This window comes from Serratia sp. 201, from assembly GCF_037027545.1.
Lineage (GTDB): Bacteria > Pseudomonadota > Gammaproteobacteria > Enterobacterales > Enterobacteriaceae > Serratia > Serratia bockelmannii.
Genome location: NZ_JAXCHC010000002.1, coordinates 54180 through 111614 on the forward strand (window position 1 = coordinate 54180; position 57435 = coordinate 111614).

The 57435-nt window shown below is 61.3% G+C and carries 51 protein-coding genes (2 of these 51 running past the window's edge); 39 read left to right on the forward strand and 12 right to left on the reverse strand.

All coding sequences use genetic code 11. The features are described 5' to 3' along the window. Window positions 1-460, reverse strand: the 5' portion of a protein-coding gene (gene nadK, locus WA302_RS08530) for an NAD(+) kinase (RefSeq protein ID WP_019452304.1). The gene continues 419 nt to the left of window position 1, outside the view; 460 of the gene's 879 nt are visible here — the first part of the coding sequence; the start codon lies at window positions 458-460; its stop codon lies beyond the left edge, outside the window. Between the two features lie 125 nt (window positions 461-585). On the opposite strand from nadK, the gene grpE reads away from it, so the two are divergent. Further along, window positions 586-1170 (forward strand): nucleotide exchange factor GrpE, encoded by a 585-nt coding sequence (grpE, locus tag WA302_RS08535; protein ID WP_025303955.1) that lies wholly within the window; start codon window positions 586-588, stop codon window positions 1168-1170. Window positions 1171-1226: 56 nt separating this feature from the next. Here grpE and ung read toward each other — a convergent pair whose 3' ends face one another. Next, window positions 1227-1910 carry a uracil-DNA glycosylase gene (ung, locus tag WA302_RS08540; RefSeq protein WP_033635636.1) on the reverse strand — a complete coding sequence of 228 codons (684 nt, stop codon included), beginning with the start codon at window positions 1908-1910 and terminating at the stop codon, window positions 1227-1229. 346 nt (window positions 1911-2256) lie between these two features. Here ung and grcA point away from each other — a divergent pair, with 346 nt between their 5' ends. From grcA to WA302_RS08555, 3 genes are all read left to right on the forward strand, one after another. Next, window positions 2257-2640, forward strand: a complete 384-nt coding sequence (gene grcA / locus WA302_RS08545; RefSeq protein WP_004929114.1) for an autonomous glycyl radical cofactor GrcA — start codon at window positions 2257-2259, stop codon at window positions 2638-2640. 183 nt (window positions 2641-2823) lie between these two features. Then, complete coding sequence (locus WA302_RS08550; RefSeq protein WP_147824182.1) at window positions 2824-3786, forward strand: DUF2974 domain-containing protein; 963 nt, start codon at window positions 2824-2826, stop codon at window positions 3784-3786. Then, window positions 3779-4534, forward strand: coding sequence for an ankyrin repeat domain-containing protein (locus tag WA302_RS08555; RefSeq protein ID WP_169541073.1), 756 nt, complete (start codon window positions 3779-3781; stop codon window positions 4532-4534). The genes WA302_RS08550 and WA302_RS08555 overlap by 8 nt, the downstream gene beginning before the upstream one ends. A 52-nt stretch (window positions 4535-4586) precedes the next feature. Here WA302_RS08555 and srmB read toward each other — a convergent pair whose 3' ends face one another. Next, on the reverse strand, window positions 4587-5909 hold the full coding sequence (gene srmB / locus WA302_RS08560) for an ATP-dependent RNA helicase SrmB (RefSeq protein ID WP_025303951.1): 1323 nt from the start codon (window positions 5907-5909) through the stop codon (window positions 4587-4589). 99 nt (window positions 5910-6008) lie between these two features. Here srmB and trmN point away from each other — a divergent pair, with 99 nt between their 5' ends. Then, window positions 6009-6788 (forward strand): tRNA(1)(Val) (adenine(37)-N(6))-methyltransferase TrmN, encoded by a 780-nt coding sequence (gene trmN, locus WA302_RS08565; protein WP_025303950.1) that lies wholly within the window; start codon window positions 6009-6011, stop codon window positions 6786-6788. 38 nt (window positions 6789-6826) lie between these two features. On the opposite strand, the gene nadB is transcribed toward trmN, so the two are convergent. Further along, complete coding sequence (nadB, locus tag WA302_RS08570; protein ID WP_025303949.1) at window positions 6827-8428, reverse strand: L-aspartate oxidase; 1602 nt, start codon at window positions 8426-8428, stop codon at window positions 6827-6829. A 214-nt stretch (window positions 8429-8642) separates the two neighbouring features. On the opposite strand from nadB, the gene rpoE reads away from it, so the two are divergent. The 4 genes from rpoE to rseC are packed head-to-tail and all read left to right on the forward strand — an operon-like array spanning window position 8643 to window position 11334. Beyond that, window positions 8643-9218, forward strand: a complete 576-nt coding sequence (gene rpoE, locus WA302_RS08575; RefSeq protein ID WP_004929136.1) for an RNA polymerase sigma factor RpoE — start codon at window positions 8643-8645, stop codon at window positions 9216-9218. Between the two features lie 30 nt (window positions 9219-9248). Continuing rightward, complete coding sequence (gene rseA, locus WA302_RS08580; RefSeq protein WP_336063556.1) at window positions 9249-9902, forward strand: anti-sigma-E factor RseA; 654 nt, start codon at window positions 9249-9251, stop codon at window positions 9900-9902. Next, window positions 9902-10858, forward strand: a complete 957-nt coding sequence (rseB, locus tag WA302_RS08585; protein ID WP_025303948.1) for a sigma-E factor regulatory protein RseB — start codon at window positions 9902-9904, stop codon at window positions 10856-10858. The genes rseA and rseB overlap by 1 nt, the downstream gene beginning before the upstream one ends. Next, window positions 10858-11334 carry a SoxR-reducing system protein RseC gene (gene rseC / locus WA302_RS08590; protein WP_025303947.1) on the forward strand — a complete coding sequence of 159 codons (477 nt, stop codon included), beginning with the start codon at window positions 10858-10860 and terminating at the stop codon, window positions 11332-11334. The genes rseB and rseC overlap by 1 nt, the downstream gene beginning before the upstream one ends. Here rseC and WA302_RS08595 read toward each other — a convergent pair. After that, the gene (locus WA302_RS08595; protein WP_025303946.1) at window positions 11331-12167 is read right to left on the reverse strand and encodes a hypothetical protein; all 837 of its coding nucleotides are present in this window, start codon (window positions 12165-12167) and stop codon (window positions 11331-11333) included. The two genes, rseC and WA302_RS08595, sit on opposite strands and share 4 nt — an antisense overlap. A 519-nt stretch (window positions 12168-12686) precedes the next feature. On the opposite strand from WA302_RS08595, the gene lepA reads away from it, so the two are divergent. The 7 genes from lepA (at window position 12687) to acpS (ending at window position 19238) form a co-directional block, all read left to right on the forward strand. Continuing rightward, the gene (gene lepA, locus WA302_RS08600; RefSeq protein ID WP_336063557.1) at window positions 12687-14486 is read left to right on the forward strand and encodes a translation elongation factor 4; all 1800 of its coding nucleotides are present in this window, start codon (window positions 12687-12689) and stop codon (window positions 14484-14486) included. A gap of 32 nt (window positions 14487-14518) precedes the next feature. Beyond that, window positions 14519-15496, forward strand: a complete 978-nt coding sequence (gene lepB / locus WA302_RS08605; RefSeq protein WP_015378805.1) for a signal peptidase I — start codon at window positions 14519-14521, stop codon at window positions 15494-15496. 235 nt (window positions 15497-15731) lie between these two features. Continuing rightward, a complete protein-coding gene (gene rnc, locus WA302_RS08610) occupies window positions 15732-16412 on the forward strand; it encodes a ribonuclease III (protein WP_004929158.1) in 681 nt (226 codons plus the stop codon). Beyond that, window positions 16409-17317 carry a GTPase Era gene (era, locus tag WA302_RS08615; protein ID WP_025303944.1) on the forward strand — a complete coding sequence of 303 codons (909 nt, stop codon included), beginning with the start codon at window positions 16409-16411 and terminating at the stop codon, window positions 17315-17317. Before rnc ends, era begins: the two co-directional genes overlap by 4 nt. A 6-nt stretch (window positions 17318-17323) precedes the next feature. Beyond that, the gene (recO, locus tag WA302_RS08620; RefSeq protein WP_004929165.1) at window positions 17324-18055 is read left to right on the forward strand and encodes a DNA repair protein RecO; all 732 of its coding nucleotides are present in this window, start codon (window positions 17324-17326) and stop codon (window positions 18053-18055) included. A gap of 71 nt (window positions 18056-18126) precedes the next feature. Beyond that, entirely contained in the window at window positions 18127-18858 is a 732-nt protein-coding gene (gene pdxJ, locus WA302_RS08625) for a pyridoxine 5'-phosphate synthase (protein ID WP_025303943.1), read from the forward strand. After that, window positions 18858-19238 (forward strand): holo-ACP synthase, encoded by a 381-nt coding sequence (gene acpS, locus WA302_RS08630; RefSeq protein WP_004929169.1) that lies wholly within the window; start codon window positions 18858-18860, stop codon window positions 19236-19238. Before pdxJ ends, acpS begins: the two co-directional genes overlap by 1 nt. Before the next feature lie 44 nt (window positions 19239-19282). On the opposite strand, the gene WA302_RS08635 is transcribed toward acpS, so the two are convergent. The 3 genes from WA302_RS08635 to WA302_RS08645 form a co-directional block, all read right to left on the reverse strand. Then, window positions 19283-19543, reverse strand: coding sequence for a YfhL family 4Fe-4S dicluster ferredoxin (locus WA302_RS08635; protein WP_025303942.1), 261 nt, complete (start codon window positions 19541-19543; stop codon window positions 19283-19285). 91 nt (window positions 19544-19634) lie between these two features. Next, entirely contained in the window at window positions 19635-21179 is a 1545-nt protein-coding gene (locus tag WA302_RS08640; RefSeq protein ID WP_195904405.1) for a phosphoethanolamine transferase, read from the reverse strand. A 143-nt stretch (window positions 21180-21322) separates the two neighbouring features. Then, window positions 21323-22171 (reverse strand): MurR/RpiR family transcriptional regulator, encoded by an 849-nt coding sequence (locus WA302_RS08645; RefSeq protein WP_016929788.1) that lies wholly within the window; start codon window positions 22169-22171, stop codon window positions 21323-21325. Between the two features lie 167 nt (window positions 22172-22338). Between WA302_RS08645 and murQ the strand changes: the two genes are divergently transcribed. The 3 genes from murQ to yfhb are packed head-to-tail and all read left to right on the forward strand — an operon-like array spanning window position 22339 to window position 25278. Further along, window positions 22339-23232 (forward strand): N-acetylmuramic acid 6-phosphate etherase, encoded by an 894-nt coding sequence (gene murQ, locus WA302_RS08650; RefSeq protein WP_049209567.1) that lies wholly within the window; start codon window positions 22339-22341, stop codon window positions 23230-23232. 18 nt (window positions 23233-23250) lie between these two features. Then, the gene (locus WA302_RS08655) at window positions 23251-24618 is read left to right on the forward strand and encodes a PTS transporter subunit EIIC (RefSeq protein WP_025303939.1); all 1368 of its coding nucleotides are present in this window, start codon (window positions 23251-23253) and stop codon (window positions 24616-24618) included. Window positions 24619-24621: 3 nt separating this feature from the next. Then, window positions 24622-25278, forward strand: a complete 657-nt coding sequence (gene yfhb / locus WA302_RS08660) for a phosphatidylglycerophosphatase C (protein WP_043138142.1) — start codon at window positions 24622-24624, stop codon at window positions 25276-25278. 45 nt (window positions 25279-25323) lie between these two features. Here yfhb and WA302_RS08665 read toward each other — a convergent pair whose 3' ends face one another. Then, window positions 25324-26376, reverse strand: a complete 1053-nt coding sequence (locus tag WA302_RS08665) for a DUF2157 domain-containing protein (protein ID WP_261456795.1) — start codon at window positions 26374-26376, stop codon at window positions 25324-25326. 117 nt (window positions 26377-26493) lie between these two features. Between WA302_RS08665 and tadA the strand changes: the two genes are divergently transcribed. Next, entirely contained in the window at window positions 26494-27000 is a 507-nt protein-coding gene (tadA, locus tag WA302_RS08670; protein ID WP_049204917.1) for a tRNA adenosine(34) deaminase TadA, read from the forward strand. On the opposite strand, the gene mltF is transcribed toward tadA, so the two are convergent. After that, window positions 27001-28461 (reverse strand): membrane-bound lytic murein transglycosylase MltF, encoded by a 1461-nt coding sequence (mltF, locus tag WA302_RS08675; protein ID WP_025303935.1) that lies wholly within the window; start codon window positions 28459-28461, stop codon window positions 27001-27003. A gap of 275 nt (window positions 28462-28736) precedes the next feature. Between mltF and purL the strand changes: the two genes are divergently transcribed. The 15 genes from purL to WA302_RS08750 all read left to right on the forward strand — a co-directional run bounded on the left by purL (window position 28737) and on the right by WA302_RS08750 (window position 50660). Beyond that, window positions 28737-32630: a phosphoribosylformylglycinamidine synthase gene (gene purL, locus WA302_RS08680; RefSeq protein WP_336064448.1), complete on the forward strand. Its 3894-nt coding sequence runs from the start codon at window positions 28737-28739 to the stop codon at window positions 32628-32630. A gap of 881 nt (window positions 32631-33511) precedes the next feature. Further along, window positions 33512-34948, forward strand: a complete 1437-nt coding sequence (locus WA302_RS08685; protein ID WP_025303933.1) for a sensor histidine kinase — start codon at window positions 33512-33514, stop codon at window positions 34946-34948. Window positions 34949-34951: 3 nt separating this feature from the next. Next, window positions 34952-35824 (forward strand): two-component system QseEF-associated lipoprotein QseG, encoded by an 873-nt coding sequence (gene qseG / locus WA302_RS08690; protein WP_050505132.1) that lies wholly within the window; start codon window positions 34952-34954, stop codon window positions 35822-35824. Beyond that, the gene (glrR, locus tag WA302_RS08695) at window positions 35821-37161 is read left to right on the forward strand and encodes a two-component system response regulator GlrR (protein WP_025303931.1); all 1341 of its coding nucleotides are present in this window, start codon (window positions 35821-35823) and stop codon (window positions 37159-37161) included. The genes qseG and glrR overlap by 4 nt, the downstream gene beginning before the upstream one ends. A 130-nt stretch (window positions 37162-37291) precedes the next feature. Beyond that, window positions 37292-38914, forward strand: coding sequence for an NAD+ synthase (locus tag WA302_RS08700; protein WP_261456794.1), 1623 nt, complete (start codon window positions 37292-37294; stop codon window positions 38912-38914). An 11-nt stretch (window positions 38915-38925) separates the two neighbouring features. Beyond that, window positions 38926-39264 carry a nitrogen regulatory protein P-II gene (gene glnB / locus WA302_RS08705; protein WP_004847623.1) on the forward strand — a complete coding sequence of 113 codons (339 nt, stop codon included), beginning with the start codon at window positions 38926-38928 and terminating at the stop codon, window positions 39262-39264. Window positions 39265-39468: 204 nt separating this feature from the next. Continuing rightward, window positions 39469-40392, forward strand: a complete 924-nt coding sequence (locus tag WA302_RS08710) for a LysR substrate-binding domain-containing protein (protein WP_004941365.1) — start codon at window positions 39469-39471, stop codon at window positions 40390-40392. Window positions 40393-40507: 115 nt separating this feature from the next. Continuing rightward, window positions 40508-41971, forward strand: a complete 1464-nt coding sequence (locus tag WA302_RS08715; RefSeq protein WP_089196177.1) for a gamma-aminobutyraldehyde dehydrogenase — start codon at window positions 40508-40510, stop codon at window positions 41969-41971. 73 nt (window positions 41972-42044) lie between these two features. Next, window positions 42045-43199, forward strand: a complete 1155-nt coding sequence (ydcS, locus tag WA302_RS08720) for a putative ABC transporter substrate-binding protein YdcS (RefSeq protein WP_336063586.1) — start codon at window positions 42045-42047, stop codon at window positions 43197-43199. A 53-nt stretch (window positions 43200-43252) separates the two neighbouring features. Then, window positions 43253-44281, forward strand: a complete 1029-nt coding sequence (locus WA302_RS08725; protein ID WP_049209559.1) for an ABC transporter ATP-binding protein — start codon at window positions 43253-43255, stop codon at window positions 44279-44281. A 1-nt stretch (window position 44282) separates the two neighbouring features. Continuing rightward, window positions 44283-45227, forward strand: a complete 945-nt coding sequence (locus WA302_RS08730; protein ID WP_033644105.1) for an ABC transporter permease — start codon at window positions 44283-44285, stop codon at window positions 45225-45227. Beyond that, window positions 45217-46023, forward strand: a complete 807-nt coding sequence (locus tag WA302_RS08735; RefSeq protein WP_004941378.1) for an ABC transporter permease — start codon at window positions 45217-45219, stop codon at window positions 46021-46023. Before WA302_RS08730 ends, WA302_RS08735 begins: the two co-directional genes overlap by 11 nt. 35 nt (window positions 46024-46058) lie before the next feature. Then, window positions 46059-47483 carry an aminobutyraldehyde dehydrogenase gene (gene patD / locus WA302_RS08740; RefSeq protein WP_015378788.1) on the forward strand — a complete coding sequence of 475 codons (1425 nt, stop codon included), beginning with the start codon at window positions 46059-46061 and terminating at the stop codon, window positions 47481-47483. 85 nt (window positions 47484-47568) lie between these two features. Then, on the forward strand, window positions 47569-49479 hold the full coding sequence (locus WA302_RS08745; protein WP_336063592.1) for an NAD(P)-binding protein: 1911 nt from the start codon (window positions 47569-47571) through the stop codon (window positions 49477-49479). Continuing rightward, a complete protein-coding gene (locus tag WA302_RS08750; protein ID WP_049209555.1) occupies window positions 49476-50660 on the forward strand; it encodes a c-type cytochrome in 1185 nt (394 codons plus the stop codon). The genes WA302_RS08745 and WA302_RS08750 overlap by 4 nt, the downstream gene beginning before the upstream one ends. 37 nt (window positions 50661-50697) lie before the next feature. Here the strand turns inward: WA302_RS08750 and hmpA are convergent, their stop codons facing one another. Next, window positions 50698-51888, reverse strand: a complete 1191-nt coding sequence (gene hmpA, locus WA302_RS08755) for an NO-inducible flavohemoprotein (protein WP_149570376.1) — start codon at window positions 51886-51888, stop codon at window positions 50698-50700. A gap of 357 nt (window positions 51889-52245) precedes the next feature. Here hmpA and glyA point away from each other — a divergent pair, with 357 nt between their 5' ends. Next, window positions 52246-53499 (forward strand): serine hydroxymethyltransferase, encoded by a 1254-nt coding sequence (gene glyA / locus WA302_RS08760; protein ID WP_025303922.1) that lies wholly within the window; start codon window positions 52246-52248, stop codon window positions 53497-53499. A 156-nt stretch (window positions 53500-53655) separates the two neighbouring features. After that, on the forward strand, window positions 53656-54801 hold the full coding sequence (locus WA302_RS08765; RefSeq protein ID WP_025303921.1) for a 3-phenylpropionate MFS transporter: 1146 nt from the start codon (window positions 53656-53658) through the stop codon (window positions 54799-54801). On the opposite strand, the gene csiE is transcribed toward WA302_RS08765, so the two are convergent. Then, window positions 54802-56067 (reverse strand): stationary phase inducible protein CsiE, encoded by a 1266-nt coding sequence (gene csiE / locus WA302_RS08770; RefSeq protein WP_336063596.1) that lies wholly within the window; start codon window positions 56065-56067, stop codon window positions 54802-54804. Between the two features lie 182 nt (window positions 56068-56249). On the opposite strand from csiE, the gene WA302_RS08775 reads away from it, so the two are divergent. Further along, window positions 56250-56885 carry a DUF1007 family protein gene (locus tag WA302_RS08775; RefSeq protein ID WP_025303919.1) on the forward strand — a complete coding sequence of 212 codons (636 nt, stop codon included), beginning with the start codon at window positions 56250-56252 and terminating at the stop codon, window positions 56883-56885. Beyond that, window positions 56876-57435: the 5' portion of a nickel/cobalt transporter gene (locus tag WA302_RS08780; protein WP_164063824.1), read on the forward strand. Its footprint extends 463 nt past the window's final position; the window shows 560 of its 1023 coding nt (coding positions 1-560); its start codon is at window positions 56876-56878; its stop codon lies beyond the right edge, outside the window. The genes WA302_RS08775 and WA302_RS08780 overlap by 10 nt, the downstream gene beginning before the upstream one ends.

The following is a 57435-nucleotide window of genomic DNA, read 5'->3' on the forward strand; positions in this document are numbered from 1 at the left end:
CGGGGTGCAGCACCACTTCGTTGATGGCGGTGCTGATGCGGCACTGCTGGTGCTCTTTATGCACGATGGTTTCCAGCAGGAAACGCTGTTCGTCGATGTACTCGCCTTCCAGCACGTCCGCCAGCTGCTGCAGGGCGTTGTCGGGATCGAGATCGGTGAGGAAACCGAGGTTGCCGCGGTTGACTCCGATTACCTTGATGTCGTAGCGCGCCAGCACGCGCGCTGCGCCGAGCATGTTGCCGTCGCCGCCGACCACCACCGCCAGATCGGCGCGCTGGCCGATATCCGCCAGGCTGCCGGTGACGGCGTCTTTCAGCCCCAAATCATGGGCGATTTGGCGTTCGACCATCACCGAATAGCCACGGGCGACCAGCCAGTGGAACAGCATCTCGTGGGTTGCCAGCGCTGAAGGGTGACGCGGGTGGCCAACAATGCCAATACAGGCGAATTTTTTATTCATTTGTTGTGATTTTCCTCACCGGGACCCGTTTATGCCCCACATTGTGACCGGTTGACTTGAAACCCCGGTTTTGATCCCCATAATAAGCCAAGTTGCGAGATTAATGCTAAAACGCGGAGATATTCATGAGTAGTAAAGAACAGAAGACGCCAAACGAGCAAGTCTCGGAAGAAATGGAACAACACGCTCATCACGATGATACGCTGCCGGAAGCGGCGGAAGGCGTCGATCTGCGCGATGCGCGTATCGCCGAACTGGAAGCCCAACTGGCGGAAGCGCAGCAGCACGAGCGCGACAGCCTGCTGCGCGCCAAAGCGGAAGCGGAAAACATCCGCCGCCGCGCCGAACTGGACGTCGAAAAAGCGCACAAATTCGCCCTGGAGAAATTCTCCGGCGATCTGCTGCCGGTGATCGACAACCTGGAGCGCGCGCTGGATCTGGCGGATAAAAACAACCCGGAACTGGCCGCGATGATCGAAGGCATCGAGCTGACGCTGAAATCGCTGCTGGACGTGGTGCGCAAGTATGGCATCGAAATCGTCGGCGACGTCAACGTGCCGTTCAACCCGGAAGTGCATCAGGCGATGAGCATGATGGAATCCGCCGATCACCAGCCGAACCACGTGATGATGGTGATGCAGAAAGGTTATACGCTGAACGGCCGCCTGCTGCGTCCGGCGATGGTCGCGGTCTCCAAAGCCAAGGCGTAATCGCCCCGGCAACGGCATAAAGAAAGGCACCCGAGGGTGCCTTTTTTGTCTCTGGACTATGCCTGCGGCAGGCGCGGCATCCAGTCGATCGGCGTGAGCCCTTGCTGCTCCAGCAGCTGATTGGCCTGCGAGAAGTGGCGGCAGCCGAGGAAACCGCGGTGCGCGGAGAGCGGTGACGGGTGCGGCGCCTTCAGCACATGGTGGCGGTTGCGGTCGATAAAGTTGCCTTTCTTCTGCGCGTGCGAGCCCCACAGCAGGAACACCACGCCTTCGCGGTTCTCATTCAGGGCGGCGATCACCTTATCGGTAAAGGTTTCCCAGCCCAGGTTGGCGTGCGAGTGCGCGCGGCCGCCTTCCACCGTCAGCACGGTGTTGAGCAGCAGCACCCCCTGTTCGGCCCAGCTTTGCAGGTAGCCGTGATCCGGGCGTTCGAAGCCGGGAATGTCGGTCGCCAGCTCTTTATACATGTTCACCAGCGACGGCGGCGCCGGCACGCCGGGGCGCACCGAGAAAGAGAGGCCGTGCGCCTGATTGGGGCCGTGATACGGATCCTGGCCGAGAATGACGACCTTGACGTCCGCCAGCTCGGTATAGCGGAAAGCGTTGAACACGTCCTTCTGCGGTGGATAAATGGTCTTACCGGCCTGGCGCTCAGCGGCAACAAAGGCGAGCGTTTCAACAAAATAGGGCTGCTCTTTCTCTTTGCCGATCACGTCATGCCAGGTGAGGGAGGTGGCCATAAACGCTCTCCTTTGTTTTCTTTAGCAATTCATGGGCTATAGCTTACCGTTTCGGCACGCGCAGCGAAACCCGCTTTTCATTTCTCACTGTCACGCGTAATGCAATTATTTTTGAAAATTTACAAAAATAATTGGTTTTTGCCGCAGTGGGAAAATTGATATAAAACATAAATTTGCCCCTTCATGCCCTGTGCCTACCCGGTAAAAATTGACTTTAATCAAGGAACTGGCCCGGTCAGGCTGGTATACAGAACAACAAGACAACAATGGTTTTACCAAATGGCCGAAACCAGAATTGGGTTTTCTCACGACGTGAATTTTTACGCCCTTGTACGGAGGCAACATAATGATTACCGGTATTCAAATTACCAAAGCGAACGACCAGGCGCTGGTGAATTCTTTCTGGCTGCTGGATGATGAAAAAGCGGAAGCTCGCTGCGTGTGCGCCAAGGCCAACTACGCGGAAGATCAGGTTGTCGCAGTGAGCGACCTGGGCCAGATCGAATACCGTGAAGTGCCGCTGGAAATGCAGCCGACCGTGCGCGTGGAAGGCGGTCAGCACCTGAACGTCAACGTGCTGCGTCGCGAAACCCTGGAAGACGCGGTCAAGCACCCGGAAAAATACCCGCAGCTGACCATCCGCGTGTCCGGTTATGCGGTGCGCTTCAACTCTCTGACGCCGGAACAGCAGCGCGACGTTATCGCCCGCACCTTTACCGAAAGCCTGTAATTTGCGGCGCAGTCAATCAGGGAGCTTCGGCTCCCTTTTCTGCGTTTGGTGGCCGAAAACCGAACGCGGATCACATTCTGTACAAAGATAAGCATTTCTAATACAGAACTCATCCGACCTGCCGATAGCTAAATCAGCACCTATTCAGGTGCTCAATAAAAAGTCTATCGACAAGGAGTCGGCATGAGTATGCCTTTAAGTTTTACCTCTGCAGTATCCCCGGTGGCCGCGATCCCTACACCTCGCGCCGCTGCCGAGACGGCGACGGCGGCGCAGCCTGCGGCAGCGCCGGCAAATCCAGCGCCGGTGGCCACCCCTTCGCAGAACACGCTCAATGCGCAGAACCTGTTGAATACGCTGGTCGGCGATATCTCCGCGGCGGCCCCGACGGCGGCGGCAGCGCCGGGCGTGACACGGGGGCAACAATCGCAGGAAGGTGATTATACGTTGGCGCTGTTGGCCAAGGACGTTTATTCACTGAACGGCCAGGGCGCTGCCGGGTTCAATCGCCTGAGCGACAGCGCGCTGCTCGGTTTTGGCATCGATCCCGCCAGCCTGCACGACGCGGGCAGCGGTTTCCAGGCCGGGGTTTACAGCAACGACAAGCAGTATGTGTTGGCGTTCGCCGGCACCAACGACTGGCGCGACTGGCTGAGCAACGTGAGGCAGGCGACGGGCTATGACGATGTGCAGTACAATCAGGCGGTTGCCGCTGCCAAAAGCGCCAAGGCGGCCTTTGGCGATGCGCTGGTGATCGCCGGTCATTCGCTTGGCGGTGGCCTGGCGGCCACGGCTGCGCTGGCGACCGGTACCGTCGCGGTCACCTTCAACGCGGCTGGGGTTTCGGATTACACCCTGAATCGCCTGGGTATCGATCCGGCGGCGGCGAAGAAAGATGCCGAAGCCGGCGGCATTCGCCGCTACAGCGAACAATATGACATGCTGACCAGCACCCAGGAGTCGACTTCGCTGATCCCTGACGCCATCGGCCATAACATCACCTTGGCCAACAACGATACCCTGACCGGCATCGATGACTGGCGGCCGAGCAAGCATCTGGATCGCAGCCTGACGGCGCACGGCATCGACAAGGTGATAAGCTCGATGGCGGAACAAAAGCCGTGGGAGGCGAAGGCCAATGCCTGAAGGGCGTCGCTTGCGGCGGGCGCTGGCGATAGCCTTACTGGCGCTGGTCGCGGTGACCGGTTTACTGATGATGGCTAAGGAGCAACAGATGGGGCAGGAGATTTCACCGTTTGACGGCCGCAGCAACCAGGCGCTGGCTCAGGCGGTGGCGCGCGGCGATGCGCAGGGCATCGCCGCGCAGGCCACACAGGAGCGCTTGCGCGAACGGGGCGATCGGCAGGTCACGCTGTTGCAGTGGGCGGTGCTTTCGCAACAGCCGGGTAGCGTGCAGGCGTTGCTGGCGCTCGGTGCCGACCCGGCGGCAGCGGGGCTGGACGGCAACAGCGCGTTGCACACCGCGGCGATGTTGCAAGATGCGCAGTACCTGCGGCTGTTGCTGGCCGAAGGGGCACAGGTGAACGTGCGTAATGCCGTTACCGGCGCCACGCCGCTTGCGGCGGCGGTGCTGGCCGGGCGCGAAGAGCAACTGCGGCTGTTGCTGGCGGCCGGAGCGGACACCACCTTGAGCGATCGGCTGGGGGATACTCCGCTGCATCTGGCGGCGAAGATTAACGCGCCGCACCTGGCGCTGCTGCTGTTGCAGGCCGGGGCCGATGCCCGGGCACGCAACCAGCAGGGCGTCGTGTTCCAGTTTTACTTCTCGCAAACGCCGGCGCATTTGCAGAATGACGAGCTGAAGGCGCAGTTCCGCGAACTGGATAAATGGCTGCAGGGGCACCGTCTGGCCACGCACTACGCGCAGCAGTAAACGCCCATAAAAAAACCGCCTGTACAGGCGGTTTTTTCTTAGGCAGCGGTGGTTATTCCGCGTCGCCGGCCGGTTTGGCCTTCGCCTGACGGCGTTTGCCGACGTTTTTGGCGTCGCGATGGCGCACTTTCACCTTGGCCTTTTCTTTGTTCTTCGCCTTGTCTTCCGCGCGCTTGGCCAGCACTTTCTTCGACGGTTTACCGTTGCTCTTCTCGTTCGGCACCTTGGTTTTCGGCCGCAGTTCGTCGATCACGCGCGCTTTCAGCGGCTCGTTCAGGTAACGGCCCACTTTGCCCAGCAGCAGATGGTCGTGCGCTTCCACCAGCGAAATGGCGGTGCCTTTGCGCCCGGCGCGGCCGGTACGCCCGATGCGGTGCAGGTAGGTATCCGCCGTGCGCGGCATGTCGAAGTTGAACACGTGGGTGATATCGAGGATATCCAGGCCACGTGCGGCAACGTCGGTGGCGACCAGCACGTTAACCCGGCCATCCATCATGCGTTTGACCGCCTCGTTGCGTTTGGCCTGCACCATTTCGCCTTCGAGATAGCAGGTGTTGATGCCCGCTTCGCGCAGCCAGGTGGCCAGCTCGTGCACGCGCTCGCGTTTGCGCACGAAGATCACCGATTTCTGCACGTCCGGCTGCTGCAGCAGGTGGATCAGCAGCGCGGTTTTGTGCTGCACGTCATCGGCGCGGTAGTACCACTGCAGGATCTTTTTGCGTTCGCGGCGCGACGGATCGGCCTCCACTTCCACCGGCTCTTTCAGGATGCGCTCGGCGAATTCGCGGATCGCTTCGCCTTCCAGCGTGGCGGAGAACAGCAGCGTCTGGTTGCGCCAGCGGGTTTCGGCGGAGATGGTTTCGATGTCCTGCGCGAAGCCCATGTCGAGCATGCGGTCGGCTTCGTCGAGGATCAGGGTTTCCACCGCGCGGCAGTCGAAGTTCTCTTCTTTAATGTATTGCAGCAAGCGGCCGGTGGTGGCGACCACCACGTCCTGGTTTTCGCTGAACACTTCCGCGTGGTTCATGTAAGCGACGCCGCCGGTGATGGTGGCGATATCCAGCGAGGTATGAGCAGCCAATTCACGCGCCTGGTCGGCGACCTGCATCGCCAGTTCACGCGTTGGCGTCAGGATCAGCACGCGCGGCGGGCCGGATTTTTTGCGTGGAAAGTCCAGCAGGTGCTGCAAAACGGGCAGCAGGAAGGCGGCGGTTTTGCCGGTGCCGGTCGGAGCCGAACCTAAGACGTCGCGCCCGTCCATCGCCGGCGGGATCGCTGCGGCCTGAATGGCGGTGGGGCGATCGTAGCCTTTGTCGCGCAGCGCGTCGATCAGGCGGTCATCGAGTTCGAGTTCGGAAAAAGTGGTTGCTGTCATGGTCTACCTCTACTTGGGGCGCCGATTATAGACGGGTTGGCCGCGATCTTCACCTATTTAAGCGGAAAGCCGCTCTTTTCCCGCCGATCAGATTGCCTTATGCTACGCCAGTTTTATAGCCAGGTGGTGAGTGTGAGCAAGCGATCGAAAGCCGATTTTACCCCGCGCCGCGGGGGTTTTACCTTTAAACAATTCTTTGTCGCCCACGATCGTTGCGCCATGAAAGTGGGCACCGACGGGGTGCTGCTCGGCGCCTGGGCACCGCTGGGGCAGGCGCGCCGGGTGCTGGACATCGGCTGCGGCAGCGGGCTGATCGCGTTGATGCTGGCGCAGCGCAGCGGCGACGAAGTGACCATCGACGCGGTGGAACTGGATGAAGCCGCCGCCGGCCAGGCGCGCGAAAACGCGGCGGAATCGCCGTGGCCACAGCGCATCCGCGTGCATGCGCAGGATATTCATCATTATGCGCAGCGGCATGCCGCTGAGTATGATCTGATCGTCAGTAATCCGCCGTATTTCGAGCCGGCGGTGGCCTGCCGCGACCAGGCGCGGCACAACGCGCGCTACACCGAAACCCTGACGCACGGCGCGCTGTTGGCCTGCGCGGCGCAGCTGCTGGCGGAACAGGGGACGTTCTGCGTGGTGCTGCCGCACGACGTTGGCGCCGAATTCGAACGCCTGGCGCTGCAAAGCGGCTGGCATACGGCGGTGAAAGTGAACGTCAGCGACCGGGCCGATACGCCGCTGCACCGGGTGCTGCTGGCGCTGACGCGGCGGGAAACGCCGCTGCAGGCGCAGGCGCTGGCGATCAAACAGGCCGATGGCAGCTACACCGACGATTTCCGCCGATTGATCACCGACTTCTACCTGTTCTACTGAAAAGAAAAGGGCGCCGATAAGGCGCCCTGTCGCAGAGTTTAAGGCTGCAAAATGGTCGGCAGCGCTTCCGGCAGCAAATCCGGGTAGTCCAGCGTGTAGTGCAGGCCGCGGCTCTCTTTGCGCGCCATGGCGCTGCGCACGATAAGCTCGGCCACCTGCACCAGATTGCGCAGCTCCAGCAGGTTGTTGGAGATGCGGAAGTGCGCGTAGTACTCGTCGATTTCCGCCTGCAGCGTGTTGATACGGCGCAGGGCGCGCTCCAGCCGCTTGGTGGTGCGCACGATGCCGACGTAATCCCACATGAACAGCCGCAGCTCGTGCCAGTTGTGCTGAATCACCACCCGTTCGTCCGCATCGTCCACCCGGCTTTCATCCCAGTGCGGCACCTGTTTGGCCTGCTGGATGAACGGCAGGCGCTGCAGAATGTCTTCCGCCGCCGACCAACCGTAAACTAGGCATTCCAACAGCGAGTTCGACGCCATGCGGTTGGCACCGTGCAGGCCGGTGTAGCTGACTTCGCCGATGGCGTACAGCCCGTCGAGATCGGTGCGGCCGTGCTGATCGACCATCACGCCGCCGCAGGTGTAGTGCGCCGCCGGGACGATGGGGATCGGTTGCCGAGTCAGATCGAAGCCCAGCGTCAGCAGCTTTTCGTGGATCATTGGGAAGTGCTGGGTGATGAACTCCGCCGGCTTGTGGCTGATGTCCAGGTACATGCAGTCGGCGCCCAGGCGCTTCATTTCATGGTCGATGGCGCGGGCGACGATATCGCGCGGGGCCAGTTCGCCGCGTGGGTCGACATCCGGCATAAAGCGGCTGCCGTCCGGGCGCTTCAGGTAAGCGCCTTCGCCGCGCAGCGCTTCGGTCAGCAGGAAGTTGCGCGCCTGCGGGTGGAACAGGCAGGTCGGGTGGAACTGGTTGAACTCCAGGTTGGCGACCCGGCAGCCGGCGCGCCAGGCCATGGCGATGCCGTCGCCGGAGGAGATATCGGGGTTGGTGGTGTATTGGTACACCTTGGCCGCGCCGCCTGTCGCCAACACCACCGTTTTGGCGCGGTAGGTTTCCACCTGCTCCAGCTCGCGGTTCCAGACGTAAGCGCCCACGACTCGGCGGGTGCCCGGCAGGCCGATTTTATTCGAGGTGATAAGGTCAACCGCGTTGCGGCGCTCCATCACGCAAATATTGGGGTGAGCGCTTGCTTTCCCCACCAGCGTGGTCTCTACTTCCTTACCGGTCGCGTCCGCGGCGTGCAGGATGCGGCGATGGCTGTGGCCGCCTTCGCGCGTGAGGTGATAATGCGCCTCGCCCTGCGCGTTGATCTCGGTGTCGAACAGCACGCCCTGATCGATCAGCCACTGCACGCAGTGGCGCGCGTTGCCGGCGATGAATTCGACGGCCTCTTTGTCACACAGGCCGGCACCGGCAATCAAAGTGTCATCAACGTGTGAGGCAATGCTGTCCGTCTCATCGAACACCGCGGCGATCCCGCCCTGGGCGTAAAAGGTGGCCCCCTCGCTGAGCGGCCCCTTGCTGAGAACGGTAACCTTACAATGCTGCGCCAGGCGCAGCGCCAGTGACAGGCCCGCAGCGCCGCTGCCGACGATCAGGACATCGCTAACATGTTCAGATGATGGTTGCATAACGTATGATGTGTGCAGAAGAAGAGTGAATTTCATGTTAGCCTAACTGTCCGGGCAAAAGCCACGGATAGGGTGACATCAACAGAAAAAACAATGGCGATATGGAACTTCGTGTTCTATATGAACTCCAAGCGAGTGCTTGCTCAGGAAAATAATGTATGGCTGGCAGTACAATTTTACGCGTGGAGACGGATTTGGGGAGAGTTTACCTCGGATGAGCGAGCAGTTAACGGATCAAGTTCTGGTCGAGCGGGTCCAAAAGGGCGATCAGAAGTCGTTTAACCTACTGGTAGTGCGCTATCAGCATAAGGTGGCGAGTCTCGTTTCCCGCTATGTGCCGCAGGGCGATGTGCCCGATGTGGTGCAGGAGTCGTTTATCAAGGCCTATCGCGCACTGGAATCGTTCCGTGGCGACAGCGCTTTTTATACCTGGTTGTATCGAATCGCCGTGAACACGGCAAAGAATTATCTGGTTGCTCAGGGGCGCCGTCCGCCATCCAGTGATGTGGACGCCAACGATGCGGAAAATTACGAAAGTGCGGGCGCACTGAAAGAAATTTCGAACCCTGAGAACTTAATGTTGTCAGAAGAGCTGAGACAGATAGTTTTCCGTACCATTGAGTCTCTCCCTGAGGATCTTCGCATGGCGATTACCTTGCGGGAGTTGGATGGTCTAAGCTACGAAGAGATAGCCGCCATCATGGATTGCCCGGTCGGAACCGTACGTTCGCGTATTTTCCGCGCCCGGGAAGCTATCGATAATAAAGTTCAACCGCTGATCCAGCGTTAGCAATGGCGGGCACAGGAAGGGTACTTAGGCATGCAGAAAGAAAAGCTTTCCGCTCTGATGGATGGTGAATCGTTCGACAGCGAGCTGTTGAGTTCTCTGTCGCAAGATCGAACGCTTCAACAAAGCTGGCAGAGCTATCACCTGATACGTGACACACTGCGAGGTGATGTCGGACAAGTGATGCATCTCGACATCGCCGATCGCGTAGCCGCTGCACTTGAGAAAGAACCCGCCCGGCTGGTACCTTCCGCCGTTCAGGAATCTCAGCCGCAGCCTCACACCTGGCAGAAAATGCCGTTCTGGGACAAAGTGCGTCCTTGGGCGAGCCAGATTACGCAAATCGGTATGGCGGCCTGCGTGTCTCTGGTGGTGATCGTCGGCGTGCAGCAGTACAACCAGCCTTCTGCGCCATCGAACGCGTCCGAATCGCCGGCCTTCACCACGCTGCCGATCATGGGCCAGGCCTCGCCGGTCAGCCTGGGCGTGCCTGCCGACAGTTTCTCTACCGGCAGCGGTCAACAGCAGCAGGTGCAGGAACAGCGTAAGCGTATCAACGCCATGCTGCAGGACTATGAGCTGCAACGTCGCCTGCATTCGGATCAGCTGCAGCTTGAGCAAGGCAACCCACAACAGGCTGCCATTCAGGTTCCCGGAACTCAGTCTTTAGGAATGCAACAGCAGTAATGAAGCAAATCTGGTTCTCCGTTTGTTTATTGACGGGCAGCCTGCTCTATTCCAGCATCGCCCCGGCGCAGCCAACTGCGTCCGGGGCGTTATTGCAACAGATGAGCAGCGCCAGCCGTTCTCTCAATTACGAGCTCGCCTACATCAGCATCAGCAAGCAGGGAATCGAGTCGTTGCGCTATCGCCATGCGGTGATCGGCAACGTGCCGCTCGGCCAGCTGCTGCATATGGATGGCCCGCGTCGCGAAGTGTTGCAGCGCGGCGGCGGGATCAGCTACTTCGAACCCGGTCTGGAACCGTTCACGCTCACCGGCGATCACATCGTCGATGCGCTGCCGGCGATCGTCTATGCCGATTTCACTCGTCTGGCCAAGTATTACGACTTCATCTCCGTGGGCAGCACCCGCATCGCCGATCGGCCGTGTGAAGTGCTGCGCGTAGTGGCGCGCGACGGTTCCCGCTACAGTTACATCGTCTGGATGGACGAAGACACCAAGCTGCCGCTGCGGGTGGATTTGCTCGATCGCGACGGCGAAACGCTGGAGCAATATCGGGTGATCTCCTTCGCGGTCGGCGCCGACGTACAGGGCGCGATGCAGGGGCTGCTCAAAGCCAACCTGCCGCCGCTGCTGTCGCTGCCGGCGGTGGAAAACGTCCAGCTGAGCTGGAGCACCGGCTGGTTGCCGGCCGGCGTGGACGAGGTGGCGCGCAATCGCCGCAAATTGCCGAATGTCGCCGTGCCGGTTGAATCCCGGCTCTACAGCGACGGCCTGTTCAGCTTCTCGGTCAACGTCAGCCCAGCGGGCAGCGGAGCCGGGCAGCAGTACTACCGTCAGGGGCGCCGCACCATTCAGACCGAAGTGCGCGCGGGCAACGAAATCACGATTGTGGGCGAATTGCCGCCGGCGACGGCCAAGCGCATCGCCGACAGCATTTCTTTCAAGGTATCGCCGTAATGATGAAAGAGTGGGCCACGGTGGTTTCGTGGCAACAGGGCGTAGCGCTGCTGCGCTGTGAACCCAAGGCCGGCTGCGGCAGCTGCACCGCGCGCTCCGGCTGTGGCGCGCGTGCGCTGAACGAGCTGGTGCCGGAAACCGAGCATCAGCTGCAGGTGCATATCGAGCAGCCGCTCGAACCGGGGCAGCGCGTCGAGGTCGGCATCGCGGAAGGCAGCCTGCTGCGCTCCGCCATGCTGGTTTACCTGACGCCGCTGCTGGGCATGATGTTGGGCGGCACGTTGCTGCAATATTGTTTCGGCAGCGACGCCTCGGCGGCAGTCGGCGCCGTACTGGGCGGCGGGGCGGCCTTTATGCTGGCTCGCCGCTTGGCTCGACGTCTGGGTGAGCAGGCCGATTACCAGCCGGTGGTGCTGCAGATTGGGTTGCCGCCTACCGCGATGCGCATGCAGGCGGAAAACTCCCCGCTGATTTAAACCGACGGTCGCGTCATCGCCGGGTTGTGATAGGCGGTGATGCGGTTGTGGATCATATGCTCCAACAGCGCGATGAACAGATCGGCGCTGAGCAGCGAATCGTAGTTAATCGCGAACAGCAGATTTCCCTGGCCGTCGAGCAAGCGGATGCCGCGCTGCGGATGGTTTTCCAAGGTGCGGATCTGCTCGATCGGCACGTTTCCCCGTTCAGTCGTCAGCAAGGTGGCGCTCAGCCGCAGCGTTTCGGTCGGCGTGCCTTGCCGCTTGCCGAGCAGCAGCTGCCACAGCCAGCGCGCGTCGCCCTCAACGGTGTGAAACGACACCGTCTCCCCTTGATAGAGCGCATTCAACGCCAGCGGCCCGCGCTGTTGCAGCTGTTGGTCGACGATCACGTCCGCCAACCGCCACGAATGGGCGATATTGCTGAAAACCGTGCACCAGGGCTGATCTGCGCCGGTGCGAAACGCCGTGACGTCAAACAGCCCGCCAAAAGCCTTGCCGCCGCGAAAGCGATAGATATCACCGATCTTCTCAAACGGGATGAAACGCTCTTTGTGATGGTGGTCGTCAAAGACCCGCACGCCGTGCTCGTACAGGCGATAGGTCAGCGTCGGACGCAGATAATGCCGCAGCGCCAGCAGCGTACAGCCGAGTAAAATCGTGCCCGCGCCGGCCTGCAACAGCGTGATGACCTCGCTCTCGTCAATGCTGCTCAGCAGCGGCAGCACCAACAGCGCCGCCCCCACGCTAAACAGCAGCGCCGCCGCTGCCAGAATGCCCCAGTTGACCTTCGAAAAATCGTGCCGGCTCAGCATTTGCCCTTTATCGATCATAATGCACCTTCCAATCAACGTACGCAGATATGCTGGTGAACCCCGGTGGGCTGCCGATGTAGTGCCCGGAATAATGTTTTGTCGCGGAGTTCATGCCCTTTCTATCCGAGGGACGGTGGTGGCGTATATGGGGTTTTTCCTAAAGGATGTGGGGCAAAATCGAATTCTAAGAGGTTGATCCAAATATTCTTTTTCGATAATTTCAGAAGGGGTTTATTGCGCTGCGGCCGGTTATGTATTAGCACCGGAGTTTGATGGCCACGGAGCACCGGCAAGCCTCGGGTTCAGGCTGTATCGTCCGCGTTAACATCTGTTTTCACCCGCCGGGGCGACCTGTAACATTTAGCGGCGCATAATAGAATGCCTTCACTGCACCGATCGCTAGGTTTTCAGTGGTGTGGCATGTAGAATGCAGCGATTCAGGTGCAAGACGGCCTCACCCATTCACTGTCGCTTTAGGTCCATGCGGGTTTCTATAGGCGAGTAATTCAGAAATACCAAGGCAGAAAAACTTTTATAATGAAGCATATACGAAATTTCTCCATTATTGCCCATATTGACCACGGTAAGTCGACGCTGTCTGACCGCATTATCCAAATCTGCGGTGGCTTGTCCGACCGTGAAATGGCTGCGCAGGTGCTCGATTCCATGGATCTGGAGCGCGAGCGCGGCATCACCATCAAGGCGCAGAGCGTAACGCTGGATTATAAAGCGCTGGATGGGCAGACCTATCAGCTTAACTTTATCGACACCCCTGGCCACGTTGACTTCTCCTATGAAGTCTCCCGCTCGCTGGCGGCCTGCGAAGGCGCGCTGCTGGTGGTGGACGCCGGTCAGGGCGTAGAAGCCCAGACGCTGGCCAACTGCTACACCGCGATTGAAATGGATCTGGAAGTGGTGCCGGTGTTGAACAAAATCGACCTGCCGGCCGCCGATCCGGATCGCGCCGCGCAGGAAATTGAAGACATCGTCGGCATCGACGCTACCGATGCGGTGCGCTGCTCGGCCAAAACCGGCGTCGGTGTGCCTGAGGTACTGGAGCGTCTGGTGCGCGACATTCCTGCGCCGCAGGGCGATCCGGATGCGCCGCTGCAGGCGTTGATCATCGACTCCTGGTTCGATAACTACCTGGGCGTCGTGTCTCTGGTGCGCGTCAAGAACGGCACGCTGCGCAAGGGCGACAAGATCAAGGTCATGAGCACCGGCCAGGTGTATAACGCCGATCGTTTGGGTATCTTCACGCCGAAGCAGGTCGATCGCGACGTGCTGAACTGCGGCGAAGTGGGCTGGCTGGTCTGTGCGATCAAAGACATCCACGGCGCGCCGGTGGGCGATACCCTGACGCAGGCGCGTCAGCCGGCGGATAAAGCGCTGCCGGGCTTCAAGAAAGTGAAGCCGCAGGTGTACGCCGGTCTGTTCCCAATCAGCTCCGACGACTATGAATCTTTCCGTGATGCGCTGGGCAAGCTGAGCCTTAATGACGCGTCCCTGTTCTACGAGCCGGAAAGCTCCACCGCGTTGGGCTTCGGCTTCCGCTGCGGCTTCCTCGGTCTGCTGCACATGGAGATCATTCAGGAACGTCTGGAGCGTGAATACGATCTGGATCTGATCACCACCGCGCCGACGGTAGTCTACGAAGTGGAAACCACCGGCAAAGAAGTGATCTACGTCGACAGCCCGTCCAAGCTGCCGCCGCTGAACAACATCCAGGAACTGCGCGAGCCGATCGCCGAATGTCACATGCTGATGCCGCAGGAATACCTGGGCAACGTCATCACCCTGTGCGTTGAGAAACGCGGCGTGCAGACCAACATGGTTTACCACGGCAACCAAGTGGCGTTGACCTATGAAATCCCGATGGCGGAAGTGGTGCTCGACTTCTTCGACCGCCTGAAGTCCACGTCGCGCGGTTATGCGTCGCTGGATTACAACTTCAAGCGTTTCCAGGCCTCCGACATGGTGCGCGTGGACGTGCTGATCAACAACGAGCGCGTGGATGCGCTGGCGCTGATCACCCACCGCGACAACTCGCAGTACCGCGGCCGTGAACTGGTGGAGAAGATGAAAGAGTTGATCCCGCGTCAGCAGTTCGACATTGCGATTCAGGCGGCGATCGGCACGCACATCATCGCGCGCTCCACCGTGAAGCAGCTGCGTAAAAACGTGCTGGCGAAATGCTACGGCGGTGACGTCAGCCGTAAGAAAAAGCTGCTGCAGAAACAGAAAGACGGTAAGAAGCGCATGAAGCAGGTCGGCAACGTCGAGCTGCCGCAGGAAGCGTTCCTGGCCATTCTGCACGTCGGTAAAGACGGCAAGTAACCGCGACGAGTTCGCGAAACGAGGGAGTTTGCATGGCGAATATGTTTGCCCTGATCCTGGCGTTGGCCACCCTGGTCACTGGGATCATCTGGTGCTTCGAGCGCTTTAAATGGGCGCCGGCCCGCCGCGCGAAGATTGCGGCGGTCAACGAGCAGACCGCGGGCGCAGTAGACGATAAAACGCTGGCGAAAGTGGCGAAGCAGCCAGGCTGGGTAGAGACCGGGGCATCGGTCTTCCCGGTGTTGCTGCTGGTCTTTGTGGTGCGCTCGTTTATTTACGAACCGTTCCAGATCCCGTCCGGATCAATGATGCCGACGCTGTTGATTGGCGATTTCATTCTGGTGGAGAAATATGCCTACGGCATTAAAGATCCGATTACCCAGACTACGCTCATTGAAACCGGCCATCCGAAGCGTGGCGATATTGCGGTATTTAAATATCCGCTGGATCCGAAGCTGGATTATATCAAGCGCGTGATTGGCCTGCCGGGCGACCGTATTACTTACGATCCGGTGAATAAGCGCGTCACGGTGCAGCCGTCCTGCAACAGCGGGCAGTCCTGCGATACCGCGCTGGCCGTGACCTACGCCGATGCGCAGCCGAGCGACTTCGTGCAGCTGTTCAGCCGCAGCGGCATGGGCGAGGCCAGCAACGGCTTCTATCAGATCCCGCTGAACGATAACGTGCCGTCGGGCGGTATTCGCATGCGTGAGCGCCAGGAAAGCCTCGGCAACGTCACGCATCGCATCCTGACCGTGCCGGACGCGCAGGATCGGGTGGGCGCTTACTACCAACAGCCGGGTAAACCGCTGGCGGAGTGGGTGGTGCCGGCCGGGCATTACTTCATGATGGGCGACAACCGCGATAACAGCGCGGACAGCCGTTACTGGGGCTTTGTGCCGGAGAAGAATCTGGTGGGTAAAGCCACGGCCATCTGGATGAGCTTTGAAAAACAGGAAGGTGAGTGGCCTACCGGCGTGCGTTTCAGCCGGATCGGCGGTATTCATTAATCGCTGACTGATTCCCTGTTAATTTCACGCCGCAGCCTACTGCGGCGTGAAAGATTAAGGGGATATAAACACAGCATTATGTTTCCACTCGTTGTAGAATACTTTCTCGAGCGATAAAAAGTTGGCCCCTGCTGGGAGCCACTGCAAACGAAACAGCTTTGGATCGGCTTTCGGCGAAGCAGGCCTGTTCCGTATGCTGCAAGTTTTTGACGCATTCTTGATCTATTGGTAACTCATGAACCCCATCGTAATAAACAGGCTGCAGCGGAAGCTGGGCTACACTTTTCAACAGCAGGAGCTTTTACTGCAGGCTTTGACTCACCGCAGCGCCAGCAGTAAACACAATGAACGTCTTGAGTTTCTGGGTGACTCGATTCTGAGCTTTGTCATCGCCAATGCGCTCTATCATCGCTTTCCTCGCGTAGACGAGGGCGATATGAGCCGCATGCGCGCCACGCTGGTGCGCGGCAATACGCTGGCGGAGATGGCACGCGAGTTTGACCTGGGCGAATGTCTGCGGCTTGGGCCGGGCGAATTGAAAAGTGGTGGGTTCCGCCGCGAGTCAATCCTGGCGGATACGGTGGAGGCATTGATCGGCGGCGTGTTCCTGGACAGCGACATCCAGACCGTCGAGCGCCTGATTTTGGACTGGTATCGCAGCCGGTTGGACGAAATCAGCCCCGGTGATAAGCAGAAAGACCCGAAAACCCGTTTGCAGGAATTTTTGCAGGGGCGTCATCTGCCGTTGCCTTCTTATTTGGTGGTGCAGGTTCGCGGTGAAGCGCACGACCAAGAGTTTACCATCCACTGCCAGGTGAGTGGTTTGAGCGAGCCCGTGGTGGGCACCGGCTCAAGCCGCCGTAAAGCCGAGCAGGCGGCAGCGGAACAAGCGCTGAAAAAGCTGGAGCTTGAATGAGTGAAGTAAAACAACACTGCGGTTTTATCGCCATCGTCGGCCGCCCGAACGTGGGCAAATCGACGTTGCTGAACCAACTGCTGGGGCAGAAGGTTTCCATTACGTCGCGTAAGCCGCAGACGACCCGTCACCGCATCATGGGCATCGACACCGATGGCGCCTATCAGGCGATCTACGTCGATACCCCTGGGCTGCACATCGAAGAAAAACGCGCCATCAACCGTTTGATGAACCGCGCGGCCAGCAGCTCGATCGGCGACGTCGAACTGGTGATTTTCGTGGTCGAAGGCACCAACTGGACCGCCGACGACGAAATGGTGGTCAACAAGCTGCGCAGCCTGCGCTGCCCGGTATTGCTGGCGATCAACAAGGTCGATAACGTCACTGACAAATCCAAGCTGTTGCCGCACATCGCGTTCCTCAGCCAGCAGATGAATTTCCTCGACGTGGTGCCTATCTCCGCCGAGAAAGGGATGAACGTCGACACCATCGCCGGCATCGTGCGCAAGCTGCTGCCGGAAGCGGAACACCACTTCCCGGAAGACTACATCACCGATCGCTCCCAGCGCTTTATGGCGTCCGAGATCATCCGTGAGAAGCTGATGCGTTTCCTGGGCGAAGAGCTGCCATATTCGGTGACGGTAGAAATCGAACAGTTCGTGGCCAACGATCGCGGCGGTTACGATGTGCACGGCCTGATCCTGGTCGAGCGCGAAGGCCAGAAGAAAATGGTCATCGGCAATAAAGGCGCCAAGATCAAAACCATCGGCATCGAAGCGCGCCAGGACATGGAAAAGATGTTCGACGCCAAAGTGCATCTGGAGCTGTGGGTGAAAGTGAAATCCGGTTGGGCGGACGACGAACGTGCGCTGCGCAGCCTGGGCTATGTTGACGATCTGAAGTAACGACCCGTGGACGGCTGGGAGCGCGCTTTCGTCCTGCATGGGCGGCCGTACAGTGAAACCAGTCTGATGCTGGATCTGTTTACCGAAGGTCATGGGCGGGTGCGCTTGCTGGCGAAAGGCGCGCGCAGCCGCCGCTCCAATCTGAAGGGTTGCCTGCAGCCCTTTACCCCCCTGTTAGTGCGCTGGGGCGGGCGTGGCGAAGTGAAAACGCTGCGCAACGCCGAAGCGGTCTCCCTTGGTTTACCCCTCAGCGGCATGATGCTCTACAGCGGCCTGTATGTGAACGAGCTGCTGGCGCGCGTGCTGGAGCAGGAAACCAACTACTCGGTGCTGTTCTTCGACTACCTGCAATGCCTGCAGGCGCTGGCGGCGGAAGACAGTTCGCCGGAACAGGCGCTGCGTCAGTTCGAGCTGGCCCTGTTGCACCACCTGGGTTACGGCCTCGATTTCCTGCACTGCGCCGGCAGCGGCCTGCCGGTGGATGATGCCATGACCTACCGCTACCGCGAAGAGAAGGGCTTTATCGCCAGCCTGGTGGTGGATCACTACAGCTTCACCGGGCGCGAACTGCGCGCGTTGGCGGAGCGTCAGTTTCCCGATGCCGAGACGCTGCGCGCCGCCAAGCGTTTCACCCGCATGGCGCTGAAACCCTACCTCGGCGGCAAGCCGTTGAAGAGCCGTGAACTGTTCCGCCAGTTTGTGCGCAAACAGCCGAATACGCCGGTCGACGACGCCTGACCTTTTCCCCTTTTGCCGCCCTGCGCCCGCGTGTAAACTGCTGACACTGAAAATCGTATTTAGAGGTTGTCATGGCTGATTTGTTGCTGGGCGTCAATATCGATCACATCGCCACGTTACGTAACGCGCGCGGAACCCAATACCCGGATCCGGTTCAGGCGGCATTCATTGCCGAACAGGCGGGGGCCGACGGCATTACCGTGCATCTGCGCGAAGACCGCCGCCACATCACCGACCGCGACGTGCGCTTGCTGCGCCAGACCATCCAGACGCGCATGAATCTGGAGATGGCGGTGACCGACGAGATGCTGGATATCGCCATTGAGCTGAAGCCGCATTTCTGCTGCCTGGTGCCGGAAAAACGCGAAGAAGTGACCACCGAAGGCGGCCTGGACGTCGCCGGTCAGCTGGACAAAATGAGCGTGGCGGTTGAGCGCCTGGCGCAGGCGGGCATTTTGGTCTCGCTGTTCATCGATCCCGATCATCGCCAAATCGACGCGGCGGTGGCGGTGGGCGCCCCGTATATCGAAATCCACACCGGTGCCTACGCCGAAGCGCAGGGCGAGCTGGCGGTACAGGCCGAGCTGCGCCGCATCGCGGTCGCCGCCGCCTACGCGGCCGAGAAGGGGCTGAAGGTCAACGCCGGCCACGGCCTGACCTATCACAACGTGCAGCCGATCGCCGCGCTGCCGGAAATGCACGAGCTGAACATCGGCCATGCGATTATCGGCCAGGCGGTGATGAGCGGGCTGCCGGCCGCGGTTGCCGACATGAAAGTGCTGATGCGGGAAGCGCGCCGGTAATGGCGGTGCTCGGGCTGGGTACCGACATCGTCGAGATGGCGCGTATCGAAGCGGTGGTGGAGCGCAGCGGCGATCGTCTGGCGCGCCGCGTGCTGAGCGACGCCGAGTGGGCGCTGTATCAGCAGCACCAGCAGCCGATTCGCTTTCTGGCCAAACGTTTCGCCGTGAAAGAGGCCGCTGCCAAGGCGTTCGGTACCGGCATTCGCAACGGCCTGGCGTTCAATCAATTCGAAGTGTTCAACGATGCGCTGGGCAAGCCGAATATTCGTTTGCACGGCCGCGCCGCCGAGCTGGCGGGGGAGATGGGGGTCACCGCGATCCACGTTTCGCTGGCCGACGAGCGGCGTTATGCCTGCGCGACGGTGATCGTCGAAAGCTGAAAAGAGAAAGGGCGCCTATGGCGCCCTTGTCAGTCCTGCGGCGATTAAATGCGATCGGCGTGGTGCAACACCACGAACTTGTCCCACAGCTGTTCGTTGCTCTCGCGGTGCTGCGGATCGGTAATGATGGTGTTGTCGATCGGGCAGACCTGCTGACAGGTCGGCGTATCGTAATGGCCGACGCACTCGGTGCAGCGGTCGGTATCTATCTGATAAATTTCATCGCCCATCGAAATTGCCTGGTTCGGGCATTCCGGCTCGCACATGTCGCAGTTGATGCATTTCTTGGTAATCAGCAGTGCCATTGTCAGTTATCTTTCCATCGGTGTGCTCGGGCTGGCGCGCAATCTATCATAGAATCGCCGCGCAACGGGCACTTTTTCGTCATCTTACCGCTTAGGGTAACTCAGGCGGATCGTCAGCCAACTGATCGAAATCAACCATTCTCTGCCCGTCAAACACCCAGCGTTTATCTGCATCTGCGATACGTATCGTAGGCATCACTTCGGGATGGGCAATCCGTATTCCCGCCTCTTGGGCAAACAACCCGATAAAATCGAACGCGCTTAAGGGATCATCAATGATCTGGTGCTGTTGGTCGCGATCGCTCAGCACCAGCAACGGCACCTGGTAATTCTGCCGGGTATCGCCGCTGTGGCGTAAAGAACGCCCACCGCCGATATCCTTGTGGGAAAGGCCGTGATCGGAGAAATAGAACAGTTTAAACGGTGTGCCACTCTGTTTCAGGCTGTGATAAACCTGCTCGATAAAACGGTCGGTCTTGCGGTAGGTAGAGAGATAGCAGGCCAGTTCCTTATTCGGCGACTCGACGCTCGGCGGTTCGCCGTTAAGCCGCTCGCAAAAGTCGGCGTGCGAGCCCATCAGATGCAGCACATACAGATTGCCTTGTCCCTGGCGACGCAATAATGGGTCAAATATCGGCAGCAGCGCATCGTCATCGGTATTGCGCGATTGGAAGTCGCCTTTCTTCAGGAAATAATGGCTATCGCTGAACATGGCGATTTTTGATACCGGCGTATCGAATTGTCCGAACATGCCCTGATTGGACAGCCAGTGGGTTTTGAGACCGGCGGCTTTTGCCAGGGTGATGATATTATCTCCGATGGCAATGTTGTGGCCGTTGCTCAAAGCCAGCGTGCGAGGAAGCGATTCGAACGTATTTGGCGCAGTGGAAATATAATTGCTGTAAAATCGTCCATTGGCATTATCCAGAAACGGCGTAGTGGACACCGGATAACCAAATAAGGACATATGATCTTTGCGCATACTTTCGCCGACGATAATGACATAGTTTTCATTCGTCGGTGCGCCTGCGGTTATTGACCAAGTATCCGGTGTTGTAGCACCGGCACTTAATTCATCAACCTGCTGTTGGTATTGATGGTAAGCCGAGTAGAGGGATAAAAAGAAGTCAGGCAATTTAAGATTCGCCACACCGCCATTGAAGGCTCTGGCGATAATGATAACCATCAGCAGGGCTAGCAAGGGAAGTATAGTTTTTTTTGAAATGGCTTGCCGCCAAATAAATAGGCCGAGAATGGCCAGCATAACCAGAATGGCGGCGGGCAGCAGATAACAACTGGCCGGCAGGGTCTGCAAAAACTCCCTCGCTTCTATGAGGTTGGTTTGCAACAGGGCGGACATCACGGCAGCGGAAGGGGTACCGTAAATGGCCCCGACCGGCGCATACAGCGCGCACAGCAGAATAAACGGAATAATCAGGCCGTATCGGGTAAGCGAATGAATAGATAATAATAGCAAAGTAAGCGCAATAAAAAGAATATCAATACCTTTTCCACCGCTGTATCCCATCGCCTTGATTAGAATCAATGCAGTAATGATATAGAGCAAAAAGGTACGCAGAATCGGATGCGTCACGGAATGCCGTAACTTATCTAAAATAACAGTGTGTGTATTCATAATGGTATCGTTAAATAATGCTTTCCATGCACGCCCAATTATTGATCGATAATTGAGCAGGTCACCGCCCGCACATTATTTTTCGAATGCAGAGAAGGGAAATAATTGAACTGGCGGCGTTTTATCGGCCGCCATTATACGCGTCAAACCAACTTTTTCATTAACTGTTCGCTGTGCTTGATGCGATCGCGGGCATGATCGAGATCGTGCTGGATCAATGCCATAAACAGCAGGTCGGTGAGGGCGAACTGGGCGGTGCTGGAGGAGATGGCCGCGCTGCGGGTATGGGGCTCTTCGGCGATGGTATAGAGGCAGTGGTCCGCGCGCTGCTGCAGACCATTGGGCGAGAAGCTGGTCAGCGCCAGCACTCTGGCGCCGGCCTGGCGCGCCTCTTCCGCCGCCAGATTGATTTCACGCCGTTCGCCGCTGAAGGAGATGGCCAGCAGCAGATCGCGTTTGTCCAGCGCCTGCACCGCCGCCAGCTGGACGTGCATGTCCGCTTCGGCCACCGCCATCACGCCGATTTTCAGCAGCTTGAAGGAAAAATCCTTGGCCACCAGCCCGGAGGCGCCGATGCCGATCAGCATCACCCGGCGCGCCTGGCGCAGCATGTCCAGCGCCTGATGCAGCCGCTCTTCGCTGTTGATGTCCAGCGTCGCGCGCAGCGCCGCCTGCTTTTCCGCCAATAGCTTTTCACCGACGGTTTTCAGCGTGTCGCTGCTGAGGATGTGGTTGTGAACGGTCACTACCGGTTCTGCCTGCGGCTGGGCCAGCGTCTCGCTCAGCGCCAGCTTCAGCGCCGGGAAACCTTTATAGCCCAGTTTTTGGGCGAACTTGACCACGCTCGACTGGCTGATGCCGGCCAACTGGGCCAGCTTTTGCGAGCTGAGATGGCGCGCCTGCTCGGCGTTATTCAGCAGAAAGTCCGCCAGCTTACGGTCGTTTTGCGCCAGTGTCGGATACATCTGGCGAATGCGCAGAAGGGTACTCATTGTTCTTTCCCTGGAAACCAGCGGCCATTTTGCCATGCAGAGGGCGAAAACGCGCGGTGAAAATTTTTGTGAGCTCACCGTTAAAATAGCAAATAGCGCTCGCTTTGTTGAATAAAATATTCAAATATTGATTAAGTTTTGTGAATTAAAAATTCAAAGGTGAACAGATGAACTTAGGCGCACTGGTATCGGAAACCCGCAACCCGGCCACTATGGGGCTGGATGAGATGTCGACGCTGGACATGGTCCGCTGCTTTAACCAGGAAGACCGCAAGGTGCCGGAGGCGATTGAAAAGGTGCTGCCGGCGATTGCGCAGGCGGTCGATTTGGCTGCGGCGGCGCTGAAGGCCGGCGGCCGGCTGATTTATTTGGGCGCCGGCACCAGCGGCCGCCTGGGCGTATTGGATGCCTCCGAGTGCCCGCCGACCTTCGGCGTGCCGCACGGCGTGGTGGTGGGGCTGATCGCCGGCGGGCCGGGCGCGCTGCTCAAAGCGGTGGAGGGGGCGGAAGACGACGAGGCCCTGGGCGAAGCCGATCTCCGGGCGCTGAACCTCACCGCCGTCGATATGGTGGTGGGGTTGGCGGCCTCCGGGCGCACGCCTTATGTGATTGGCGCACTGCGCTATGCACGCGGGCTGGGCTGCCCGACGGCGGCCATCTCCTGCAACCCGGATTCGCCGATTGCGCACGAAGCGCAGGTGGCGATTTCGCCGGTGGTGGGGCCAGAGGCGCTGACCGGTTCGACGCGCCTGAAATCCGGCACCGCGCAGAAACTGGTGCTCAACATGCTGTCGACCGGCGCGATGGTCAAGCTGGGTAAGGTCTACCAGAACCTGATGGTGGATGTGAAGGCCACCAACGTCAAACTGGTGGATCGCGCCTGCCGCATCGTGGTGGAGGCCACCGGCGCCGAACGCGCTCAGGCGGAGGCGGCGCTGGCGCAGACCGGTTTTGAGGTTAAACCGGCGATCCTGATGATCTTGGCCGGCGTCAGCGCCGAAGAGGCGCAGCAGCGGCTGCAGCGGCACGACGGCTACCTGCGCGCGGCGTTGGCGCGTTAATTCACGGTGGGGGTGGCGATGGACAAGACAACGGCATTGGCGACACAGATCTTGGCGGGTGTGGGGGGCGAGGGCAATATCCTCAAACTGGAGAACTGCATGACGCGGGTGCGCGTTGAGGTCAGCGACGAGCAGCGTCTGGACCTGGCCGCCCTCAAGCAGCTGCCCGGCGTGAAGGGCTATATCAAACAGGGTGAGCAGCATCAGTTTATCGTCGGCCCGGGCGCCGCCGCCAAGGTGGTGGACGCCATGCGCGGGCTGTTGAGCGGCAATGCACAGCCCGCTGCCGCCGTCGGTGACGCCGCCCGCACCAAGGCGCAGGCTAAGCAAAAATACGCTGCGCCGATGAGCGGCGCGCTGAAAAAGCTGGCCGACGTTTTTATTCCGCTGATCCCGGCGTTTATCGCCTCGGGGCTGATCACCGGCATCATCAACCTGCTGAAACGGCCCGACATCGCCGGTCAGTTGGCCGTGGACTACCCGAACGTGCTGGGGCTGCTGGCGATATTCGGCAGCGCGGTATTCGCCATCATGAACATTCTGGTTGGAGTGAACGCCGCGCGGGTGTTCGGCGGCTCACAGGCGATGGGCGGCGTGATGGCCGGGATCCTCTCCAGCCCTGCGCTGGCGCAGATCACGTTGTTCGGCGAGGCGCTGCAGCCGGGGCGCGGCGGGGTGATCGCCGTGCTGCTGGTGGTGGCGTTGATGTGCTGGGTGGAGAAACGCCTGCGTACGCTGTTGCCGGAGTCGGTCGAACTGATCCTTAACCCACTGCTGACCACGCTGGTCACCGCCTCGTTGGCGATCCTGATCCTGCAGCCGGTCGGGGGGGTTATTTCCGATGCCATCGCCCACGGCGCCAATCTGGCGATCGACAAGGGCGGGTTGCTGGTGGGGGCGCTGCTCTCGGGGCTGTTCCTGCCGCTGGTGCTCTCCGGCCTGCATCAGGGGCTGGTGCCGATCCACGTCGAGCTGGTGCAGGCGCACGGTTCCAACCCGCTGCTGCCGATCCTGGCGATGGCCGGCGTCGGTCAGGTGGGGGCGGCGCTGGCGGTGCTGTTGAAAACCCGCAATGCGCGGCTGAAGAAGGTGATCAAAGGGGCGTTGCCGGTCGGCATTCTCGGCATCGGCGAGCCGCTGATCTTCGGGGTGACGCTGCCGCTGGGGCGGCCGTTTATCGGCGCCTGCCTCGGCGGGGCGGTCGGCGGCGCGCTGATCAGCTACTGGAAGGTGGCGACGGTCATCACCTTCGGCATTTCGGGGCTGCCTTTGGCGTTGACCATCGTCTCAGGTAAGGTGATGTTGTATCTGGCGGGGATGCTGATTACGATTATCGCCGGTTTTCTCTTCACCTGGATGATGGGGTTCAACGATCCCGAGGAGTAGCGTTTGAGCGACAAGCAGCAACCATCGGCCGCAGAAGGGCGCCGCGTGGTCTTTTTCGATCTGGACGGCACTCTGCATCAGGAGGATATGTTCGGCAGTTTCTTGCGCTTCCTGCTGCGCCGTTTGCCGCTGAACCTGTTGCTGGTGATACCGCTGTTGCCATTGATTGGCCTGGCGCTGTTGCTGCTGGGGCGCGCCGCGCGCTGGCCGATGAGCCTGTTGCTGTGGGCGATCACCTTCGGGCGCTCCGAAGCGACGCTGAAGGCGTTGGAGCGGCAGTTTATCGAGGTTTTCCGCCAGAAGGTGACCGCGTTTCCGGTGGTGCAAATGCGCTTGCGGCAGTATTTGGATGAGCACGATGCCGAGGTGTGGCTGATTACCGGCTCGCCGGAGCAACTGGTGGCGCAGGTCTATCGGGATTCGGCGTTTCTGCCGCGGGTGCGATTGGTCGGCAGCCGCATCGCGCGCCGCTATGGCGGCTGGGTGCTGACCTTGCGCTGTCTGGGCGTACAAAAAGTGGTGCAGCTGGAGCAACGGCTCGGTGCGCCGCTGAAGCTGTACAGCGGTTACAGCGACAGCAAGCAGGATAACCCGCTGCTGTTTTTTTGCGAACACCGCTGGCGGGTAAGCAAGCAGGGCGAGCTGCAGCAGCTGGAATAAACAAAGGGCGGAGAATTCCGCCCTTTGCTGTTATCGCTACCGCGTTCAGTCGTCGGTTACGTCGTGCGGTTTGCGCCCCAGTTGCCAAATCTTCTCCGCATAATGCCCCAACGCCCACAGGCTCAGGCCGAGCAGCGCGAAGAAAATCGCCTTCGGCATGCTGTCCCAGAAAAACTCGAACAGGCGGGTATAGAGGTTGATGCCGAGGAATGTCAGCCCGAAACCGCGCAGCATGGTGTCGTCATGCTTCAACCCCAGCCAGATGGCGGCGAGGGCGGCCAGCCCGAACAGCAGGCTCCAGTGGAACAGCTCAATCTGGCGCGCGCGGTACCAGCTGTCGAGATCGCCGTAGTTGCCAAAGATGGATAGCAGCCACAGCGCGATGAACAGGTACAGCAGGCCCATCGCCAGCGACACCCGCTGCAGGCCGCGCTGCGCCAACAGCGGCCGCAGCAGCAATGCGGCGGCGATCAGCACCGCGCCGAAGGCGATAAAGCGAATCGGGTAGCTCATGCCGAGCCAGTAGGCGCCCCAGCCGGACAGGTAGCCGGTTTCGGCGCCGAAGGCATTGCCGAGCGACAGCAGGGCGAACCACCACACCAGCCCGGAGCGGCTGAACCAGCCGATCGCGCCGTACAGCAGCGCGGCGACCAGCAGCAGTACGGAAACCCGGCCGCTGCCGTTATCCAGCCAGACCCCCAACTGCCATAAGGCGCAGGCGGTGAGCAACACGGCGACAAACAGCGCCGCCTCATTGCCGTAGCGTTTTTCCGGGTGCTGTTGGCGGCGGCGCAGCGCCCAGACGTAGGCCAGCGCCGCCAGTACGCCGGCGATCGCCATGCGCACCGGCGCGTCGAAGCGGAACAGTTCGCTCAGCCATTCAAGCAGTGCGCTGTCGGCGAACAGGCTGGTGACGGCGATCAGCAACGAGGCCAGCGCGGCGAGAAACGCATAGCGCGCCAGCCGTCGCCAGTCGAAAGGTTGTACGTCCACATGCAGCAGCAACTGCTGCCGTTGCTCGGGTGTCAAGGCGCCTTCCCCAACCCAGCCGTCCAGCGCCTTGCGCACCACGACGGCGTTCTTTTTACTGAGTTTCATGTTTCTTGTCCCTGAATCACACGCTGATTCGGCCAGTATAGCCATTGGCGGGCGGCTACGACAAAGGGAGGCTAGTGTGTATAATGCCCGCCGCAAAAGCGCACGAGGAATTATGCGATGACTGAATATAACGATGAGTACTGGATGCGTCAGGCATTGCAGCTGGCCCTGCGCGCGCAGGAAGAGGGCGAGGTGCCGGTGGGTGCGCTACTGGTGCTGGACAATCAGGTCATCGGCGAGGGCTGGAACCGCCCGATCGGCCGACACGATCCAACCGCGCACGCCGAGATCATGGCGCTGCGCCAGGGCGGCGCGGTGCTGCAAAACTACCGCTTGTTGAACGCCACGCTGTACGTCACGCTGGAGCCCTGCGTGATGTGCGCCGGTGCGATGGTGCACAGCCGTATCCGCCGGTTGGTGTATGGCGCCGCCGACGAGAAAACCGGCGCGGCCGGTTCGCTGGTGGACATTTTGCGCCATCCGGGCATGAACCATCAGGTGGAGATCGTCTCGGGCGTGCTGGCGGACGAATGCGCCGCCACCCTGAGCAATTTCTTCCGCCTGCGCCGCGAACAGAAAAAAGCGCTCAAGCTGGCGCAGCGGGCGGCGGATACGCCGGAATAATCAGTAGTTGAGCGCCAGTTCCGGCATCACCGTCGGATAGCCTTTCCCCAACGCTTCCTGCTCGGCGGCCGCTTGCGCCGCCTTTCTCTCTTTTTCCTGCAGATAACCCACCAGGCTGACCTGGTAGCGGCGGATGTTCTCTACATAGTTGTAGGCTTCACGCCCGCGCGCATAGCCGTAGGTCAGCTGCGGGTAGTAGCGCTTTTGGCTGAGCATCGGCAGGCGCTGTTTGACGTCGACCCAGCTGTCCGGATTGCCTTTTTGCGTTTTGGTCAGCTTGCGTGCGTCCAGCATATGGCCCCAGCCCATGTTGTAGGCCGCCAGCGAGAACCAGATGCGCTCGTCTTCCGGCACGCTGTCCGGCACCTTGGCCATCAGTCGCTGCAGGTAGAGCGCGCCGCCCTGAATGCTCTCTTCCGGATCGAGGCGGTCGTTGACCCCCAGGCCATCGGCGGTGGCGCGGGTCAGCATCATCAGGCCGCGCACGCCGGTGGGGGAGGTGGCCTGCGGATTCCAGTGCGATTCCTGGTAGGCGATGGCCGCCAGCAGCTTCCAGTCGATCTCGTTGGCGTGCTTCTCGAACAGCGGGCGGAAGTTGGGCAGCACCGAGTCGATGGCCGACAGGAAGGTTTTGGTGTCCACATAGTCGAAGCTGCCGACGTGGCCGAGGTATTTCTCCTCCAGCCGCGCCAGGGTGCCGTCGTCCACCATTTGACTGTAGAAATCCAGCATCGCTGCGTACAGGCTGTCGTCGCCGTCACGTTTGAGATACCAGGTGACCGGCTCTTCGTCGGTGACGTCGAACGCCACCGCCAGCTGCGGATGGATGCGCTGCAGCAGCGCGATGGTCACCGAATCGCCGAGGGTGTAGTCCAGCTTGCCGTCGGCAACCCGCTCCAGCAGCTCTTTGGAGGTGAGATCGCTGGAGGACTCCCAGGTGAGATCCGGGTATTTATCCTGCTTGAGCTGTTTTAGCGTGCTGACGTGCGCGGAACCGGAGGCGACCGCCAGCTTGCCTTTGATGTCGGCGAAGCTTTTCGGCCGCGGGGTGCCCAGCCGGTACACCAGCTGTTGGGAAACAGAGTAGTAGGCCGGGCCAGTGCGTGCGCGGCTGAGGCGTTCCTGGTTGTAGATAAGGCCCGCCGCCAGCAGGTCGGCGTCGTCGTCGTCCAGATCGTCGAACAGGTCATTGATGTTCTGATGGGGGATCACCACCAGCTTCACCCCGAGGTAGTTGGCGAAGCGCTTGGCCAGTTCGTAGTCGAGCCCACCCGGCCCTTGCTTGGTGTTGAAATAGGTCAGCGGGGAGTTCAGCGTGCTGATACGCAACTCGCCGCGGGAAATGATCTCCTGGAGTTGCCCGCCCTGGCCGCTGCGCCAGGTGATATTGGGCCACAGCGCGAGAGCCAGAAGCAGGGTGACAACGCCGATGAGGATGTAGTTTATTTTAAGACGTTTCAAATAGTTATCCAGTGGTGGCACAGGTACACCGGCGACGACAACCGCGACTTTTCTCATGGTTAAATCACCAGTGCGGGGGGCATTTTGCGCAACAAAACGCCAGTGTGCAACTTTATTGACACGTTATGACAATTCGTCGGTGTGGCACGCTTTTATCAATAATCCCTACGCAAACGGTTTCGTCGGCGGCGAGGATTCTCTATAATGACGCGCGTTTTCCCCTGTTGCGCCCAATGAAGCGTCTTATCCGTCGCTTCGAAGACGAGAGAACTTTGATTATGGAAATTCTGCGTGGTTCGCCCGCTTTATCGGCTTTTCGCATTACCAAACTGCTGTCCCGCTGCCAGGACGCTCACCTGCCCGTCAGTGATATCTACGCCGAGTACGTCCACTTTGCCGATGTTAGTGCACCGCTAAGTGCCGAAGAACACGCCAAGCTTCAGCGTCTGCTCAAGTACGGTCCTTCTCTCGCCGAACACGCTCCCGAAGGCCGGTTGCTGCTGGTTACGCCGCGTCCGGGCACCATTTCTCCCTGGTCTTCCAAAGCCACCGATATTGCCCACAACTGCGGTTTGCAACAGGTGCTGCGGTTGGAGCGCGGCCTGGCGTTCTACGTCAAGGCGCCCGAGCTGACGGAAACCCAGTGGCGCCAGCTCGCCGCGCTGCTGCACGATCGCATGATGGAAACCGTCTTCAGCGAGCTGCAACAGGCCGAACAGCTGTTCGCGCACCATCAGCCGGCGCCGTATCAGTCGGTCGACGTGCTGGGCGCAGGGCGCGCCGCGCTGGAGCAGGCCAACGTCCGGCTCGGCCTGGCGCTGGCGCAGGACGAGATCGACTACCTGCTGAATGCCTTTACCGGTTTGGGGCGCAACCCGACGGATATCGAACTCTATATGTTCGCGCAGGCCAACTCCGAGCACTGCCGCCACAAGATTTTCAACGCCGACTGGATCATCGACGGCGAACAGCAGCCTAAATCGCTGTTCAAAATGATCAAGAACACCTATGAGCAGACGCCGGACTACGTGCTGTCGGCGTATAAAGACAACGCCGCCGTGATGGAAGGCTCGCAGGTCGGTCGCTTCTTCGCCGCGCCGGAGAACGGCACGTACGATTACCATCAGGAAGACGCGCACATCCTGATGAAGGTAGAAACCCACAACCACCCGACGGCGATCTCACCGTGGCCGGGCGCCGCGACCGGCTCCGGCGGCGAGATCCGCGACGAGGGCGCCACCGGCCGCGGCGCCAAGCCGAAGGCCGGCCTGGTGGGCTTCTCGGTGTCCAACCTGCGCATTCCCGGCTTTGAACAGCCGTGGGAGCAGGATTTCGGCAAGCCGGAACGCATCGTCACCGCGCTGGATATCATGACCGAAGGCCCGCTGGGCGGCGCGGCATTCAACAACGAATTCGGTCGTCCGGCGCTGCTGGGCTACTTCCGTACCTATGAAGAGCGCGTCAACAGCCATAACGGCGTTGAGCTGCGCGGCTACCACAAACCGATCATGCTGGCGGGCGGTATCGGCAACATCCGCGCCGATCACGTGCAGAAAGGGGAAATCACCGTCGGCGCCAAGCTGGTGGTGCTGGGCGGCCCGGCGATGAATATCGGCCTGGGCGGCGGCGCAGCCTCGTCGATGGCGTCAGGCCAGTCCGATGCCGATCTGGACTTCGCTTCGGTGCAGCGCGACAACCCAGAAATGGAGCGCCGCTGTCAGGAAGTGATTGACCGCTGCTGGCAGCTGGGCGACCAGAACCCGATCTTGTTTATCCATGACGTCGGTGCCGGCGGCCTGTCCAACGCCATGCCGGAGCTGGTGAGCGACGGCGGCCGCGGCGGCCGCTTCGAGCTGCGCGATATCCTCAACGACGAGCCGGGCATGAGCCCGCTGGAAGTGTGGTGCAACGAATCGCAGGAACGTTACGTGATGGCGATTGCCCCGGCGCAGATGGCACAGTTCGACGAGATTTGCCGCCGCGAGCGCGCACCTTATGCGGTGATCGGCGAAGCGACCGAAGAACAGCACCTGACGCTGAACGACCGCCACTTCGACAACCAGCCGATCGACATGCCGCTGGACGTGCTGCTCGGCAAGACGCCGAAAATGACCCGCGACGTGACCCGCCTGCAGGCGCATGGCGAGGCGGTGCAGCGTGAGAACATCACGCTGGCCGACGCGGTGAAACGCGTGCTGCATTTGCCGGCCGTTGCGGAGAAAACCTTCCTGATCACCATCGGCGACCGCACCGTTACCGGCATGGTGGCGCGTGACCAGATGGTCGGCCCGTGGCAGATCCCGGTGGCCGACTGTGCGGTCACCACCGCCAGCCTGGACAGCTATTACGGCGAAGCGATGTCGCTCGGCGAACGCGCGCCGGTGGCGCTGCTGGACTTCGCCGCCTCCGGCCGCCTGGCGGTCGGGGAAGCGCTGACCAACCTGGCCGCCACGGAAATCGGCAGTCTGAAGCGCGTGAAGCTGTCCGCCAACTGGATGGCCGCCGCCGGCCACCCGGGTGAAGACGCCGGCCTGTACGAAGCGGTGAAAGCGGTGGGCGAAGAGCTGTGCCCGGCGCTGGGCATCACCATTCCGGTGGGCAAAGACTCCATGTCGATGAAAACCCGCTGGCAGGAAGGCAATGAACAGCGCGAAATGACATCGCCGCTGTCGCTGGTCATCACCGCCTTCGCCCGCGTGGAGGACGTGCGCCACACCGTGACGCCGCAGCTGCGCACCGATAAGGGTGACAGCGCGCTGCTGTTGATCGACCTGGGCAACGGCCATAACGCGCTGGGCGCCACCGCGCTGGCGCAGGTTTATCGCCAGCTGGGCGACAAACCGGCCGACGTGCGCAACGTTGCGCAACTGGCGGGCTTCTTCAACGCCATGCAGCAGCTGGTGGCCGATCAAGCGCTGCTGGCTTACCACGACCGCGCCGACGGTGGTCTGCTGGTGACGCTGGCGGAGATGGCCTTCGCCGGTCACTGCGGCGTAGACGTCAATCTCGACGGCCTCGGCGACGATGCGCTGGCGGTACTGTTCAACGAAGAGCTGGGCGCGGTGATCCAGGTGAGCGCTGAACGTCTCGACGACGTGAAGCAGGCGTTCGCGCAGCACGGTCTGACCGACAACGTGCATCACATCGGCAGCGTGCAGGCCGGCGATCGTTTCGTCATCACCCAACACGGCAAGGCGCTGTACAGCGAAAGCCGCAATACGCTGCGCACCTGGTGGGCGGAAACCACCTGGCAGATGCAGCGGCTGCGCGACAACCCGGCGTGTGCCGATCAGGAACATCAGGCCAAACAGGATGAACAAGATCCCGGCCTGAACGTGAAGCTGACCTTCGCACCGGAGGAAGACATCGCCGCGCCGTACATCGCCAAGGGCGCTCGCCCGAAAGTGGCGGTGCTGCGCGAGCAGGGGGTGAACTCCCACGTTGAAATGGCGGCGGCGTTCCACCGTGCCGGCTTTGACGCGGTGGACGTGCACATGAGCGATCTGCTGGCAGGGCGCCGCGATCTGCAGGATTTCCATACGCTGGTGGCCTGCGGCGGTTTCTCTTACGGTGACGTACTGGGCGCCGGCGAAGGCTGGGCGAAGTCTATCCTGTTCAACGAGCGGGTGCGCGACGAGTTCGAAGCGTTCTTCCACCGTCCACAGACGCTGGCGCTGGGCGTATGCAACGGCTGCCAGATGATGTCCAACCTGCGCGAGCTGATCCCGGGCGCCGAACACTGGCCGCGCTTTGTGCGCAATCTGTCGGATCGCTTCGAGGCGCGCTTCAGCCTGGTGGAAGTGGCGGCCAGCCCGTCGCTGTTCCTGCAGGGTATGACCGGTTCGCGCATGCCGATCGCCGTTTCCCACGGTGAAGGGCATGTCGAAGTGCGCGATGCGGCGCATCTGGCGGCGCTGGAAAGCCAAGGCCTGGTGGCGCTGCGTTTCGTCAACAACGCCGGTCAGGTGACGGAAGCTTACCCGGCTAACCCGAACGGTTCGCCGAACGGCATTACCGCCGTGACCAGCGCCAACGGACGTGCCACGGTGATGATGCCGCACCCGGAACGCGTGTTCCGCACGGTCAGCAACTCCTGGCACCCGGAAGAGTGGGGCGAGGACAGCCCGTGGATGCGCATGTTCCGCAACGCCCGTAAGCAGCTGGGCTAAAAACGGTACCACCGTACAGAGGGCGCAAGCAATTGCGCCCTTTTTTATGGCCGGCGTTCGCCGACTGGCGGCAGTGTCTGCATTTTGCGACAGGCGCCATTTTTCCTGTCGCTAAATGGAGACATTTAACTGTTTGATTTTATTGATGGTAAGCGGGTTTGGCTTTAGTTGTCTGCATTTGGCGACAGCGCGGCGTTTTTTTCATCGCTCATCGGGGCGTGATGCGCAAAGAAATTTGCTGATATAATTTTATTTTTTAATAAAATCATGTGATTATAATTTTAATTGCAAAGTTGGCACGCAACGTGCATTATTCTCGTCAGTTGCTCATTCAACTTTTTATGACGGCGCCGTCATTAGACGGCAAATCGCCTCATAAGCCTCCGAATGATGCCAAAGAAATGGTGCCTATCGTCCAACTAAACCGATAACAGACCGTGCAAGCGGCTTTATCAAGCATCGGGCGACACGTGGAGTGAGGCACCGCCTGTATCCAACTGTGATGAAGGGTTCATCAATCCTGGATACTTACGGATGCTATTCGTCCTGTTCGATGCCAGCCGCTGCGCTACATCACCCTGGGGACGAGGTTCAAGGGCATCCACACTTTCCTTGCGTTGGGGCAAGTTTCTTGCCCCGATGTCAATTCTCAACGCTGCGCTTATCCCTGTTTCGTTGCCTATGCCCTCGAACGCAGACGCTCTCCCCACACTCTCGTTTTCGCACCGGTTGATATTACCGGGGCCGCATGCCGTCGGCAGGCCTATGGGCGCGGTTCACCAATCCCGTCGCTTTTTCCTTGTGCGTTCAGGATTCTCCCTTGCCGGGCTTTTTTCTTTCCGGCGAGTCAGTTAGCATCGTGACAGAGCTGAGAGAATGAGATGATTTCGTTGAAAAAATGGCGTTTATTTCCCCGTTCGCTGCGGCAATTGGTGCTGCTGGCCTTTCTGTTGGTGCTGCTGCCGCTGTTGGTGCTGGCCTATCAAGCCTACCAGAGCCTGGATCACCTCAGCGCGCAGGCGGCGGACATCAACCGCACCACGCTGGTGGACGCGCGGCGCAGTGAGGCGATGACCAGCGTGGCGCTGGAGATGGAGCGCAGCTATCGTCAGTACTGCGTGCTGGTCGATCCTACGCTGCAGAAGCTGTACCAGAACCAGCGCAAGCAATATTCGCAGATGCTGGACGCCCACGCGCCGATTCTGCCGGACGAGCGCTACTACCAAACGCTGCGTCAGTTGCTGACCCAGCTGGCGGCGATCAAATGCCATAACAGCGGGCCGGACCAAGAGGCTTCGGCCTTGCTCGAGTCGTTCTCCCGTTCCAACGCCGAAATGGTGCAGGCCACGCGCGCGGTGGTGTTCTCGCGCGGCCAGCAGCTGCAGCAGGCCATCGCCGAGCGTGGCCAGTTCTTCGGCTGGCAGGCGCTGCTGCTGTTCCTGGTCAGCGTGCTGCTGGTGGTGCTGTTTACCCGCATGATCATCGGGCCGGTCAAGGCCGTGGAACGGATGATCAACCGCCTGGGGGAAGGGCGCGCGTTGGGCAGCACTGCATCGTTCAAAGGGCCGCGCGAGCTGCGTTCGCTGGCGCAGCGCATCATCTGGCTGAGCGAGCGGCTGGCGTGGCTGGAATCGCAGCGCCACGAATTCTTGCGCCATATCTCGCACGAGTTGAAAACGCCGCTGGCCAGCATGCGCGAAGGCACCGAGCTGCTGGCCGACGAGGTGGCGGGGCCGCTGACTTCCGATCAGAAAGAGGTGGTGACGATCCTCGACAACAGCAGTCGCCACCTGCAGCAGCTGATTGAACAGCTGCTGGATTACAACCGCAAACTGGCCGATGGCCCGGCGGAACACGAGAACGTCGAGCTGCGCGAGATGGTCGATTTGGTGGTCGCCGCGCACAGTTTGCCGGCGCGGGCGAAGATGATTTCCACCGAAATCGTGCTGGAGGCGGAAATCTGCTGGGCAGAGCCTACGCTATTAATGCGCGTGCTGGATAATCTCTACTCCAATGCGGTGCACTACGGCAAGGAATCCGGTAACATTTGGATCCGCAGCCGTCAGGTTGGACAACGGGTGCAAATCGACGTCGCCAATACCGGCACGCCGATCCCCGAGGCTGAAAGAGCCATGATTTTCGAGCCTTTTTTCCAGGGTAGTCACCAGCGAAAAGGGGCGGTAAAAGGAAGCGGACTGGGGTTGAGCATCGCTCAGGACTGTATCCGTCGCATGCGCGGTGAGCTGCAACTGGCGACGGTCGCCGGTGCAGACGTCTGCTTCCGCATTGAACTGCCGTTAACCGCCGAGAATGAATAAATAATGTACACATGGTCTAAGCGCCTTCGTCTTTCACAGACCGAACGTTCACCGCGTGCCACGCACAGAGCGCCGCTCGGCAAACGCCCGATCAGCTGGTTGGGCGCCGTCTTCTTTATGCCGCTGTTGCTGGCGGGCTGCGTCGATCGCGCCGTCAGCGGCGGCCTGAACTCTCAGCAGCAAGAGGCGATCCCGGATACCAAGGTGATCGATTACCGCACCGCGGCTTGCGATACCCTGTGGCAGTTGGACGACAAGGATGCGCTGGATAATGCGCTCTACTGGCTGCGCGCGATGGACTGCGCCGATCGCATCGGGTCGACCCAGGCGCGCGCGCTGGCGAAAACGGTGCCTGGTGACAGCTGGTCCGGCGTTTTCAAACAGAGCATCCTGCTGGGTAGCGCACAGCCGACCTCCGGCGAACGCCGCCAGATGATCGACAGGATCAACAGCTACCGGATGGAGTTCCCCGGCTCGCTGCGTCCACTGACGCAGCTGTGGCGCCAGCAGCAGATGCTGCAGATCACGCTGTTCGATGAGAAAGCGCGCTATCAGCATCTGCAGGAGAGCAGCGACAGCCAGATCGATTCGCTGCGCCAGAGCCAGGCGCGTTTGCAATCGCAGCTGCAGGACACCTCGCGCAAGCTGGAAAACCTGACCGACATCGAGCGCCAGCTCTCTTCGCGCAAGCAGCTGCAAGGGGAAATCCCGGACAACGGCGCGGGCTCCCAAAAGGGCGAAGCCGCCGGTAAAAACGGCGCGGCCGCCAAAGGGGCTGAGCCGCAGGACGAGCCGGAAAAGGGCACCGCGCTGCCGGTTGAACCGGAAGACACCTATACGCCGCCCCCTGCCAATAAGGAGTCCCACGCGCAATGACCGCACGCAAACCGGCCAACCTGTTATTGGTTGACGACGATCCCAGCCTGCTGAAGCTGCTGGGCATGCGTCTGACCAGCGAAGGTTTTCACGTCACCACCGCCGAAAGCGGCCAGGAAGCGCTGCGCCTGCTGGCGCGCGAACAGATCGATCTGGTGATCAGCGATCTGCGTATGGACGAGATGGACGGCATGGCGCTGTTCGCCGAGATCCAAAAACATCAGCCGGGCATGCCGGTGATCATTCTCACCGCGCACGGTTCGATTCCCGATGCGGTGGCCGCCACCCAGCAAGGGGTGTTCAGCTTCCTCACCAAACCGGTGGATCGCGATGCGCTGTACAAGGCCATCGACGAGGCGCTCGCGCTGTCGGCCACCCCGGCCGGCGACGAGGCCTGGCGGGAAGACATCGTCACCCGCAGCCCGCTGATGCTGCGCCTGCTGGAGCAGGTGAAAATGGTGGCGCAGTCCGACGTCAGCGTGTTGATCAACGGCCAGAGCGGCACCGGCAAAGAGGTGGTGGCGCAGGCGATCCACGCCGCCAGCCCGCGCGCCGGCAAGGCGTTCATCGCCATCAACTGCGGCGCGCTGCCGGAGCAGCTGCTGGAGTCCGAACTGTTCGGCCACGCCAAGGGCGCCTTTACCGGCGCGGTCAGCAGCCGCGAGGGGCTGTTCCAGGCGGCGGCGGGCGGCACGCTGTTCCTCGACGAAATCGGCGATATGCCGCTGTCGCTGCAGGTGAAGTTGCTGCGTGTGCTGCAGGAGCGCAAGGTGCGGCCGCTGGGCAGCAACCGCGATCTGGACATCGACGTGCGCATCATCTCCGCCACCCACCGCGATCTGCAAAAGGCGATGGCGAAGAACGAGTTCCGCGAGGATCTCTACTACCGCCTCAACGTGGTGAACCTGAAGATCCCGGCGCTCAACGAGCGCGCTGAAGACATTCCGCTGCTGGCCAACCACCTGTTGCGCGAAGCGGCTCAGCGGCACAAGCCGTTCGTGCGCAGCTTCTCGACCGACGCCATGAAGCGGCTGATGACCGCCAGCTGGCCGGGCAACGTGCGTCAGCTGGTCAACGTCATCGAGCAGTGCGTGGCGCTGACCTCGGCGCCGGTGATCAGCGAAGCCCTGGTGGAGCAAGCGCTGGAAGGAGAAAACACCGCGCTGCCGACCTTTGCCGAAGCGCGCAACCAGTTTGAGTTGCACTACCTGCGCAAGCTGCTGCAGATCACCAAGGGCAACGTGACCCAGGCCGCACGCATGGCGGGCCGCAACCGCACCGAGTTTTACAAATTGCTGTCGCGCCATGAGCTGGACGCCAACGATTTCAAAGAATGACAGATTCCCGCCGGTGCCTGCCACGCAGGTTCTCAACAAATCCGGCGGAATGATTTACACTCCGTTCTCTTTGCCGCGGCGCGCCCCGGCGTAGAGCACCATGGAACGTATTAAGCGGGATCGTACACAAATGAGCAGATCACTTTCCATCGCCCTGGCCCAGCTGAACCTGCTGGTCGGCGACATTGAAGGCAACACCGAACGCATGTTGCAAATCGTGCAGGAGCAGCAGAAGGCGGGAGCCGATCTGGTCATGTTCAGCGAACTGGCGCTGTCCGGCTACCCGCCGGAAGACCTGCTGTATCGCAATGATTTCTACCAGCGCTGCGACGCGCAGCTGCTGCGCCTGCAGCAGGCCTCCGCCGAGACGGCGATCCTGGTCGGCCACCCGTGGCGCGAAGGCGATAAGCTGTACAACGCGCTGTCGCTGTTTGCCGAAGGCCGCCTGCTGACCCGCTACTTCAAGCAGCAGCTGCCGAACTACGGCGTGTTTGATGAGAAGCGCTATTTCCACGCCGGCAACGACACCTGCGTGGTGGAGCTGAAAGGCTACCGTCTGGGGCTGCTGATTTGCGAAGATCTGTGGTTCCCTGAGCCGATCGACGCCGCCAAGGCGGCCGGCGCAGAGATTATCCTGTCGATCAACGCCTCGCCGTATAACCGCGAAAAACCGTATATCCGCAAAACGCTGATGGCCGGCCACTGCCAGCGCACCCAGCTGCCGCTGGTGTACCTCAACCAGGTCGGCGGCCAGGATGAGCTGATCTTCGACGGCTGCTCCAAGGTATTCGACGCCGCCGGCACCATGACCCACCGTCTGGCGGCTTTCGACGAGCAGGTGACTCGTCTGGAATTCAACGAGCTGGCCGTGGTGCCGATGGCCGATCCGGCCGCTGAACTGCCGCAGCTGGCGCAGGTGTATCAGGCGCTGGTGCTGGCGGTGCGCGACTACGTGACCAAAAACGGCTTTAAAGGCGCGGTGCTGGGGCTGTCCGGCGGCATCGACTCGGCGCTGACGCTGGCGATCGCCGTGGATGCGTTGGGTAAAGACAAGGTGCAGGCGCTGATGATGCCGTTCCGCTATACCGCGGATATCAGCATCGCCGACGCCAAGGAAGAGGCGGAAATCCTCGGCGTGGAGTTCGATATCGTCTCCATCGAACCGATGTTCGACGCCTTTATGGGCAAGCTGTCGCCGATGTTCGCCGGCACCGAGCGTGACACCACCGAAGAAAACCTGCAGGCGCGTTGCCGCGGGGTGGTGCTGATGGCGCTGTCCAACAAACGCCGTAGCATCGTGCTGACCACCGGTAACAAGAGCGAAATGGCGGTGGGTTACGCCACGCTGTACGGCGATATGGCCGGCGGTTTCGACGTGTTGAAAGACGTGCCGAAAACACTGGTGTTCAAGCTGTCCGAATACCGTAATACCGTCTCCTACGTGATCCCGCAGCGGGTGATCGATCGTCCGCCGTCCGCCGAGCTGGCGCCGGATCAGGTCGATCAGGACAGCCTGCCGCCGTACGATATCCTGGATGCGATCCTGGAAGGCTACGTTGAGCGCGACAAGTCGGTCGCCGATCTGGTGGCCGAAGGGTTCGACGAAGCGATCGTGCGCAAGGTGATCCGCCTGGTGGACATCAACGAATACAAGCGGCGTCAGGCCGCCGTCGGGCCGCGCATCACCGCCCGTAACTTCGGCAAAGACCGCCGCTACCCCATCACATCCGGTTTTGGCCGCAAAAATTGGTAAAAGGAAAGAAGATGAAAAAGATCGACGCGATTATCAAGCCGTTCAAACTGGATGACGTCCGCGAAGCGTTGGCCGAAGTGGGCATCACCGGCATGACGGTCACCGAAGTGAAAGGTTTCGGCCGCCAGAAGGGCCACACCGAGCTATACCGCGGTGCCGAGTACATGGTCGACTTTTTGCCTAAGGTGAAGATCGAGATCGTGGTTGCCGACGACATCGTTGACACCTGCGTGGAAACCATCATGCAGACCGCGCAGACCGGCAAGATCGGCGACGGCAAGATCTTCGTCTTCGACGTGGCGCGCGTGGTGCGCATCCGTACCGGCGAGCAGGACGAAGAAGCGATCTGATCCTCTGCCATCAAGGGCGCAGCGTGCTGCGCCCTTGTCATTTCTGTCCTCCGCGCATCATGCTTCTTCGCCTCGCCGTTTCCCCCTTTTTGCCTGTCAGCATTCTAAAAAAGCGAACGCTATCGCGTTTTTGATACTTTTCCCGATCGCTTCGTGGCCGGCGTCTAGACTCAACGCAATGTTTTTGCTTGAGGAATCCCCCCCATGATGACGTTACGCCAAATCCGCCACTTCATCGCCGTGGCGGAAACCGGGTCGATCTCCGCCGGCGCCCAGGCGGTGTTTGTCTCCCAGTCTTCGCTGACGCTCGCTATCCAGCAGCTGGAAACCGAGATCGGCGTGCGGCTGTTCGATCGCCACGCCAAGGGCATGACGCTGACCCATCAGGGGCATCAGTTTTTGCGCCAGTCGTATCTGATCCTGGCGACGGTGGACAACGCCAAGCGCAGCCTGCAGATCGGCACCGAAAGCCTGACCGGCAAGCTGACCGTCGGCGTCACCAGCCTGGTGGCCGGCTACTTTCTGGTGGAGCTGCTCACGCGCTTTAAATCGGCCTATCCCAACGTCACCGTGCAGGTGGTAGAAGACGAACGCCCGTACATCGAGCATCTGCTGGTCAGCGGCGAGATCGACATCGGCGTACTGATCTTGTCGAACATCGAGGACCGCGACGCGCTGCAGACCGAGGTGCTGATGCACTCGCCGTACCGCCTGTGGCTGCCGCCGCTGCACCCGCTGCTGGAGCACGAGAGCATCAGCCTGGCGGACGTGGCCAAACAGCCGCTGATCCAGCTCAACGCCGATGAAATGGACGTGCACGCGCGGCGCATCTGGGCGCGCGCCGGGCTGAAGCCGGAGATCGCCATGAAGACCGCCTCGACCGAGGCGGTGCGCAGTCTGGTGGCGGCGGGGATGGGGGTCTCCATCCAGCCGGACATGGCGTACCGCGCTTGGTCGCTGGAGGGCAACATGATCGAGGCGCGCAAGCTGGACGATCTGCTGGAGCCGCTGGATATCGGGTTGGCATGGCGGCGCGGCAGCGCGCGGCCGGAGCTGGTGACGCCGTTCCTCACCATCGCGCGCGAGAACGGCAGCAAACACGCCGCCGGGCTTAAGCATTCGATTTAATCGAACGCGTCGTTCAGTATTTAGAATTTGTTGCCCGCCAGAGGCTCGCTTAGGCTGATTAAAAATAACTTATTCACATTTGGTTAACGTTTTTGTCACTTGGGGGCGTCAGGCGATGGCGGATGTGCAGGTTCTCTCAGGTTTGTCCTGTCAGCAGTTCATTAACGGTCAGCTTATCGACGGCGAAGGCCAGCAGGAATGCATCGTCAATCCGGCCAACGGCGAGACGCTGATCGCCCTGACCGAAGCTTCTTCGGCGCAGGTCGGCAGCGCGGTAAAAGCCGCGCAGCAGGCGTTCGGCCATTGGTCGCGCACCACGCCGGCCCAGCGCGCCACGCTGTTGCTGCGCATCGCCGACGCCATCGAGCGGCAGGCGCCGCAGCTGGCGCAGCTGGAGGCCCTCAACTGCGGCAAGCCGCTGCATCAGGCGCTCAACGACGATCTGCCGGCGGCGGTCGACGTGTTCCGCTTCTTTGCCGGCGCGGTGCGCACGCAGCAAGGGCAGCTGGCCGGTGAGTATGTACCGGGCCACACCTCGATGATCCGCCGCGATCCCATTGGCGTGGTGGCCTCGATCGCCCCCTGGAACTATCCGCTGATGATGGCGGCGTGGAAAATCGCGCCGGCGCTGGCGGCGGGCAATACCGTGGTGTTTAAACCGTCCGAACATACGCCGCTGACCATTCTGGCGCTGGTGCCGGCGCTGCAGGAGATCCTGCCGCCGGGCGTGCTGAACATCGTCTACGGCGGCGGTGAAGGGGTCGGCAGCCAGCTGGTGGGGCACCCGCAGGTGCGGCTGGTGTCGGTCACCGGCGATATCGTCACCGGGCAAAAAATTCTTCAGGCGGCGGCCAAAAGCGTCAAGCGCACCCACCTGGAACTGGGGGGCAAGGCGCCGGTGATCGTCTGCGACGACGCCGATCTCGACGAGGTGGTCAACGGCATTCGCACCTACGGCTATTACAACGCCGGCCAGGACTGCACCGCCGCCTGCCGCATCTACGCGCAGGCGGGCATCTATCCCAAACTGGTGGACGCGCTGGGCGAGGCGGTCGCCAGCCTGCGCTTCGCCCGCAAGCGCGATCAGGACAACGAGATCGGCCCGTTGATAAGTAGCCGCCAGCGCGATCGCGTCGCCAGCTTCGTCGAGCGCGCGCTCAGCCAACCGCATATCGAATTGATCACCGGCGCCGCGGCCCACTCCGGGCCGGGGTTCTACTACCAGCCGACCCTGCTGGCGGGCTGCCTGCAAAGCGACGAAATCGTGCAGCGCGAGGTGTTTGGCCCGGTGGTCAGCGTCACGCGCTTCGAGCATCTGGAGCAGGCGGTCGAGTGGGCCAACGACTCGGAATACGGGCTGGCTTCGTCGGTGTGGACGCAAAATATCGATCGGGCGCTGCACATTGCCGCCCATCTGCAGTACGGCAGCACCTGGATCAACACCCATTTCACCTTGGCGAGCGAGATGCCGCACGGCGGCCTGAAACGCTCCGGCTACGGCAAGGATCTGTCCAGCGATTCGCTGCAGGATTACAGCGTTGTCAGGCACGTAATGGCGAAGTTCAAAGCCAGCTTCTAGCGGTTCTATAAAGCAAAATCAGGCGGCAGCCGTTCCCTGCCGCACACAGATACGCAACACAGGGGTAATTACGATGAGAAAAACTACCGCAGTCACCACCACCGTCTCCGCGCTCTGTCTCACCGTGCTGTGCGGCCTGGCCCAGGCGGCCGATCTGCCGCAGTCGCTGGGCAAAGGCGAAGGCCGGCTGGATATCATCGCCTGGCCCGGCTACATCGAACGCGGCCAGTCCGACAAAAACTACGACTGGGTCACCCAGTTTGAAAAGCAAACCGGCTGCGCGGTGAACGTGAAGACCGCCGCCACCTCCGATGAAATGGTCAGCCTGATGGCCAAGGGCGGCTACGATCTGGTGACCGCCTCCGGCGACGCCTCGCTGCGCCTGATCTTCGGCAAGCGGGTGCAACCGATCAACACCGCGCTGATCCCGAACTGGAAGAACATCGATCCGCGCCTGCTGAACGGCGCCTGGTATACCGTGGACGGCAAAACCTACGGCACGCCGTACCAGTGGGGGCCAAACCTGCTGATGTACAACACCAAAACCTTCCCGACGCCGCCGGACAGCTGGGCGGTGATCTTCCAGCAGCAGAACCTGCCGGACGGCAAGAGCAACCAGGGCCGAGTGCAGGCTTACGACGGCCCGATCTACATCGCCGACGCGGCGCTGTTCCTGAAGTCCACCCAGCCGCAGCTCGGCATCAGCGATCCTTATCAGCTCAACGAAGAGCAGTATCAGGCGGCGCTGAAGCTGCTGCGCAGCCAGCACGCGCTGATCCACCGCTACTGGCACGATACCTCGGTGCAGATGAGCGACTTTAAAAACGAAGGCGTGGTGGCTTCCAGCGCCTGGCCGTATCAGGCCAACGCCCTGAAGGGCGAGGGGCAGCCGATCGCCACCGTGTTCCCGAAAGAGGGCGTGACCGGCTGGGCGGATACCACCATGTTGCACAGCGACGCCAAACACCCGAGCTGCGCCTACCAGTGGATGAACTGGTCGCTGGAGCCGAAGGTGCAGGGCGACGTGGCGGCCTGGTTCGGGTCGGTGCCGGCTTCGCCGGCGGGCTGCAAGGCCAGCGCGCTGCTGGGTGAGAAGGGCTGCGAAACCAACGGCTTCAACCAGTTCGACAAAATCGCCTTCTGGAAAACGCCGCAGGCGCAGGGCGGCAAGTTCGTGCCGTACAGCCGTTGGACCCAGGACTACATCGCCATCATGGGCGGCCGCTAAGCCGCGGGGCGCAGCGCGCTGCGCCCGAATCACATCCGTATGGAGCACAGAAAATGACCATTGCCGTGCAATTCATCGATGTTTCGCGGACTTTCGGCGATGTTCGCGCCGTGGATCGGGTATCCATCGATATTCAGGACGGGGAATTCTTCTCCATGCTCGGGCCGTCCGGCTCGGGCAAAACTACCTGCCTGCGCCTGATCGCCGGCTTTGAACAGCTCACTTCCGGCTCGATTCGCATCCACGGCCAGGAAGCCGCCAACCTGCCGCCGTACCAGCGCGACGTGAACACCGTGTTTCAGGATTACGCGCTGTTCCCGCACATGTCGGTGCTGGAAAACGTCGCCTACGGCCTGATGGTGAAGGGCGTCGCCAAACGCGAGCGGCTGGCGCGGGCGCAAGAGGCGCTGGATAGCGTGGCGCTCGGTTTCGTCGCCGAACGCAAGCCGGCGCACCTGTCGGGCGGCCAGCGTCAGCGCGTGGCGTTGGCGCGCGCGCTGGTCAATCGGCCGCGGGTGCTGCTGCTGGACGAGCCGCTCGGCGCGCTGGATCTCAAGCTGCGCGAGCAGATGCAGGGCGAGCTGAAGAAGCTGCAGCGCCAGCTGGGCATCACCTTTATCTTCGTCACCCACGATCAAAGCGAAGCGCTGTCGATGTCCGATCGGGTGGCGGTGTTCAATAACGGCCGCATCGAACAGGTGGATACGCCGCGCGAGCTTTACATGCGGCCGAAGACGCCGTTCGTCGCCGAGTTCGTCGGCACCTCCAACGTGGTACGTAGCGAGCTGGCGCAGCGCCTGCTCGGCGAAAGTCGAACCTTCTCGATCCGGCCGGAACATATCCGCCTGCTGGAGCAAGGCGGCGCGGCGCAGGACGAGATCCAGGTGCAGGGCACGCTGCAGGAAATCCACTACCAGGGCGCGGCCACGCGCTATGAGATCGCGCTGAACGGCGGCGAAAAGCTGCTGGTCAGCCAGGCCAATCCGCAGTGGATCGCCGAAGGGCAACAGCGGCAGATCGGCCAGCCGATCGTCGCCTGCTGGCCGCGCGCGGCGATGGTGCCGCTGCTGGAGGAGAGGTGAGATGGACATGAGCATCGATTCCCCTTCGGCGCGCGGCGGCACCGTGCGCGCGCTGTCGACCTGGCTTTATCGCCGGCCGACGCTGTATCTGCTTTTGCTGCTGGTGCCGCCGCTGCTGTGGTTCGGCGCGGTGTACCTCGGTTCGCTGCTGACGCTGCTGTGGCAGGGGTTTTACACCTTCGACGATTTCACCATGGCGGTGACGCCGGATCTGACCTTCGCCAACCTCGCGGCGCTGTTCAACCCGGCCAACTACGACATCATCCTGCGCACGCTGACCATGGCGGTGCTGGTGTCGCTGGCCAGCGCGGCGCTGGCGTTCCCCATCGCCTATTATATGGCGCGCTACACCAGCGGCCGCGTCAAGGCGTTCTTTTATATCGCGGTGATGATGCCGATGTGGGCCAGCTATATCGTTAAAGCCTATGCCTGGACCCTGCTGCTGGCGAAAGACGGCGTGGCGCAGTGGTTCCTGCAGCACCTGGGGCTGGAGCCGCTGTTGGCTTCGCTGCTGACGGTGCCCGGCGTCGGCGGCAACACGCTGTCGACCTCGGGGCTGGGGCGTTTTCTGGTATTCGTCTATATCTGGCTGCCGTTCATGATCCTGCCGATCCAGGCGGCGCTGGAGCGCCTGCCGCCCTCGCTGCTGCATGCCTCAGCGGATCTGGGCGCGCGACCGGCGCAGACTTTCCGCCACGTTATTTTGCCGCTGGCGGTGCCGGGTATCGCCGCCGGATCGATCTTCACCTTCTCGCTGACGCTGGGCGACTTTATCGTGCCGCAGCTGGTGGGGCCGCCGGGCTATTTCATCGGCAGCATGGTGTACGCCCAGCAGGGCGCGATCGGCAATATGCCGATGGCCGCGGCCTTTACGCTGGTGCCGATCGTCCTGATCGCCATCTACCTTTCCATCGTCAAACGTCTGGGGGCTTTCGATGCACTCTGAACGCGCGCCCTTAGGGCTGAAGCTGGCCGCCTGGGGCGGACTTGTCTTCCTGCATTTCCCGTTGGCGATCATCGCCATCTATGCCTTCAACACCGAGGATGCGGCCTTCAGCTTCCCGCCGAAGGGCTTCACGCTGCACTGGTTTAACGTCGCCGCCGGGCGGCAGGACATCCTCGATGCGGTACTGCTGTCGGCGCAGATCGCCTGCCTGGCGACCGCCATCGCGCTGGTGCTCGGCACCCTGGCGGCGGCGGCGCTGTATCGGCGCGATTTCTTCGGCAAGGACAGCATTTCGCTGCTGCTGCTGCTGCCGATCGCGCTGCCGGGGATCGTCACCGGCCTAGCGCTGCTGGCGGCGTTCAAGGCGCTGAACATCGAGCCGGGCATCCTGACCATCGTCGTCGGCCATGCGACGTTCTGCGTGGTGATCGTGTTCAACAATGTCATCGCCCGGTTCCGCCGCACCTCGTACAGCTTGATCGAAGCGTCGATGGATCTCGGCGCCGACGGCTGGCAAACCTTCCGTTACGTGATCTTGCCGAATCTCGGCTCGGCGCTGCTGGCCGGCGGCATGCTGGCGTTTGCGCTGTCGTTCGACGAAATCATCGTGACCACCTTTACCGCCGGCCACGAGCGCACGCTGCCGCTGTGGCTGCTGAACCAGCTCGGCCGCCCGCGCGACGTGCCGATCACCAACGTGGTGGCGCTGTCGGTGATGCTGTTGACCATGCTGCCGATCCTCGGCGCTTACTACCTGACCAAAGGTGGAGAAAGCGTCGCCGGCAGCGGCAAATAATTTCCTTACCCGACCTCTGATAAAAGGATAACCCTATGCAAAGCCAACTGTTGATTGACGGCCAACTGGTGAATGGCCAGGGCGCGACCCAGCCGGTGTATAACCCGGCGACCGGCGAAGTGATCGCGCAGGTGGCGGAGGCCAGCCCGGAGCAGGTCGATCGCGCGGTGCTGGCGGCGGATGCCGCGTTCGCCGCCTGGGGGCAAACCACGCCGAAGGAGCGCGCCGAGCATCTGCTCAAGCTGGCAGATCTGATCGACGAGCATGCCGAGACCTTCGCCAGGCTGGAGTCGCTCAACTGCGGCAAGCCTTATCACTGCGTATTGAATGACGAACTGCCGGCGGTGGCCGACGTGTTTCGCTTCTTCGCCGGGGCCAGCCGCTGCCTGACCGGCATGGCCGCCGGCGAGTATCTGGCCGGGCATACCTCGATGATCCGCCGCGATCCGCTCGGCGTGGTGGCTTCGATCGCCCCGTGGAACTACCCGCTGATGATGGCGGCCTGGAAACTGGCGCCGGCGCTGGCGGCGGGCAACTGCGTGGTGATTAAGCCTTCGGAGCAGACGCCGCTGACCACCTTCAAATTGGCCGAACTGGCCGCCGGGCTGTTCCCGCCGGGCGTGCTCAACGTGCTGTTCGGGCGCGGCGCCAGCGTCGGCGATCGGCTGACCGGGCATGACAAGGTGCGCATGGTGTCGCTGACCGGCTCGATCGCCACCGGCGAGCACATCATCGCCCACACCGCCGCCGGCATTAAGCGCACCCATATGGAGCTGGGCGGCAAGGCGCCGGTGTTGGTGTTCGACGATGCCGATCTGCAGCAGGTGGTGGACGGCATTCGCGGCTTCGGTTTCTACAACGCCGGGCAGGATTGCACCGCCGCCTGCCGCATCTACGCGCAGAAAAGCATTTATCCCGAGCTGGTGAAGCGGCTGGGCGAGGCGGTGGCCAGCCTGAAGATTGGTGCGCCGGACGACGAGAGCACCGAACTGGGGCCGTTGATTACCGCCCAGCATCTGGAGCGGGTGGCCGGTTTTGTCGAGCGCGCCAAAGCGTTGCCGCACGTGCAGGTGGTGACCGGCGGCGAGAAGGTGAAAGGGCCGGGTTACTATTTCCAGCCGACGCTGTTGGCCGGCGCGCGCCAGGAAGATGAGATCGTGCAGCGCGAAGTGTTCGGCCCGGTGGTGACGGTGACGCCGTTTGACGATGAAGAGCAGGTGCTGGCCTGGGCGAATGAATCCAACTACGGGCTGGCGTCGTCCGTGTGGACCCGCGACGTGGGCCGCGCGCATCGCTTAAGCGCCCGGCTGCAATATGGCTGCACTTGGGTGAACACCCACTTCATGCTGGTGAGCGAAATGCCGCACGGCGGCCAGAAACTGTCCGGTTACGGCAAGGATATGTCGATGTACGGGCTGGAGGATTACACGGCCATTCGTCATGTAATGTTCAAACATTGATTTTACAGTAATTATCCGCACAATAGCGCGGCCTTCGAGCCGGCTCCGGCCGGCTGATGATAATAAAAATTGAAAGGAAGCCTATATGGGTATCACCAGACGCGATTTTCTCAACGGGGTGGCGATCACCATCGCCGCCGGGTTGACGCCGCTGCAAATCTTGCGCGCGTCGCCGCAAACCGCCAATCAAACCCTGTACTACCCGCCGGCGCTGACCGGGCTGCGGGGTAACCATCCGGGCTCGTTCGAGCATGCGCATCAACTGGGGCGCGACGGTAAAACCTTTGATTTCGGCAGCGTACCCGCCGTTGAAGAGTTCGATCTGGTGGTGGTCGGTGCCGGCATCAGCGGGTTGGCGGCCGCCTGTTTCTGGCAGCAGCTGAAAGGCGAGCAGCAGCGCATTCTTTTGATCGACAACCATGACGACTTCGGCGGCCACGCCAAGCGCAACGAATTCAACACCGACGACGGCATGCTGCTCGGCTACGGCGGCAGCGAATCGCTGCAGTCGCCGCGCTCCAACTTCAGCCCGGTGGCGATGGGGCTGCTGCACAAGCTCGGCGTCGATATCGACCAACTGGAGCAGGCGTTTGACACCACCTTCTACCCGGATCTTAACCTGAGCCGCGGGGTTTACTTCGATCGCAAGAACTTCGGCGTCGACAAGGTGGTGAGCGGCGATCCGGGCCGCACAGTGGCGGACGACATTCCGCGCGATCGCCTCAACGGCCGTTCGTATGAAGCGTTCATCGGCGATTTCCCGCTGCCGGAAAGCGATCGCCAGGCGCTGATCGCACTGCATACGGTGGAGAAAGATTATCTGCCGGAGATGACGCTGGAGCAGAAGGTCGAGTGGCTCGATACCCACAGCTACACCCAGTTCCTGCGTGAAAAAGTGGGCCTGAGCGAGCTGGCGATCCGTTATTTCCAACAGACCACCAACGACTTCCAGGCGGTGGGCATCGACGGCACGTCGTGCAGCGATGCGCGCATCTGCGATCTGCCGGGCCTCGGCGGCATGAATCTGCCGCCGCTGGACGAAGAGTCGCAGGCGGATCTCGACGATCCTTACGTGTTCCACTTCCCGGACGGCAATGCCACGCTGACGCGCCTGATGGTGCGCCAACTGATCCCGGCGGTGGCGCCGGCCGGCAAAGACATGAATGACGTGGTGCTGGCCAAATTCGACTACAGCCAGCTCGATCGGCCGGAATCGCCGGTGAAGCTGCGTTTGAACAGCACCGGGCTGCACGCGGCCAACGTTGGCGACAAGGTGGAAGTCACCTATATGACCGGCGAGAAGATGACCAAGGTGCGCGCCGGGCAGGTGGTGATGGCCGGCTACAACATGATGATCCCGTACCTGGTGCCGGAGATGTCGCACGAGCAGCAGGAGGCGCTGAAGCAGAACGTCAAGGCGCCGCTGGTGTACAGCAAGGTGGTGATCCGCAACTGGCAGCCGTTCATCAAGCTGGGCGTGCACGAAATTTATTCGCCGGCCGCACCGTACAGCCGCGTGAAGCTGGACTACCCGGTGAGCATGGGTGGATACCAGCACCCGCGCGATCCGGATCGGCCAATCGGCCTGCACATGGTCTACGTGCCGACGCTGCCGGGCAGCGGCCTCAGCCCGCGCGAGCAGTCGCGCAAAGGGCGCGCGCTGCTGCTGGGCACGCCGTTCGAGGTGCACGAGCAGATGATCCGCGAGCAGCTGCAGGGCATGCTGGGCGCGGCCGGTTTCGACCATCAGCGCGACATTCAGGCGATCACCGTCAACCGCTGGTCGCACGGTTACTCCTACTTCCTCAACGGACTGTTCGACGACGAAGACGAAGCCAAGAAAATCATCGAAACGGCGCGGCAGCCGATCGGCAAGATCGTTATCGCCAACTCCGATGCCGACTGGAGCCCGTACGCCAACTCGGCGATCGATCAGGCGTGGCGTGCGGTGAATGAACTGGCCTACGGCAAGGTTACCGCCAAGGAGGGAGCATGAGTCTGCGCTCGCTGTACCTGTTGAGCCTGCTGGCCGCCGGCGGTTCTGCCCAGGCGATGTCGGCCGGGGAATACGTCGCCAAAGCCGGTGATTGCACCGCCTGCCACACCGCGCCGGGTGGCGCTGAACTGGCGGGCGGCATGAAGTTCCCGACGCCGCTCGGGGCTATCTACGCCACCAACATCACGCCGGACAAGCTGCACGGCATCGGCGCTTACTCATTCGAAGAGTTCGATCGCGCCATGCGTCAGGGGATCGCCAAAGACGGTCACCGGCTTTATCCGGCGATGCCGTACACCTCGTACGCCAAAATGAGCGCGGAAGACATGCGCGCGCTGTATGACTATCTGATGAAAGAGGTGCCGGCGCAGAACGTCGCCAACCGCGACAGCGATATCAGCTGGCCGCTGTCGATGCGCTGGCCGCTGGCGGTGTGGAACTCGCTGTTCCACGACGACCAGCCGTATCAGGCAGATCCGCAGCAAAGCGCCGAGTGGAACCGCGGCGCCTATCTGGTGCAGGGCGCGGGCCATTGCGGCAGCTGCCACACGCCGCGCGGCTGGGCGATGCAGGAGAAGGGCCTGGACGGTAAGGCGCCGGTATTCCTGAGCGGCGCCGAGCTGGACGGCTGGTACGCCTCCAATCTGCGCGGCCTGCCGCCGGAAGAGGTGACGGCGCTGCTGAAAACCGGGCGCAGCCGCCATGCGGCGGTCGCCGGGCCGATGAGCGAGGTGGTAACCCACAGTACGCAGTATCTCAGCGACGGCGATCTGAACGCCATCGCGGTGTACCTGCGCAGTCTGGCGCCGGAAACCGCCGCCAAAGCCGCTGCGCCAGCCACGCAGGCGGATAACCCGGGTGGCAAGGCGACCTATGCAATGTACTGCTCGACCTGCCACGGCAATAAGGGGGAGGGTACCGACTTCGCCATTCCGGCGCTGGCAGGCAATGCCACGGTAACGGCGGACAATCCGCTGACCGCGCTGCGGGTGGTGCTGGAGGGGGCGCATACGCCGATCACGCAGCAGGCGATGGCGTTCGACATGCCGGCTTACGGCTGGGCGTTGAACGATCGGCAGGCGGCGGACCTGATGAGCTATCTGCGGGGAAGCTGGGGCAACCAGGCGGCGCCGGTGACGGTGCAGCAGGTCCAGGACGCGCGCCAACTGCAGGCGAAATGAAGAGGGAGCGCGGTCTGACGGCCGCGCTCCGCAAGCATTACAGCACCTTATGCGGGCCGAAGCATTCGTAGTGGATGCGTTCGGCCTCTACCCCCATCTCCAGCAGCTGTTTGCCCACGAACTGCATGAAGGCCACCGGGCCGCAGAAGTAATAGTGCATCTGCGGATCGGCCAGGCTGCCTTGCAGCGCGCTCAAATCCATCAATCCGCGGCTGTGGTAGTCGCGGCCTTCCACGTCATCGGCACCCGGCTCGCGGTACCACACATGGCGGCTCAGATTTGGCATACGGCCGGCAATATCCGCTACCTCATCGGCAAAGGCGTGTACGCTGCCGTTTTCCGCCGCGTGCAGCCAGTGGACCTGCGCCTGATGTTGGCTGTCGTGCAGGGTGTTGAGCATGCCGAGCATCGGGGTTTGGCCGACGCCGGCGGAGATCAGCGCCACCGGCGTGGTCGGCGCCACGTCGAGGAAGAAGTCGCCGTGCGGCGGGGCGATGTAGATCACGTCGCCTTCCTGCGCCTGCTGGTGCAGGTAGTTGGACACTTTCCCCTGATCTTCGCGCTTCACCGCGATGCGGTAGAACTCGCCGTTTGGCGAGGTGGTCAGCGAGTACTGGCGAATTTCCTGATGCTCCAGGCTGTCGTGCTTGATGTAGACCGCCAGGTATTGCCCCGGTTTGAAGTCCGCCACCCGGCCGCCGTCCACCGGCGCCAGCACGAAGCTGCAGATCACGTCGCTCTGCGGCTGTTTCTTCAGGATGCGGAATGCGCGCAGATCGCGCCAGCCGCCGTTGTCGGTTTCGCTCTGCTGATAAATCTGCTCTTCACGCTGGATAAATACGTTGGCCAGCACGCCGTAGGCTTTGCCCCAGGCGTCCAAGACTTCCTGGCCCGGGCTGAACATTTCGTCCAGCGTCGCCAGCAGGTGACCGCCGACGATTTGGTACTGCTCCGGCTGGATATTGAAGCTGGTGTGCTTCTGCGCGATGCGCTCCACCGCCGGCAGCAGCGCCGCCAGGTTCTCGATGTTGGCGGCGTAGGCGCAGATGGCGTCGAACAGCGCTTGACGCTGATCGCCGTTGCGCTGGTTGCTCATGTTGAAAATATCTTTCAATTCCGGGTTATGCGCGAACATGCGATCGTAAAAGTGGGCGGTCAGCTTCGGCCCGGTCGCAGCCAGCAGGGGAATGGTGGATTTCACGGTGGCGATGGTTTGGCTATCCAGCATGGAAGCGCTCCTTAGGTTAGGATCTTGACGATAATTGTAATGATGTATTTTAAATGCATCTTATTGGGTTCCGCGTCGCTTGTAAATACCCTTGTTTTCGTTGCGGTGTTCTTCGGGCGTCGATCGCGCTCACAGAACATGAAAAAAGCGCATTGTTCGCATGAGGAAATGTCCGTTGATAAACGGCGGCATTTAGCGGATCAAAGCCTTGCGCCACCTCATGCCAATCGTTTGCGTAAAAACCTCTGTCAAGACCTATCTTCGGTGGGGCGAAACGGTTTACACTGTGGCCCAGAACCCAAACGGGTAGTTATTTGGTGATTTTTTAGTTAGCTGATTTAAGTCAGGAGATGCCGGATGTTAAAGCGTGAAATGAACATTGCCGATTACGATGCGGAACTGTGGCGTGCCATGGAGCAGGAAGTGGTGCGTCAGGAAGAGCACATCGAGCTGATCGCGTCTGAGAACTACACCAGCCCGCGCGTGATGCAGGCTCAGGGTTCCCAGCTGACCAACAAATACGCTGAAGGCTATCCGGGCAAGCGTTACTACGGCGGCTGCGAATACGTGGATATCGTTGAGCAGCTGGCTATCGATCGTGCCAAAGAATTGTTCGGCGCCGATTACGCCAACGTGCAGCCGCACTCCGGCTCCCAGGCTAACTTCGCCGTGTACACCGCGCTGCTGCAGCCGGGCGACACCATTCTGGGCATGAACCTGGCGCACGGCGGCCACCTGACCCACGGTTCCCCGGTTAACCTGTCCGGCAAACTGTATAACGTGGTGCCTTACGGCATCGACGACAAAGGCCAAATCGACTATGACGATCTGGCCAAACAGGCGCAAACCCACAAGCCGAAAATGATCATCGGCGGCTTCTCCGCTTACTCCGGCGTGGTTGACTGGGCCAAAATGCGCGAAATCGCCGACAGCATCGGCGCTTACCTGTTCGTCGACATGGCGCACGTGGCTGGCCTGATCGCCGCCGGCGTGTATCCGAACCCGGTACCGCACGCGCACATCGTCACTACCACCACCCACAAAACCCTGGCGGGTCCGCGCGGCGGCCTGATCCTGGCCAAGGGCGGCGACGAAGAGCTGTACAAGAAGCTGAACTCCGCCGTGTTCCCTGGCGGCCAGGGCGGCCCGCTGATGCACGTGATCGCCGGCAAGGCGGTGGCGCTGAAAGAAGCGATGGAGCCTGAGTTCAAGGTTTACCAGCAGCAAGTGGCGGTCAACGCCAAGGCGATGGTGGACGTGTTCCTGCAGCGCGGCTACAAAGTGGTCTCCGGCGGCACCCATAACCACCTGTTCCTGCTGGATCTGGTCGATAAAAACCTGACCGGTAAAGAAGCGGACGCCGCCCTGGGCCGCGCCAACATCACCGTCAACAAAAACAGCGTGCCGAACGATCCGAAGAGCCCGTTCGTCACCTCCGGCGTGCGTATCGGCACCCCGGCCGTCACCCGTCGCGGCTTCAAAGAAGCCGACGTGCGCGAACTGGCCGGTTGGATCTGTGATGTGCTGGACAACATCAACGATGAAGCCACCATTGAACGCACCAAGAAGAAAGTGCTGGATATCTGCGCCCGCCTGCCGGTTTACGCATAATCCCGCTTTTGCCTGATAAAACCCGCTGCGGCGGGTTTTTTTGTGGCCGCTCGCGGTAAACTGTGAGCTGTCTGGCACTCTAACGCATTGAAGCGGAATGAAGATTGCGGGGCGGTGTGAGCTCTGTCAAAGTATTGCCCTCACTCCGGAGGGATCATGGTTCTGCAATCCACGCGTTGGCTCGCGCTCAGCTATTTCACCTACTTCTTTTCCTATGGCATCTTCTTACCGTTCTGGGGCGTGTGGCTGAAAGGCGAAGGCATCGCGCCGGAAACCATCGGCATATTGCTCGGCGCCGGTTTGGTGGCCCGCTTCCTCGGCAGTTTACTGATTGCACCCCGCGTTAAAGATCCCTCTCATTTAGTCTCCGCCCTGCGCCTGCTGGCGCTGCTGACACTGGCTTTCGCGGTTGGCTTCTGTTTCGGCAACGGCTGGGGCTGGCTGATGCTGGTGATAGCGGGGTTCAACCTGTTCTTCTCGCCGCTGGTGCCGCTGACCGACGCGCTGGCCGCCACCTGGCAAAAGCAGATCCGCATGGACTATGGCCGAGTGCGGCTGTGGGGCTCGCTGGCGTTCGTCATCGGCTCGGCGCTGACCGGGCAGCTTGTGGCGGTGTGGGGCCATAACGCCATTCTCTACAGCCTGATCTTCAGCGTGCTGGCGATGCTGCTGGGCATGTTGCTGAAGCCGAGCGTCATGCCGCAGGGCGAAGCGCGCACCCACAGCGATACCGAACGTTCGCTGTGGGCACTGCTGAAAGAAGGGCCGGTCTGGCGCTTCCTGTTGTGCGTCACGCTGCTGCAGGGGGCGCACGCCGGCTACTATAGCTTCGGCTCCATTTACTGGCAGGAGGCGGGCTATTCGGCCTCGACCATCGGCTATCTGTGGTCGCTGGGCGTGGTGGCGGAGGTGATTATTTTCGCCAGCAGCAACGTGCTGTTCCGCCGCTGGAATGCGCGCAACCTGCTGTTGCTCTCCGCCTGCTGCGGCGTGTTGCGCTGGAGCCTGATGGCCTACAGCACTGAGTTGGGCTGGCTGCTGCTGATCCAGATCCTGCATTGCGGCACCTTCACCGTCTGCCATCTGGCGGCGATGCGCTTTATCGCCGCGCGCCAGGGGCAAGAGGTGATCCGGCTGCAGGCGGTGTATTCGGCGCTGGCGATGGGCGGCGGTATTGCCGTCATGACGGTCATTGCCGGGTTCCTGTTCGAACATTGGCAGGGCGGGGTTTTCTGGGTGATGGCGGCGGTCGCGGTGCCGGCCTTGTTCATCCGGCCGCCGGCGGTCAGCGTCAGCCGCTGATTAAGGCGCTTCCAGCAGCGCGCGGATGGCCTGGCGCTGCCGGGTTTCCAGCGGCAGTTCGGTATAGATCAACGGCGGGTGCGGATCGCTGTGCACCGCCGCATAAGGGGTGATCACCAGCATGACGCCCTGCGGCGCTCCGCCGCGCAGATAGTCGCTCAACGGCAGATACTTGATGTTCAGCGGCAGCAGCGTGAGCTCGCGGATCTGGTATTCCACTTCCTCTTCCAACTGCGGGTTATCCAGCGTCAGCAGCAGCACCTGTTTCTCCTGCAGCGCGTTGTCCTGCATCAGCCAGGCGCCGAAGCTGATGGCCACCAGGCCCGCCTCCTCGTTGGAAAAATGCACGCCGTATTCCTGTTCCAGCGGTATCAGCGCTTCCTGCGTGGTACGCATTAGCCGCGGGTATTTGCGCACCACTTCTTCCAGCAGCATATTGTCGATGCCGATGGCGAAACGGCAGCGCTCCAGCGCCGGCGCCAGGTGGGCGAACAGCTGGCTGACCAGCTCCGTCTTGCTGCTGAAGGCCATGCCGGAGAGTTGCTGGAAACGCTCGACCATGCTGTCGATCGCCGCCATCAATCTCTGCTCTTGCGCCGAGTCATTGCTGTGGTAGCTGTGATTTTTCAACATGGTGAAGGTCAGCGCCAAAAAATCGCGCTCGTCTGCCTGCGGCGGCTGGTTAAACAGTCGGTTGCAGGCCTGATGCAGCCAAGCGGCGGCCTGCTGCTCCGGCTTTTGCCGCAGCCAGTCGCGTTGAACGGCGTCGAAATGCGGATGGCGCTGCAGGCGATTTTGCCAGGCGCAGTAGAGCAGGTAATGCTCCAGGAATTGGCGGTCGCGCGCGTCAAAGTGGCGGCTGAGCAGTGGCTCGCAGGCGTCGATCGCTTGAGCCAGCGCAGACGCTGGGGCGGCATCTGCCGCCAGCGCTTGCCGCAGGCGCGGGGCGAAATCGTCTTCGACGAACCGCGGGCTGCAGCGCAGGGCCCGCCGCAGCCAATGGATCAGACACAGGCGTTGGTTGAGCGCGCTGCCCCGCAGGTGGTAGCCATGGTCGGGATCGACGGCGATCTCCAGGTGATGGAAACGCTGGATTTCACTGGCCACCTCGGCTATATCTTGCCGGGTTATCGGGGGGGCGACGCCGTTGATTCGGCTTAGGGTCTCCAGCTGTAACTCGGGCTCCGGCGTGTACAGCATCAGCAGCAGATGGCAGCGCCGTTGTTGTCCGGAGAGCGCGGGCACGGGAGAGGTGTCCAGGCTCATTATCACCTTCCGGCATAAAAGGTTGCGATTATGCCTAAGCATAGCAAAAGGCTTTGTGCCGGCAGGGTTAACGCGCGGCTTTTACTTCGGCTTACAACTTTCGTCACAAATATCGCCGGCGGAGGCGGGCCGTTCGGCAGTTATTTATGTTACGTTATAACAAATATGGGTAAGGCAGGATAATGATGAAGTTACGTCGACTTTTGGCTGCCTTTGGCGCCGTGTTCAGCGCCGGTGCGATCGCGCATCCGCACAGCTTTATCGACATGAATACCACCTTCGTCGCCAAAGACCAGCGGCTGGTCGGCCTGAAAATGGTGTGGGTGATGGATGAAATCACCTCGGCGGATCTGCTTTACGATGCGAAAAACGCCAAGAGCGATTCGGAAGTGTGGAAAAAGCTGGCGGCGGAAGTGATGGCCAACGTGCTGGGGCAGCACTATTTCACCGATCTTTACCGCGACGGCAAGCCGGTGAAATATCTGAACTTGCCCAGCGAATATCACCTGTCGCGCCAGGGCAATCAGGCGGTGCTGGAGTTCGTGCTGCCGTTGGCCGAACCGCAGCCGCTGGCGGGCAAGCCGTTCGAACTTTCTACTTACGATCCGACTTATTTCGTGGATATGACCTATAAAGACCAAAATGCACTGCATCTGCCGCCGGAGATGGCGCCGCTGTGCAGCTACAAGCTGATGACGCCGCAGCCGAATGCGTCGCTGCAGGCCTATGCGCTGTCGCTCGACAAGAACGACTCGCCCGGCGAAGACCTGGCGCTGGGGCAACAGTTCGCCCAGCGGGTGACGCTACAATGTCGTTAAATCTCTCGCAACCGACGACGAGCCGGCGTCACTGGGCCTTCGGCCTGTGGCCGCTGCTGCCGTTCACACTGGTGCTGGCTGCCGCCGCACTGCTGGCGTGGCACTATTGGCCGCAGCTGCTGATGCAGAGCGTGGTGTGGCAAAAAGCGCTGCACCAGCAGATGGCGGGGCTGTTGCAGCAGGTGAAGGCCGCGCCGCAGCAGGCCGGGCTGGCGCTGATGCTGTTCAGCCTCGGCTATGGCGTCTTGCATGCGCTCGGCCCCGGCCACGGCAAAGTGGTGATCGCCACCTACCTGGCCACCCATCCGGCGCGGCTGAAAAGCAGCCTGAAGCTGACCTTCGCGGCTTCGCTGGTGCAGGGCGGGGTGGCGATCGCGCTGGTCACGCTGATGCTGGTGGTGTTACAGCTCTCTTCGCGCCAGCTGCATCAAAGCAGTTTCTGGCTGGAGAAGGGCAGTTTTATCCTGGTGATGCTGCTTGGCGTGCTGCTGAGTTGGCGCGCGCTGAAACGCCTGTTTGCGGCGATCAAGGCGATGCGACCGGCGCAGGC

Excerpts from the sequence above, each read along its gene's own strand:
- grpE (WP_025303955.1), top strand. The coding sequence starts at position 586 with ATGAGTAGTAAAGAACAGAAGACGCCAAACGAGCAAGTCTCGGAAGAA.
- ung (WP_033635636.1), bottom strand. The coding sequence starts at position 1,910 with ATGGCCACCTCCCTCACCTGGCATGACGTGATCGGCAAAGAGAAAGAG.
- grcA (WP_004929114.1), top strand. The coding sequence starts at position 2,257 with ATGATTACCGGTATTCAAATTACCAAAGCGAACGACCAGGCGCTGGTG.
- WA302_RS08550 (WP_147824182.1), top strand. The coding sequence starts at position 2,824 with ATGAGTATGCCTTTAAGTTTTACCTCTGCAGTATCCCCGGTGGCCGCG.
- WA302_RS08555 (WP_169541073.1), top strand. The coding sequence starts at position 3,779 with ATGCCTGAAGGGCGTCGCTTGCGGCGGGCGCTGGCGATAGCCTTACTG.
- srmB (WP_025303951.1), bottom strand. The coding sequence starts at position 5,909 with ATGACAGCAACCACTTTTTCCGAACTCGAACTCGATGACCGCCTGATC.
- trmN (WP_025303950.1), top strand. The coding sequence starts at position 6,009 with ATGCTACGCCAGTTTTATAGCCAGGTGGTGAGTGTGAGCAAGCGATCG.
- nadB (WP_025303949.1), bottom strand. The coding sequence starts at position 8,428 with ATGCAACCATCATCTGAACATGTTAGCGATGTCCTGATCGTCGGCAGC.
- rpoE (WP_004929136.1), top strand. The coding sequence starts at position 8,643 with ATGAGCGAGCAGTTAACGGATCAAGTTCTGGTCGAGCGGGTCCAAAAG.
- rseA (WP_336063556.1), top strand. The coding sequence starts at position 9,249 with ATGCAGAAAGAAAAGCTTTCCGCTCTGATGGATGGTGAATCGTTCGAC.
- rseB (WP_025303948.1), top strand. The coding sequence starts at position 9,902 with ATGAAGCAAATCTGGTTCTCCGTTTGTTTATTGACGGGCAGCCTGCTC.
- rseC (WP_025303947.1), top strand. The coding sequence starts at position 10,858 with ATGATGAAAGAGTGGGCCACGGTGGTTTCGTGGCAACAGGGCGTAGCG.
- WA302_RS08595 (WP_025303946.1), bottom strand. The coding sequence starts at position 12,167 with ATGATCGATAAAGGGCAAATGCTGAGCCGGCACGATTTTTCGAAGGTC.
- lepA (WP_336063557.1), top strand. The coding sequence starts at position 12,687 with ATGAAGCATATACGAAATTTCTCCATTATTGCCCATATTGACCACGGT.
- lepB (WP_015378805.1), top strand. The coding sequence starts at position 14,519 with ATGGCGAATATGTTTGCCCTGATCCTGGCGTTGGCCACCCTGGTCACT.
- rnc (WP_004929158.1), top strand. The coding sequence starts at position 15,732 with ATGAACCCCATCGTAATAAACAGGCTGCAGCGGAAGCTGGGCTACACT.
- era (WP_025303944.1), top strand. The coding sequence starts at position 16,409 with ATGAGTGAAGTAAAACAACACTGCGGTTTTATCGCCATCGTCGGCCGC.
- pdxJ (WP_025303943.1), top strand. The coding sequence starts at position 18,127 with ATGGCTGATTTGTTGCTGGGCGTCAATATCGATCACATCGCCACGTTA.
- acpS (WP_004929169.1), top strand. The coding sequence starts at position 18,858 with ATGGCGGTGCTCGGGCTGGGTACCGACATCGTCGAGATGGCGCGTATC.
- WA302_RS08635 (WP_025303942.1), bottom strand. The coding sequence starts at position 19,543 with ATGGCACTGCTGATTACCAAGAAATGCATCAACTGCGACATGTGCGAG.
- WA302_RS08640 (WP_195904405.1), bottom strand. The coding sequence starts at position 21,179 with ATGAATACACACACTGTTATTTTAGATAAGTTACGGCATTCCGTGACG.
- WA302_RS08645 (WP_016929788.1), bottom strand. The coding sequence starts at position 22,171 with ATGAGTACCCTTCTGCGCATTCGCCAGATGTATCCGACACTGGCGCAA.
- murQ (WP_049209567.1), top strand. The coding sequence starts at position 22,339 with ATGAACTTAGGCGCACTGGTATCGGAAACCCGCAACCCGGCCACTATG.
- WA302_RS08655 (WP_025303939.1), top strand. The coding sequence starts at position 23,251 with ATGGACAAGACAACGGCATTGGCGACACAGATCTTGGCGGGTGTGGGG.
- WA302_RS08665 (WP_261456795.1), bottom strand. The coding sequence starts at position 26,376 with ATGAAACTCAGTAAAAAGAACGCCGTCGTGGTGCGCAAGGCGCTGGAC.
- tadA (WP_049204917.1), top strand. The coding sequence starts at position 26,494 with ATGACTGAATATAACGATGAGTACTGGATGCGTCAGGCATTGCAGCTG.
- WA302_RS08685 (WP_025303933.1), top strand. The coding sequence starts at position 33,512 with ATGATTTCGTTGAAAAAATGGCGTTTATTTCCCCGTTCGCTGCGGCAA.
- qseG (WP_050505132.1), top strand. The coding sequence starts at position 34,952 with ATGTACACATGGTCTAAGCGCCTTCGTCTTTCACAGACCGAACGTTCA.
- glrR (WP_025303931.1), top strand. The coding sequence starts at position 35,821 with ATGACCGCACGCAAACCGGCCAACCTGTTATTGGTTGACGACGATCCC.
- WA302_RS08700 (WP_261456794.1), top strand. The coding sequence starts at position 37,292 with ATGAGCAGATCACTTTCCATCGCCCTGGCCCAGCTGAACCTGCTGGTC.
- glnB (WP_004847623.1), top strand. The coding sequence starts at position 38,926 with ATGAAAAAGATCGACGCGATTATCAAGCCGTTCAAACTGGATGACGTC.
- WA302_RS08710 (WP_004941365.1), top strand. The coding sequence starts at position 39,469 with ATGATGACGTTACGCCAAATCCGCCACTTCATCGCCGTGGCGGAAACC.
- WA302_RS08715 (WP_089196177.1), top strand. The coding sequence starts at position 40,508 with ATGGCGGATGTGCAGGTTCTCTCAGGTTTGTCCTGTCAGCAGTTCATT.
- ydcS (WP_336063586.1), top strand. The coding sequence starts at position 42,045 with ATGAGAAAAACTACCGCAGTCACCACCACCGTCTCCGCGCTCTGTCTC.
- WA302_RS08725 (WP_049209559.1), top strand. The coding sequence starts at position 43,253 with ATGACCATTGCCGTGCAATTCATCGATGTTTCGCGGACTTTCGGCGAT.
- WA302_RS08730 (WP_033644105.1), top strand. The coding sequence starts at position 44,283 with ATGGACATGAGCATCGATTCCCCTTCGGCGCGCGGCGGCACCGTGCGC.
- WA302_RS08735 (WP_004941378.1), top strand. The coding sequence starts at position 45,217 with ATGCACTCTGAACGCGCGCCCTTAGGGCTGAAGCTGGCCGCCTGGGGC.
- patD (WP_015378788.1), top strand. The coding sequence starts at position 46,059 with ATGCAAAGCCAACTGTTGATTGACGGCCAACTGGTGAATGGCCAGGGC.
- WA302_RS08745 (WP_336063592.1), top strand. The coding sequence starts at position 47,569 with ATGGGTATCACCAGACGCGATTTTCTCAACGGGGTGGCGATCACCATC.
- WA302_RS08750 (WP_049209555.1), top strand. The coding sequence starts at position 49,476 with ATGAGTCTGCGCTCGCTGTACCTGTTGAGCCTGCTGGCCGCCGGCGGT.
- hmpA (WP_149570376.1), bottom strand. The coding sequence starts at position 51,888 with ATGCTGGATAGCCAAACCATCGCCACCGTGAAATCCACCATTCCCCTG.
- glyA (WP_025303922.1), top strand. The coding sequence starts at position 52,246 with ATGTTAAAGCGTGAAATGAACATTGCCGATTACGATGCGGAACTGTGG.
- WA302_RS08765 (WP_025303921.1), top strand. The coding sequence starts at position 53,656 with ATGGTTCTGCAATCCACGCGTTGGCTCGCGCTCAGCTATTTCACCTAC.
- csiE (WP_336063596.1), bottom strand. The coding sequence starts at position 56,067 with ATGAGCCTGGACACCTCTCCCGTGCCCGCGCTCTCCGGACAACAACGG.
- WA302_RS08775 (WP_025303919.1), top strand. The coding sequence starts at position 56,250 with ATGATGAAGTTACGTCGACTTTTGGCTGCCTTTGGCGCCGTGTTCAGC.